Source organism: Martelella radicis (assembly GCF_014196625.1).
Taxonomy (GTDB): domain Bacteria; phylum Pseudomonadota; class Alphaproteobacteria; order Rhizobiales; family Rhizobiaceae; genus Martelella; species Martelella radicis.
Genome location: NZ_JACIDZ010000013.1, coordinates 1 through 57,671 on the forward strand (window position 1 = coordinate 1; position 57,671 = coordinate 57,671).

Annotated in this window: 54 protein-coding genes (1 of these 54 running past the window's edge); 34 read left to right on the plus strand and 20 right to left on the minus strand. The window is 60.1% G+C overall.

The window, feature by feature from the left end; all coding sequences use genetic code 11:
* Positions 1–57: 57 nt before the first annotated feature.
* From narI to GGR30_RS17275, 7 genes are read left to right on the plus strand one after another with little or no spacing between them, the layout of a single operon-like run.
* Positions 58–777, plus strand: coding sequence for a respiratory nitrate reductase subunit gamma (gene narI / locus GGR30_RS17245; RefSeq protein WP_183488694.1), 720 nt, complete (start codon positions 58–60; stop codon positions 775–777).
* A gap of 6 nt (positions 778–783) precedes the next feature.
* Entirely contained in the window at positions 784–1,689 is a 906-nt protein-coding gene (locus GGR30_RS17250; RefSeq protein WP_183488696.1) for a peptidylprolyl isomerase, read from the plus strand.
* Positions 1,690–1,707: 18 nt separating this feature from the next.
* A complete protein-coding gene (locus tag GGR30_RS17255) occupies positions 1,708–2,271 on the plus strand; it encodes a DUF2478 domain-containing protein (protein ID WP_183488698.1) in 564 nt (187 codons plus the stop codon).
* Positions 2,261–3,289: a GTP 3',8-cyclase MoaA gene (gene moaA / locus GGR30_RS17260; protein WP_183488700.1), complete on the plus strand. Its 1,029-nt coding sequence runs from the start codon at positions 2,261–2,263 to the stop codon at positions 3,287–3,289. Before GGR30_RS17255 ends, moaA begins: the two co-directional genes overlap by 11 nt.
* Before the next feature lies 1 nt (position 3,290).
* Complete coding sequence (gene mog / locus GGR30_RS17265) at positions 3,291–3,812, plus strand: molybdopterin adenylyltransferase (RefSeq protein WP_183488702.1); 522 nt, start codon at positions 3,291–3,293, stop codon at positions 3,810–3,812.
* A gap of 35 nt (positions 3,813–3,847) precedes the next feature.
* Positions 3,848–4,339, plus strand: coding sequence for a group III truncated hemoglobin (locus GGR30_RS17270; RefSeq protein WP_183488704.1), 492 nt, complete (start codon positions 3,848–3,850; stop codon positions 4,337–4,339).
* Complete coding sequence (locus tag GGR30_RS17275; RefSeq protein ID WP_183488706.1) at positions 4,336–4,626, plus strand: DUF6522 family protein; 291 nt, start codon at positions 4,336–4,338, stop codon at positions 4,624–4,626. Before GGR30_RS17270 ends, GGR30_RS17275 begins: the two co-directional genes overlap by 4 nt.
* Positions 4,627–4,629: 3 nt before the next feature.
* Here GGR30_RS17275 and GGR30_RS23700 read toward each other — a convergent pair whose 3' ends face one another.
* Positions 4,630–5,157, minus strand: coding sequence for a DUF488 family protein, N3 subclade (locus tag GGR30_RS23700; protein ID WP_183488708.1), 528 nt, complete (start codon positions 5,155–5,157; stop codon positions 4,630–4,632).
* 295 nt (positions 5,158–5,452) lie between these two features.
* Between GGR30_RS23700 and GGR30_RS17285 the strand changes: the two genes are divergently transcribed.
* The 9 genes from GGR30_RS17285 (at position 5,453) to cysG (ending at position 19,921) form a co-directional block, all read left to right on the plus strand.
* A complete protein-coding gene (locus GGR30_RS17285) occupies positions 5,453–9,259 on the plus strand; it encodes a bifunctional nitrate reductase/sulfite reductase flavoprotein subunit alpha (RefSeq protein ID WP_183488710.1) in 3,807 nt (1,268 codons plus the stop codon).
* A gap of 21 nt (positions 9,260–9,280) precedes the next feature.
* Positions 9,281–9,871 carry an ANTAR domain-containing response regulator gene (locus tag GGR30_RS17290; RefSeq protein ID WP_138749716.1) on the plus strand — a complete coding sequence of 197 codons (591 nt, stop codon included), beginning with the start codon at positions 9,281–9,283 and terminating at the stop codon, positions 9,869–9,871.
* Positions 9,872–9,873: 2 nt separating this feature from the next.
* Positions 9,874–11,094 carry a CmpA/NrtA family ABC transporter substrate-binding protein gene (locus GGR30_RS17295; protein WP_183488713.1) on the plus strand — a complete coding sequence of 407 codons (1,221 nt, stop codon included), beginning with the start codon at positions 9,874–9,876 and terminating at the stop codon, positions 11,092–11,094.
* Between the two features lie 256 nt (positions 11,095–11,350).
* Positions 11,351–12,724 carry a CmpA/NrtA family ABC transporter substrate-binding protein gene (locus GGR30_RS17300; protein WP_183488715.1) on the plus strand — a complete coding sequence of 458 codons (1,374 nt, stop codon included), beginning with the start codon at positions 11,351–11,353 and terminating at the stop codon, positions 12,722–12,724.
* A gap of 41 nt (positions 12,725–12,765) precedes the next feature.
* Positions 12,766–13,842, plus strand: coding sequence for an ABC transporter permease (locus GGR30_RS17305; protein WP_183488718.1), 1,077 nt, complete (start codon positions 12,766–12,768; stop codon positions 13,840–13,842).
* A gap of 7 nt (positions 13,843–13,849) precedes the next feature.
* Positions 13,850–15,616, plus strand: coding sequence for an ABC transporter ATP-binding protein (locus tag GGR30_RS17310; protein ID WP_183488736.1), 1,767 nt, complete (start codon positions 13,850–13,852; stop codon positions 15,614–15,616).
* Positions 15,617–15,621: 5 nt separating this feature from the next.
* Positions 15,622–18,069 carry a nitrite reductase large subunit NirB gene (gene nirB, locus GGR30_RS17315; protein ID WP_183488739.1) on the plus strand — a complete coding sequence of 816 codons (2,448 nt, stop codon included), beginning with the start codon at positions 15,622–15,624 and terminating at the stop codon, positions 18,067–18,069.
* Positions 18,070–18,079: 10 nt separating this feature from the next.
* Positions 18,080–18,415 (plus strand): nitrite reductase small subunit NirD, encoded by a 336-nt coding sequence (nirD, locus tag GGR30_RS17320; protein ID WP_183488742.1) that lies wholly within the window; start codon positions 18,080–18,082, stop codon positions 18,413–18,415.
* Positions 18,416–18,427: 12 nt separating this feature from the next.
* A complete protein-coding gene (gene cysG, locus GGR30_RS17325; RefSeq protein ID WP_246413998.1) occupies positions 18,428–19,921 on the plus strand; it encodes a siroheme synthase CysG in 1,494 nt (497 codons plus the stop codon).
* A gap of 126 nt (positions 19,922–20,047) precedes the next feature.
* Here the strand turns inward: cysG and GGR30_RS17330 are convergent, their stop codons facing one another.
* Positions 20,048–20,275 carry a hypothetical protein gene (locus tag GGR30_RS17330; RefSeq protein WP_183488745.1) on the minus strand — a complete coding sequence of 76 codons (228 nt, stop codon included), beginning with the start codon at positions 20,273–20,275 and terminating at the stop codon, positions 20,048–20,050.
* 330 nt (positions 20,276–20,605) lie between these two features.
* The gene (locus GGR30_RS17335; protein WP_183488748.1) at positions 20,606–21,499 is read right to left on the minus strand and encodes a LysR family transcriptional regulator; all 894 of its coding nucleotides are present in this window, start codon (positions 21,497–21,499) and stop codon (positions 20,606–20,608) included.
* A gap of 127 nt (positions 21,500–21,626) precedes the next feature.
* Between GGR30_RS17335 and GGR30_RS17340 the strand changes: the two genes are divergently transcribed.
* Positions 21,627–22,073, plus strand: coding sequence for an SDR family NAD(P)-dependent oxidoreductase (locus GGR30_RS17340; RefSeq protein WP_210288095.1), 447 nt, complete (start codon positions 21,627–21,629; stop codon positions 22,071–22,073).
* A 34-nt stretch (positions 22,074–22,107) separates the two neighbouring features.
* Here the strand turns inward: GGR30_RS17340 and GGR30_RS17345 are convergent, their stop codons facing one another.
* Positions 22,108–24,993 (minus strand): Tn3 family transposase, encoded by a 2,886-nt coding sequence (locus tag GGR30_RS17345; protein ID WP_183488751.1) that lies wholly within the window; start codon positions 24,991–24,993, stop codon positions 22,108–22,110.
* Between the two features lie 126 nt (positions 24,994–25,119).
* Between GGR30_RS17345 and GGR30_RS17350 the strand changes: the two genes are divergently transcribed.
* Positions 25,120–25,734, plus strand: a complete 615-nt coding sequence (locus GGR30_RS17350; protein ID WP_183489100.1) for a recombinase family protein — start codon at positions 25,120–25,122, stop codon at positions 25,732–25,734.
* 91 nt (positions 25,735–25,825) lie between these two features.
* On the opposite strand, the gene GGR30_RS17355 is transcribed toward GGR30_RS17350, so the two are convergent.
* From GGR30_RS17355 to GGR30_RS17365, 3 genes are all read right to left on the minus strand, one after another.
* Positions 25,826–26,263 carry a DoxX family protein gene (locus GGR30_RS17355; protein WP_183488754.1) on the minus strand — a complete coding sequence of 146 codons (438 nt, stop codon included), beginning with the start codon at positions 26,261–26,263 and terminating at the stop codon, positions 25,826–25,828.
* A gap of 68 nt (positions 26,264–26,331) precedes the next feature.
* Positions 26,332–26,988, minus strand: coding sequence for an NAD(P)-dependent oxidoreductase (locus GGR30_RS17360; protein WP_183488757.1), 657 nt, complete (start codon positions 26,986–26,988; stop codon positions 26,332–26,334).
* A gap of 67 nt (positions 26,989–27,055) precedes the next feature.
* Positions 27,056–27,898, minus strand: a complete 843-nt coding sequence (locus GGR30_RS17365) for a pirin family protein (protein ID WP_183488760.1) — start codon at positions 27,896–27,898, stop codon at positions 27,056–27,058.
* Positions 27,899–27,993: 95 nt separating this feature from the next.
* On the opposite strand from GGR30_RS17365, the gene GGR30_RS17370 reads away from it, so the two are divergent.
* The 3 genes from GGR30_RS17370 to GGR30_RS17380 all read left to right on the plus strand — a co-directional run bounded on the left by GGR30_RS17370 (position 27,994) and on the right by GGR30_RS17380 (position 30,691).
* On the plus strand, positions 27,994–28,893 hold the full coding sequence (locus GGR30_RS17370) for a LysR family transcriptional regulator (protein ID WP_183488763.1): 900 nt from the start codon (positions 27,994–27,996) through the stop codon (positions 28,891–28,893).
* Positions 28,894–29,496: 603 nt separating this feature from the next.
* The gene (locus GGR30_RS17375; RefSeq protein ID WP_183488766.1) at positions 29,497–29,700 is read left to right on the plus strand and encodes a Rossmann-fold NAD(P)-binding domain-containing protein; all 204 of its coding nucleotides are present in this window, start codon (positions 29,497–29,499) and stop codon (positions 29,698–29,700) included.
* Between the two features lie 4 nt (positions 29,701–29,704).
* Positions 29,705–30,691, plus strand: coding sequence for an amidohydrolase family protein (locus GGR30_RS17380; protein ID WP_183488769.1), 987 nt, complete (start codon positions 29,705–29,707; stop codon positions 30,689–30,691).
* A gap of 267 nt (positions 30,692–30,958) precedes the next feature.
* Here the strand turns inward: GGR30_RS17380 and GGR30_RS17385 are convergent, their stop codons facing one another.
* Both GGR30_RS17385 and GGR30_RS17390 read right to left on the minus strand, forming a co-directional pair.
* Entirely contained in the window at positions 30,959–31,594 is a 636-nt protein-coding gene (locus GGR30_RS17385; RefSeq protein WP_183488772.1) for an SAM-dependent methyltransferase, read from the minus strand.
* Positions 31,591–32,985, minus strand: a complete 1,395-nt coding sequence (locus GGR30_RS17390; RefSeq protein WP_210288096.1) for an MFS transporter — start codon at positions 32,983–32,985, stop codon at positions 31,591–31,593. Before GGR30_RS17390 ends, GGR30_RS17385 begins: the two co-directional genes overlap by 4 nt.
* A gap of 102 nt (positions 32,986–33,087) precedes the next feature.
* Between GGR30_RS17390 and GGR30_RS17395 the strand changes: the two genes are divergently transcribed.
* The gene (locus tag GGR30_RS17395; protein WP_183488775.1) at positions 33,088–33,492 is read left to right on the plus strand and encodes an Rrf2 family transcriptional regulator; all 405 of its coding nucleotides are present in this window, start codon (positions 33,088–33,090) and stop codon (positions 33,490–33,492) included.
* A 138-nt stretch (positions 33,493–33,630) separates the two neighbouring features.
* Here GGR30_RS17395 and GGR30_RS23755 read toward each other — a convergent pair whose 3' ends face one another.
* The 11 genes from GGR30_RS23755 to GGR30_RS17450 are packed head-to-tail and all read right to left on the minus strand — an operon-like array spanning position 33,631 to position 44,257.
* Positions 33,631–33,828, minus strand: coding sequence for a CopG family ribbon-helix-helix protein (locus tag GGR30_RS23755; RefSeq protein ID WP_425488365.1), 198 nt, complete (start codon positions 33,826–33,828; stop codon positions 33,631–33,633).
* Entirely contained in the window at positions 33,821–36,040 is a 2,220-nt protein-coding gene (locus GGR30_RS17405; RefSeq protein WP_183488781.1) for a DotA/TraY family protein, read from the minus strand. Before GGR30_RS17405 ends, GGR30_RS23755 begins: the two co-directional genes overlap by 8 nt.
* Before the next feature lie 3 nt (positions 36,041–36,043).
* Positions 36,044–36,559, minus strand: a complete 516-nt coding sequence (locus GGR30_RS17410; protein ID WP_183488784.1) for a hypothetical protein — start codon at positions 36,557–36,559, stop codon at positions 36,044–36,046.
* Positions 36,559–37,668 (minus strand): hypothetical protein, encoded by a 1,110-nt coding sequence (locus GGR30_RS17415; RefSeq protein ID WP_183488787.1) that lies wholly within the window; start codon positions 37,666–37,668, stop codon positions 36,559–36,561. Before GGR30_RS17415 ends, GGR30_RS17410 begins: the two co-directional genes overlap by 1 nt.
* Positions 37,668–38,261, minus strand: a complete 594-nt coding sequence (locus GGR30_RS17420) for a hypothetical protein (RefSeq protein ID WP_183488790.1) — start codon at positions 38,259–38,261, stop codon at positions 37,668–37,670. Before GGR30_RS17420 ends, GGR30_RS17415 begins: the two co-directional genes overlap by 1 nt.
* Entirely contained in the window at positions 38,258–38,977 is a 720-nt protein-coding gene (locus GGR30_RS17425) for a hypothetical protein (RefSeq protein WP_183488793.1), read from the minus strand. The genes GGR30_RS17420 and GGR30_RS17425 overlap by 4 nt, the downstream gene beginning before the upstream one ends.
* Positions 38,974–39,810, minus strand: a complete 837-nt coding sequence (locus GGR30_RS17430) for a hypothetical protein (RefSeq protein ID WP_183488796.1) — start codon at positions 39,808–39,810, stop codon at positions 38,974–38,976. The genes GGR30_RS17425 and GGR30_RS17430 overlap by 4 nt, the downstream gene beginning before the upstream one ends.
* Positions 39,807–42,833, minus strand: coding sequence for a hypothetical protein (locus tag GGR30_RS17435; protein ID WP_183488799.1), 3,027 nt, complete (start codon positions 42,831–42,833; stop codon positions 39,807–39,809). Before GGR30_RS17435 ends, GGR30_RS17430 begins: the two co-directional genes overlap by 4 nt.
* A gap of 1 nt (position 42,834) precedes the next feature.
* A complete protein-coding gene (locus GGR30_RS17440) occupies positions 42,835–43,209 on the minus strand; it encodes a hypothetical protein (protein ID WP_018067328.1) in 375 nt (124 codons plus the stop codon).
* A gap of 14 nt (positions 43,210–43,223) precedes the next feature.
* Positions 43,224–43,766: a hypothetical protein gene (locus tag GGR30_RS17445; RefSeq protein ID WP_183488801.1), complete on the minus strand. Its 543-nt coding sequence runs from the start codon at positions 43,764–43,766 to the stop codon at positions 43,224–43,226.
* A gap of 8 nt (positions 43,767–43,774) precedes the next feature.
* Positions 43,775–44,257, minus strand: coding sequence for a hypothetical protein (locus GGR30_RS17450; RefSeq protein ID WP_183488804.1), 483 nt, complete (start codon positions 44,255–44,257; stop codon positions 43,775–43,777).
* Between the two features lie 145 nt (positions 44,258–44,402).
* Here GGR30_RS17450 and GGR30_RS17455 point away from each other — a divergent pair, with 145 nt between their 5' ends.
* The 12 genes from GGR30_RS17455 to GGR30_RS17510 form a co-directional block, all read left to right on the plus strand.
* Positions 44,403–45,539, plus strand: a complete 1,137-nt coding sequence (locus GGR30_RS17455) for a DsbA family protein (RefSeq protein WP_183488807.1) — start codon at positions 44,403–44,405, stop codon at positions 45,537–45,539.
* 2 nt (positions 45,540–45,541) lie between these two features.
* Positions 45,542–46,183: a type IVB secretion system apparatus protein IcmL/DotI gene (locus GGR30_RS17460; protein ID WP_183488810.1), complete on the plus strand. Its 642-nt coding sequence runs from the start codon at positions 45,542–45,544 to the stop codon at positions 46,181–46,183.
* Entirely contained in the window at positions 46,183–47,202 is a 1,020-nt protein-coding gene (locus GGR30_RS17465) for a DotH/IcmK family type IV secretion protein (protein WP_210288097.1), read from the plus strand. The genes GGR30_RS17460 and GGR30_RS17465 overlap by 1 nt, the downstream gene beginning before the upstream one ends.
* Complete coding sequence (locus tag GGR30_RS17470) at positions 47,199–48,491, plus strand: DotG/IcmE/VirB10 family type IV secretion system protein (protein WP_183488813.1); 1,293 nt, start codon at positions 47,199–47,201, stop codon at positions 48,489–48,491. Before GGR30_RS17465 ends, GGR30_RS17470 begins: the two co-directional genes overlap by 4 nt.
* On the plus strand, positions 48,491–48,811 hold the full coding sequence (icmT, locus tag GGR30_RS17475) for an IcmT/TraK family protein (protein WP_183488815.1): 321 nt from the start codon (positions 48,491–48,493) through the stop codon (positions 48,809–48,811). The genes GGR30_RS17470 and icmT overlap by 1 nt, the downstream gene beginning before the upstream one ends.
* 385 nt (positions 48,812–49,196) lie before the next feature.
* Positions 49,197–50,501 (plus strand): plasmid replication protein RepC, encoded by a 1,305-nt coding sequence (gene repC, locus GGR30_RS17480; protein ID WP_183488818.1) that lies wholly within the window; start codon positions 49,197–49,199, stop codon positions 50,499–50,501.
* A gap of 25 nt (positions 50,502–50,526) precedes the next feature.
* Positions 50,527–51,039: a thermonuclease family protein gene (locus tag GGR30_RS23440; protein WP_246414000.1), complete on the plus strand. Its 513-nt coding sequence runs from the start codon at positions 50,527–50,529 to the stop codon at positions 51,037–51,039.
* Between the two features lie 8 nt (positions 51,040–51,047).
* Entirely contained in the window at positions 51,048–51,854 is an 807-nt protein-coding gene (locus GGR30_RS17490; RefSeq protein WP_183488821.1) for a hypothetical protein, read from the plus strand.
* A gap of 345 nt (positions 51,855–52,199) precedes the next feature.
* Positions 52,200–53,696, plus strand: a complete 1,497-nt coding sequence (gene istA, locus GGR30_RS17495; RefSeq protein WP_183488824.1) for an IS21 family transposase — start codon at positions 52,200–52,202, stop codon at positions 53,694–53,696.
* A complete protein-coding gene (gene istB / locus GGR30_RS17500; RefSeq protein WP_183488828.1) occupies positions 53,693–54,451 on the plus strand; it encodes an IS21-like element helper ATPase IstB in 759 nt (252 codons plus the stop codon). Before istA ends, istB begins: the two co-directional genes overlap by 4 nt.
* Positions 54,452–54,760: 309 nt before the next feature.
* Positions 54,761–56,947, plus strand: coding sequence for a putative bifunctional diguanylate cyclase/phosphodiesterase (locus GGR30_RS17505; protein WP_210288098.1), 2,187 nt, complete (start codon positions 54,761–54,763; stop codon positions 56,945–56,947).
* Positions 56,948–57,149: 202 nt separating this feature from the next.
* On the plus strand, positions 57,150–57,671 hold the beginning of the coding sequence (locus GGR30_RS17510) for a PAS domain S-box protein (protein ID WP_183488831.1). The gene runs 3,972 nt beyond the window's last position; only the first 522 of its 4,494 coding nucleotides appear in the window; the start codon lies at positions 57,150–57,152; the stop codon falls past the right edge of the window.

Genomic DNA, 57,671 nt, shown 5'->3' on the forward strand with positions numbered 1-57,671 from the left:
CGGCAGACCGCCAACCCGGCGATATCGCCGGCTCCGTTTCGAACTAGGAGACAGACCATGTCAGCCTATCTCAACACCCTCGTTTTCGGCATCTATCCCTATATCGCACTCACGGTGCTGATCCTCGGTTCCGTCATTCGCTATGATCGGGAGCCCTATTCGTGGCGGTCGGGCTCCAGCCAGTTGCTGCGGCGCAAACAACTCATCTGGGGCTCCGTGCTCTTTCACGTCGGCGTTCTGTTCATTTTCGCCGGCCACGTCGTCGGCCTGTTGACGCCGATCTGGGTCTTCGACACTCTTGGCGTTAGTCATGGCGCCAAGCAGTTGCTGGCCGTCGTCGCCGGCGGCATTGCCGGGGTTTTCGGTATCGTCGGTGCGAGCCTGCTGGTTCATCGCCGCCTGTTCGATGCGCGGGTGCGCGCAGCCTCGACCTTCAGCGACACGATGATCATCATTCTGCTCTGGCTGCAGCTTCTGCTCGGCCTTTGCACGATCCCCGTGTCGTTGCATCATCTGGATGGCCATGAAATGGTGAAATTCATGAGCTGGGCGCAGGGTATCTTCACCTTCAATTTCGCTGCCTCGTCCTACGTCGCCGATGCCGCCTGGATCTTCAAGGCGCATATTTTCCTGGGCCTGACCATCCTGCTCGTCTTCCCTTTCACCCGGCTGGTGCACATGCTGAGCGTTCCGGTGCGCTACATCTGGCGGCCCGGCTATCAGGTCGCCCGGCAGAAGGGCGACGGATCGCGCATCAACGGCAAACCTGCGGAGTAACGGGCAATGGTCAATCTCTTCACACCATCACAGCCAAAGACGTCCGGCGCCGGACCCGAGCCCGGCAGCGGCTATCAGGCAGTCGACACGAAAATCCCGCCGAAGGCGCGACCGGTGTTTTCCGAGATTTCCGTCAACGGGGTGGCAATTGCCGAAAGTGCCATCCTCGCCGAGGCGCAGAACCACCCGGCCGATAATCCCGGCGCGGCGCTGCGGGCGGCGGCTGAAGCGCTCGTCATCCGTGAGCTGCTGCTGCAGAAGGCCGCAGAGGAACAGGTCGCCGGTGCGCCGGAGACGACCGCCGACGGAAGGACCGAAACCGCCGAGGATGCGAAAATCCGGGCGCTGATCGAGATGGCGGTCGATGCGCCTTCTGCCGGCGACGCCGAATGCCGCCGGTTCTACGATAACAACCGGGAGCGTTTCCGTTCGGAACCGATCTTCGAGGCAAGCCATGTCCTGCTTGCCGCAAACCCGGCCGACGAGGCGGCGCGTCGGCAGGCGCGCGCCGAGGCCGAACAGATGATCGCTGATCTTGCGGCTGGTGCCATTGGCTTCGGCGAACTGGCGCGCTTGCGTTCCGCCTGTCCTTCGGCGCAGCAGGGCGGCAATCTCGGCCAGCTTTCGCCGGGCAGCACCGTGCCGGAATTCGAGGCGGTGCTGATGCGGCTGCCGGAAGGCGAGGTAACAGGGTCACCGGTTGAAACCCGCTATGGCTTTCATATCATCCGCATGGATCGGCGCATCGATGGCGAGCAATTGCCGTTCGAAGCGGTCAAACCGCGCATCGCCGCCTGGCTCGAGGCCGCGTCATGGTCGAAGGCCGTTCAGCAGTTCATTGCCGTTCTGGTGGCGGACGCGGCCATCGTGGGTATCGAGATGACCGGCGCGGACGGACCGCTGGTGCAGTAAGGGCAAAGGGGGCTGGAAATGGCGAATGCTGAAACTGTGATGGGTGAAAGCACGTCGCTCGCCTATATTCCCTTCATGCAGGATGACGCGGCCGACCGCGTTCTCGAAGCGGTTGCGCGGCGTTTGACTGCAATGGGCCATCGCGTGGAAGGCTTTATCCAGCATGCCGAAAAGGATGAGGGCCAGTGCTGCGGCGCGGTCGATCTTGAGGACATTGCCACCGGCAAACGCTGGCAGATCATGCAGGCGCTCGGCGCTCATGCGCGCGGCTGCAGGCTGGATTTCAATGCGTTGTCCGAGGCTGCCATTTTCGCCGAAGCGCGCATCGGAGCCCGCCCGGACCTCCTCATTCTGAACCGTTTCGGCAAGGGGGAAGAGCAGGGCGGCGGTCTGCGTTCGGTTTTCGAGACCGCCTTTTTGGCAGGCGTGCCGATCCTGACATCGGTGAAGCAACCCTATCTCGATGGCTGGCAGGCATTTGCAGGCGGGTTGTCCGAGCCTCTGCCGGCGGATGCCGAGGCTGTCCTGACGTGGAGTTGCAAGGCCATTGGCGAGGCAAGGCGGGTGCGCGATGCGGCATGAACGCACGATAAGAGAGGCCGCGCCGCGCCCGCTTGTCGACAGGTTCGGTCGGACTGCAACCTATCTCAGGCTGTCGGTCACGGACCGTTGCGACTTGCGTTGCACCTATTGCATGTCCGAGAACATGACCTTCCTGCCGCGCCGCGAGGTCCTCGACCTTGAGGAGCTCTATCGGCTTGCCCGCATCTTCATGGCGCGCGGGGTGCGCAAGATCAGGATCACCGGCGGTGAGCCGCTGGTGCGCAAGAACATCATGGCGCTGTTTGCCATGCTCGGCGCCCATCTTGAAACGGGGGAACTCGACGAGTTGACGCTGACGACCAATGGCACGCTGCTGGATCGCTACGCGGAGGCGCTGTTCGCCCATGGCGTGCGCCGGGTCAACGTCTCGCTCGACACGCTCGATCCCGAGCGCTATCAGGCGATCACCCGCTGGGGCCGGATCGAGCAGGTCTTCGCCGGCATCGCGGCGGCGCAGGCGGCGGGCCTCAGGGTCAAGATCAACGCAGTCGCCATGCGCGGCGCCTTCGAGCAGGAGGTGGACGACCTGATCCGCTTTGCCCATGAGCGGGACATGGACCTGACCCTGATCGAGGAAATGCCGCTTGGCGAGGGGCGACATGACCGCCGGGAGAGTTTTCTGTCGCTTTCGCAGCTTCGAGACACACTTTCGAAGCGATGGACACTTCAGCCGCTTGCCTTGAAAAGCGGCGGGCCGGCGCGTTATGTGCGGGTCGCGGAAACGGGTGGCCTGCTAGGGTTCATCACGCCGCTTTCCTGCGATTTTTGCGCATCCTGCAACCGCCTGCGCGTCAGCGCCACCGGTGACCTCTACACCTGCATGGGCGATGAAGGCCGGGTCGGTCTCAGGGAGACCCTGCGGGCGAGCGAGGACGACACGCCGGTCGACGCGCTGATCTCGCAAGCGGTGGCGATGAAGCCCGAGGGGCATGCGTTTTCCATTACAAACGACCGTGTCGAGGGCATCGGCCGGACGATGTCCGTGCTAGGAGGATAAGATGCTGATCGTTGCACTGACCATTTCCGATCGCGCCAGCCGCGGCGAATATGAAGATCAAAGCGGGGCCATGATCGAAACCTGGCTGGCGGAGACCGTCACGTCGCCTTACGCTCTAAACCGCGTCATCATCCCGGACGGGGTGGCCTCTGTGCGGGATACGTTGACGGAGCTCTGCGACACTGTTCGCGCCGACCTGATCCTGACCACCGGCGGCACGGGACCGGCGCCGCGCGACCAAACACCGGAGGCGATGCAGGCGGTGATGCAGAAAGAGCTGCCGGGCTTTGGTGAACTCATGCGGCGCGTCAGCCTTGAGCAGGCGCCGACCGCCATCCTCTCGCGCCAGACGGCCGGGGTGCGCGGGAAGAGCCTGATCGTCAACCTGCCGGGCCGCCCGGCCTCGATAAGGCTTTGCCTTGATGCGGTTTTCCCGGCGGTCCCCTATTGTCTCGACCTGATCGGCGCCGGCCGGATCGAGACCGATCCGGCGCGGATCAAGGCCCACCGGCCGCCGGGCTGAGGTCGGTCGTGGTTTGCAAGAAGGAGTTTCAGATTATGAGAGGACGTCGCGCGCCGGAGCGCACGGTGATCATCGACGGCAAGCCGCTTCCCGAGGTTCTGGACGAGGCGATGATCCGCGATGTGGTGCACGGCTTTTATGACCGGATCCGTAAGGACCCGCTGCTCGGGCCGGTCTTCAACAGCCGGATCGCCGCCGATGACTGGCCGCGCCATCTTCAGCGCATGTGCGATTTCTGGTCGGCGACGCTGTTGCGCACCGCGCGCTATCAAGGCCGCCCGCTGCCGCCGCATCTGGCGATCCCTGAAATTGAGGAGCGGCATTTCCGCCGATGGCTGCAGCTCTTTGCCGAAACCGTGGATGCGCTCTGCCCGGAAAAAGTGGCTTCGCTGTTTCTCGACAGGGCCATGCGCATCGCCCATTCCTTCCGTCTGGCGATCGGCTTTCATCGCGGCGAAGATACGACCGGCCTGTGCCCGATCGGGTATGCCGACCTTGCCCGCCCGGCAAACGGTGCGAAACCATGAGCGCTCAGGAAATCGGGACCTTCATCGAACGCAATGCGAACGGCCAGTTCGAAATCGGCGCGGAGCGGCTCGCGCGCCGCTTCGGCCTCGGCGTCGGTGATCTGCGCGCCATGACCGCGCGCGGGCAGGTGCGGTCGTCGGTGGAGCGCGGCGACGGCGAGGATGCGGGGCGCTGGCGCCTCTCCTTCCGCATCGGCAACCGCCGCTGGCGGCTGTCCGTGCGCGAGGATGGCATGATCGAGGACGACGAGTTCAACATCGTCACCTCCGGCGGACGTTCGCTCTGAGCGCTATTCCGGGCGGCCGGTTTTCTTGTGAGAGGGCTGTTCGTCGGCTTCGGGATCTGCCGGCTTGCCGCTGTCGTCGCGGCTTTCCGTTCCCAGCCAGGCCGGGTCCAACTCGTGCAGAAAGCAGGGTGGGGACGACACCTCCACCGCGCCTTCGTCCGGCTGATCCGTCTCGGCGTGGCGGCCGCTCCTTTCCGCGATGACGGCCGCAAGCACCCACGCGTGGTTGATGCATTCGTCGCGGGCGGCATAGAGCAAAGTTACGGTGTCTTTCCCGCTTTTTGCGCAGATTTCATCAAGCGCGGCATTGTCCGCAAGCTCCGCGCGATATTGCCTTTGAAAATCCTCCCACCGGTCTTTTCTGTGCGCGAACCAGTTGCGCAATTCGCCTGAGGGCGCGACCTCCTTGGCCCAGAGGTCAACGCGGGCCTTGCCCTTCGCAAGGCCGCGCGGCCAGAGCCGGTCGACGAGAACGCGCAGGCCGTCCGCGTTTTCGGGTTCGTCATAGACCCGTTTGATCTTTACCGGCATCCTGCTGTCTTCCTCCCTTGTGATGCCCCGCAACTGCAAATCAGCGGTCGGGCTTGAAAGTCGCCGCGTGTAGGACTATCGTTGAACATATCAATGTCCAATGGCGGGCATTCCATCGCAAAGCTGCGGATCTGAGAACCGTTTCCTTCAAGGGAGCGCTTCGAATGATGCCGCGGCTTTTTTGTTTTCATTTTAGACAGCGAGGAAAGCCGATGCCACGCCGGCATGTGATCCATTCTGCGCGTCATCTCCCGTTTCCGTCAATCGTCAGCCCTTCTCGAGGCGGGGGACGGCGATGGGCGTAGAGCGTGTCAAAAGCGTCTGTCCCTATTGCGGCGTCGGCTGTGGCGTGGTGCTTGATGTCGATGACGAGCGGATCGTCAGGCTTTCCGGCGACAGGGACCATCCGGCCAATCGCGGGCGGCTCTGCACCAAAGGCAAGACCGCGCATGAGGCGATCTCTGCGCCGGGCCGTCTCGAAACCGCGCTGGTCCGGCGGGAGGCGGATGTTGTGCCCGCAACCGCGTCTGTCGAGACCGCGATCTCCGAGACTGCGAAGCGCTTGCGCGCCATTGCCGACCGCCACGGGCCAGACGCAGTTGCGCTCTATGTCTCCGGCCAGATGTCGATGGAGGCGCAATATCTCGCTAACAAGCTCGCCAAGGGTTTCTTGCGCACCCGCCATATCGAATCCAATTCCAGGCTGTGCATGGCCAGCGCCGGGTCTGGCTACAAGCTATCCCTGGGCGCGGATGCGCCGCCGGGATCCTATGACGACATCGAGAGCGCCGATCTGTTTCTGGTGATCGGCTCGAACATGGCCGATTGCCATCCGATCCTGTTCCTGCGGATGATGGACCGGGTGAGAGAAGGCGCGAAGCTGATCGTCGTCGATCCGCGCCGCACGGCGACCGCCGAGAAAGCCGATCTGCATCTTGCCCCGAAACCCGGGGCCGACCTTGCGCTGCTGAACGGGCTTCTGCATCTGATTGTCGAAGCGGGCGGCGTCGATCGGGCCTTTATCGATGCCTATGCCGAGGGCTGGGCCGATATGCCCGCATTCCTCGCCGACTATCCGCCGGAGCGGGTTGCGGCGATCACCGGCCTCAAGGTCGAGGACATCAGGGCGACTGCCGACATGGTGCTCGCCGCGGGCGAGTTCATGACGTTCTGGACCATGGGGCTCAATCAGTCGGTGCAGGGCACATTCAACACCAATGCCATCTGCAACCTCCATCTGGCGACGGGCAAGATCTGTCGCCCCGGCAGTGGTCCCTTCTCGCTGACCGGCCAGCCGAATGCCATGGGCGGACGCGAGATGGGCTATATGGGGCCGGGCCTGCCGGGGCAGCGTTCGGCGCTGGTGGAGGGTGACCGGCGCTTTTGCGAAGATCAATGGGGGCTGCAACCCGGCGCGATCCGCGCCGAGGAAGGGACCGGCACCATCGCCATGTTCGAGGCGATGGCGGCGGGAGAAATCAGGGCCGCCTGGATCATCTGCACCAATCCGGTGGCGAGCGTCGCCAACCGCAAGACGGTGACGACGGCGCTTGAGAGCGCCGAATTCGTCGCGGTGCAGGATGCCTATGCCGAAACCGAAACCACGCCCTATGCCGATGTGCTTCTGCCGGCGGCGGTGTCTTTCGAGGCCGATGGCGTTATGGTCAACTCCGAGCGCAACATGGCGCTGACGGCGGCCGCCGCGAAGGCGCCGGGCGAGGCCCTGCCGGACTGGCAGATCATCGCGAAAGTCGCCTGCGCCATGGGTTATGAGGCGGCCTTCAGCTATGAGAGTGCCGAAGAGGTTTTCGAAGAAATCCGGCAGTTTTCCAATCCCGCGACCGGCTACGATATTTCCGGCGTCACGCATGAACGTCTGCGCGGAGGCAGCATCCAGTGGCCGGCATCTAAGACTGGTCAAGACACCCGCAACCCGATCCGCTACCGCGCCCCTGATAGAGGACTGAAATTCGCCACCGAAAGCGGCCGGGCGAGGTTCTGGCCGCGGCCGCATGCCGGTCCGCGCGAAATGCCGGATGGCGATTACCCGTTCATTCTCAATACCGGCCGACTGCAGCATCAGTGGCACACGATGACCAAGACCGGCAAGGTCGCCCGGCTGAACAAGCTCAATGCCGCGCCATTCGTCGAGATCAACCCGGCCGATGCGGCGGCGCTTGCGATTGGCGAGGGTGACCGGGTTTCGGTTTCCTCGCGTCACGGCAGGGCGGTGCTGCCCGCTATCATCACCGACAGGGTCTCGCCGGGCGCGTTGTTTGCGCCATTTCACTGGAACGATGTGTTCGGCGATGATCTGGCGGTCAATGCGGTGACCGGTGATGCCGTCGATCAGATATCGCTACAGCCGGAGTTCAAGGTGACGGCGGTTGCGCTCGCCCGCCTGGCGGCGGCAGAGCCGGATGCGCCGGTGGTTGCGCGCGGCAAGGTCGAGGCCGTGCCGGTGTTGGCGGAAGGCAAGGACGCGCAGCCGGACACGGCCCCGCCAAGACCCGGTGTCGCGGTGTTCTTCGCCTCGCAGACGGGGACTGCGGAAATGGCGGCCGCCGATCTTTGCGACGCGTTGGACGAGGAGGGTCACCGCGCGGTATTGCGTCCGCTCGACGCGGTTTCCCCGGATGACCTTGCGACAAAGGAGCCAGTACTTTTCATCGTCAGCACCTTCGGCGATGGCGATCCGCCCGACCATGCGGCCGATTTCTGGGCGGCGCTTTTGCGCGATGACGCGCCCCGCCCGGAGGGTTTGCGCTATGCCGTGGTGGCGATGGGCGACAGTGCCTATGATCAGTTCTGCGGCTTCGGCCGGAAACTGGATGCCCGGCTTGAGGCGCTCGGCGCGGCGCGTCTGGCGGCCTGCCGCACGCTGGATGCGGGCGAGGAAGAGGACGCGGTTGCGGCGGCGATGGCCGCTCTTTCCGGGCGTTCGAATGGCGCGGCGGCTTCGGCTGAAATCGCCGCCCGATCCAATGCGCGCAAACCGCCGCAAACCGTTGCGGCCAGGCTCAGCGTCAACCGGCTGCTGAGCGGTTCCGGCAGCGCCAAGGAGGTGCGCCAGTTCGGGTTCCGGGTCGATGGCACGGCGGATTACGAGGCGGGCGATGCGCTTTCAATCATGCCGCGCAACTGTCCCGAGCTTGTCGATGAAATCCTGAGCTCTCTGCAACTGCCGGCGGAAACGCCGATTTCCGGCATCAACGGACACGATATCGGTATTGGCGAGGCGTTGCGCGATCATTTCGAGATCGGTCAGCCGCATCCGGATTTCCTCAAATGGTGGGCGGATTTCAGCGGACATGAAACGCTGAAGGCGCTGACAGGCGCCGCTGATCGCAAAGCTCTCAATGACTGGCTCTGGGGCCGGCAGATCGCCGATATTCTCGCCATGGCGCCGAGACCCGTTGCCGGGCAGGACTTCTGCGATCATCTGAAGAAGCTGCAGCCGCGGCTCTATTCGATCGCCTCCAGCCCGAAGGCGAGCCCGGACGAAATCCACCTGACGGTTTCGGTGCTGCGCCATGCCCGTCACGGAAAGAGCCGCAAGGGCGTCGCCTCGGCGTTTCTGGCCGACAGGGCGGCGGATGAGCCGGTGCGCGTTTCGGTGAAGAAACAGGCGCATTTCCGCCCGCCCGCCGATCCGGACACCCCGGCGATTATGGTCGGGCCGGGCACCGGCATCGCGCCGTTTCGCGCCTTTTTGCAGGACCGGGAGGCGGCGGGCGCGGGCGGGCCGAACTGGCTGTTTTTCGGCGAGCAATCGCGCGACAGCGGCTATTACTACAGCGACGAGATCGAGGCCTGGCTGAAGTGTGGGTTGCTGACCCGCTTCGACACCGCCTTTTCGCGCGATCAGGCGGAGAAGATCTATGTCCAGCACCGCATGGCGGAAAACGGGCGTGAAATCTGGAAGTGGTTGGAGGAGGGCGCGCATTTTTATGTCTGCGGCGATGCGAGCCGCATGGCGAAGGATGTGGATGCTGCGCTCCAGGCGGTTGCCGAGACCCATGGCGGGCTTTCGCAAGCGGCCGCCGAAGGATACGTTAAGACGCTCATCAGGGAAAAACGTTATATGCGCGATGTCTATTGACCGTTTTGCGGAAGCCGCCTCATGAACAACAGTGATCTCGCGATCCTTGTCATCGATGAAAACGCGATCCGCGCCGCCATTATCAGGGACGGCCTGCTCAAGGCCGGCCACCATAATGTCACCGTGGTGGAGGAACTGGTCGGCGTCGCCCGCACGATCGAGCGCCTGTCGCCCGATGTGATCGTGATCGATATCGAAAACCCCAATCGAGACATGCTCGAAAGCCTGTTCGTGCTGTCGCGCACGGTGAAAAAACCGATCGCGATGTTCGTCGACCGCTCCGATGCCGAGACCATCCATGCCGCGGTGGAGGCCGGGGTGTCGGCCTATGTCGTCGACGGGCTGAAGCAGGAGCGGGTCAAGCCGATCCTCGACATGGCGATTTCGCGATTCAACGCGTTTTCGCGCATGGCGCAGGAGCTGGAGGCGGCGAAGAGCCAGCTCGAAAACCGCAAGGTGGTCGATCGCGCCAAGGCGCTTTTGATGAAATCGCGCGGCATGGATGAGGAAAAAGCCTATGCGCTGCTGCGGCGCACGGCGATGGATCAGAACCGCAAGATTGTCGATGTGGCGCAAAGCCTGATCATGACGTTCGAGATGCTGGAGAGATAGAGATGCAGGACCTTTCAATCGGATTTGTGCCGCTTCTCGACAGCGCCATCGTTCTGGCGGCGGAGGCGAAGGGCTTTTTCATCGAGGAGGGGCTGAAGGTGCGCCTGACGCGGGAAACCTCGTGGAGCGCGATCCGCGACCGGCTGGCGGTCGGTAGCCTGCAGGCCGCCCATGTGCTGGCGCCGATGCCGATTGCCGCCAATCTTGGCCTGTTTCCGCTGGCGCCGAAGCTGGTTGCGCCGATCGCGCTCGGGCTCGGCGGCAATGCGGTGACGGTGTCGGCGGCCCTTGGCGCGGCGATGGAAGCGGAGGGGGATGAACGCGACCTGGATCCGGCCAAAGCGGGTGCGGCGCTGAAACGCGTAATTGCGGCCAGAAGGGCTGAGGGCCTGCCGCCGCTGCGCTTCGGGGTCGTCTACGTGTTTTCCGGGCACAATCTCGAACTGCGCTACTGGCTCGCGGCCAACGGCATCGATCCCGACCGAGATATCGAGATCGTGGTGCTGCCGCCGCCCTTCATGCCGGATGCGGTGGAAGCCGGGCGGATCGACGGTTACTGCGCCGGCGAGCCGTGGAACACGATCGCCGCGCGGCGCGGCGCGGCGCGGATCGTCACGGTCAAGGCGAAGATCTGGCGCTCCAGCCCGGAAAAGGTGCTGGCGCTGCCGGCCGATTTCGTGGAGGCCAACGAGGAGACCGTGGCGGCGCTGCTGCGCGGCCTCTACCGGGCCTCGCAATGGGCGGCCGAACCGGAAAACCATGGCGAACTGGCGGCGATCCTCTCCGAACCGCATCACCTCAATGTCGATGCCGCGGTGCTGCAGCCACTGCTTTCCGGGACGGTCGCGATCAGCGAAAAGGCGGAAGCCACGGTCGAGGATTTCTTTCTCACTTCCGCAAAGGCCGCGACCTTCCCCTGGCAGAGCCATGCGCTGTGGTTCTACAGCCAGATCGTGCGCTGGGGGCTTTGCGATCACTCGGCAGAAAACGCCGAGATCGCGAAAATGAGCTACCGGCCGGATATTTATCGCAGGGCCCTTCAGCCGCTACACACGCCCTTGCCGGGGGCCAGCCTGAAGGTCGAGGGCGCACTCAAGGCGCCGACGCCGGTGGGGGCGAGCGCCGGCGGCCTCATCCTCGGTCCCGACGGCTTTTTCGACGGTCAGACCTTCGATCCCGATCAGGTCGGCGCCTATATCGAACAGCAGAAGGCGGCCGTCTGAGCCCGTATTTCGTGCGCCTTTCAAGTGCATTTGCATAAATTTTAGACTGTTGTCCGGTTCATACATTTTTTATGCAAAAATCCGCCGATGCCGCTTGTCTGATGCGGCATTGTGTGTTTCCATAAGCCTCAAGAATTCGGCGCCCAATGGAGGGTGCCAGGCAACGCCGCCAACGCATTCGCGCCACAACTGGCCCGATGACCGTTAGGCGGCTTTTTTCGTTTTTTCGATCTTCCCCATCCATCAGGAGAATGCCATGCGCCATTTCCTTTGCTCTGCCACCATGCTCTGTTCGCTGACCTTCGCGGCCACAGCCGCCCACGCCGAAATGCTGTTTCCGGAAAAGGACGAACTGACCATCGGCTTTATCAAGCTGACGGACATGGCGCCGCTGGCGATCGCCAAGGAGATGCATTTCTTCGAGGATGAGGGGCTTTACGTCACGCTGGAGGCGCAGGCGAACTGGAAGGTGCTGCTCGACCGGGTGATCACCGGCGAACTGGACGGTGCCCACATGCTGGCCGGCCAGCCGCTGGCGGCCACCATCGGCTATGGCACCGAGGCGCATATCGTCACGCCGTTCTCGATGGACCTGAACGGCAATGCGATCACCGTGTCGAATGCGGTCTGGGACCGGATGAAGGAAAATATTCCTGTCGGCCCGGATGGCAAGCCGGAGCATCCGATCAAGGCCGATGCGCTGAAGCCGGTGGTCGAGGCATACAAGGCCGAGGGCAAGCCGTTCAAAATGGGCATGGTCTTCCCGGTCTCGACCCATAATTACGAACTGCGCTACTGGCTTGCGGCCGGCGGCATCAACCCCGGCTATTATTCGCCCGGCGATATTTCCGGCCAGATCCAGGCCGATGCGCTGCTGTCCGTCACCCCGCCGCCGCAGATGCCGGCGACGATGGAAGCCGGAACGATCGACGGCTATTGCGTCGGCGAACCCTGGAACCAAGCAGCCGTGTTCAAGGGCATCGGCGTGCCGGTGGTCACCGATTACGATATCTGGAAGAACAATCCGGAAAAGGTTTTCGGCCTGACCGAGGAATTTACGGAAAAATATCCGCAGACGACGCTGGGGCTGACCAAGGCGCTGATCCGCGCCGCCATGTGGCTGGACGAGAACGACAATGCCAACCGCGAGGAAGCGGTCGAGATACTGTCGCGGCCGGAATATGTCGGGGCCGATGCCGAGGTGATCGCCAATTCGATGACCGGCACGTTCGAATATGAGAATGGCGACACACGCCCGGCTGCGGACTTCAACGTCTTCTTCCGCCACCATGCGACCTATCCCTATTATTCCGATGCCGTCTGGTACCTGACGCAGATGCGCCGCTGGGGCCAGATCGCCGAGCCGCAGGAAGACGGCTGGTATGACGAGGTCGCCCGTTCCGTCTACCTGCCGGATATCTATCTGGAAGCCGCCCGCCAGCTTATCGACGAGGGCCATGCCACGGAGGCCGACTTCCCCTTCGACACCGATGGCTACAAGCCCGCGACAAACGAGTTCATCGACGGCGTGACCTATGACGGCCGCCATCCGAACGCCTATCTCGAAAGTTTCCCCATCGGGCTCAAGGGCGATGAGGTGATCGACGGCAACAAGATTGCCGGACGCTGAGCGCGATTGACACCAGCACGGACAAGGAAGGCTCAGACGCTATGACCATTGCCACAGACATGATGGAACCCGAAATCGCCGCCCGGCGCGAACGGCGCATCGCCCGGATCAACCGGGCGGGCAAGGTGCTCGCGCCCTTCGGTCTCGGCTTCGTCGTGCCGCTTCTGAAGCTGGCCGCCGGCAATACCCCGTCTGAGCAATGGGCGGACCTGAAACAGATGCTGTTCGTTCCTCTGATTGGCATACTCGCTTTTCTGGCGGCCTGGGCATTCCTGGCGCCGAAGGTCCATACCTCGCTTGGTGCGATCCCGGGCCCGGCGGCGGTGTTCCAGCAGGCCGAGGTGCTGATGGACGATCATTTTGCCGAACGCCAGAAGGCCGAGGAATTTTACGCCCGGCAGGACGAGCGCAACCAGATGTTGATCGCCGAAGGCTATGGCGACCGGGTGAAGGTGCGGCCCTATACCGGCAAGCCGACCTATCTGGACCAGATCTGGACCTCGCTGCTAACGGTCGCGCTCGGTTTCTTCATCGGCACGGTGATCGCCGTTCCGGTCGGCATAGCCTGCGGGTTGTCGAAGACCTTCGAGGGCGCGATCAATCCGCTGATCCAGCTGTTCAAGCCGGTCTCCCCGCTCGCCTGGCTGCCGATCGTGACCATGGTGGTGGCGGCGCTTTATGAAAGCCAGAACGACCTTCTTCCCAAATCGATGGTGATCTCGGCGATCACGGTGACGCTCTGTTCCATCTGGCCGACGATCATCAACACCGCCCTTGGTGTCGCTTCCATTGACCGCGATCTGGTCAATGTCGGCAAGGTGCTGCAGCTTTCCACCTGGACGACGATCCGCAAGCTGGTGCTGCCGTCCTCGCTGCCGCTGATCTTCACGGGCATGCGGTTGTCGCTCGGTGTGGGCTGGATGGTGCTGATCGCCGCGGAAATGCTGGCCCAGAACCCCGGCCTCGGCAAATTCGTCTGGGACGAGTTCCAGAACGGTTCGTCGGATTCGCTCGCCCGCATCATCGTCGCGGTGATCACCATCGGCCTGATCGGCTTCTTCCTCGACCGGGTGATGTTCGCGCTGCAGACCGCCTTCACCTATTCGGCGAACCGGTAAGGAGGGGATGATGAACAGCATTCTTCAGCTCAAAAACGTCGAAAAAGGCTTTGGCGAAGGCGTCAAGCGCAATGCCGTCCTTTCCGATATTTCGCTCGATGTGCACGAAGGCGAATTCATCGCGATCCTCGGTTTTTCCGGCGCCGGCAAGACGACGCTGATGTCGATGCTCGCCGGTCTGGAAAAGCCGGACAGCGGCGAAATCCTGTTTCGCGGCGAAAAGGTCGAAGGCCCGTCGCCGAAGCGTGGCATCGTATTCCAGAATTATGCGTTGATGCCCTGGCTTTCGGTGGAGGCGAATGTGCGCCTTGCCGTCGACGCCGTGCATCGCGACAGTCCGGCCACGGAACGGGCCGCGCTCGTCGACTGGTATGTGGCGATGGTTGGCCTCAACCATGCGCGCGATCGCAAGCCGTCTGAACTTTCCGGCGGCATGCGCCAGCGCGTATCCGTCGCCCGTGCGCTTGCCATGCAGCCGGAACTGCTGCTGCTCGATGAGCCGCTATCCGCCCTCGATGCGCTGACCCGTGCCAAGCTCCAGGACGAACTTGCCGATATCTCGCAAAAAGAGAAGAAGACGATCATTCTCGTTACCAATGATGTCGACGAGGCCATTCTTCTGGCCGATCGGATCGTGCCGCTGACGCCCGGCCCCAACGCCACTTTCGGCCCGTCCTTCGATGTGAACATTGCCCGGCCGCGCGAGCGTGCGGCGATGAATTCCGATCCGGATTTCATCCGGCTTCGCTCGGCTGTCACCGAATATCTGATGGATGCGGGCCTCGGCGCCAAACCGGACACGACCCGTGTCGATGCTCTGCCGAATGTCGTCCCGATTTCGATCAAGTCGACCTCGAAACCGCTGCCTGCCGTCTACAGGGAGAAGGCGCGATCGGCGATCGAGACGGGCTATGTCGAGTTTTCCAACGTCACCAAGATCTATCCGACGCCCAAGGGCCCGCTGACGGTGGTCGACGCCTTCGACCTGAAGATGAAGAAGGGCGAGTTTATTTCCATCATCGGCCATTCCGGCTGCGGAAAATCGACGGTGCTGTCGATGGCGGCGGGCCTCAACCCAATCAATGGCGGGGGCATCATTCTCGATGGCCGCGAGATTTCCGGCGCCGGGCCGGATCGCGCCGTGGTGTTTCAGGCCCCCTCGCTGATGCCTTGGCTGACGGCGCGGGAGAATGTCGCGCTCGGCGTTGACCGGGTCTATCCGAAGGCAAGCCCCGCTGAACGTCGCGATGTCGTCGAATACTATCTCGAGCGTGTCGGTCTCGGCGATGCCATGCACCGGCCGGCGGCCGACATGTCGAACGGCATGCGCCAGCGCGTCGGCATTGCCCGCGCCTTCGCGCTGTCGCCGAAGCTCTTACTGCTCGATGAACCTTTCGGCATGCTCGACAGCCTGACTCGCTGGGAGCTTCAGGAGGTGCTGATGGAGGTCTGGTCGCGCACCAAGGTCACCGCCATCTGCGTGACCCATGATGTCGATGAGGCCATTCTCCTGGCCGACCGGGTGGTGATGATGTCGAACGGGCCGAACGCCCGCATCGGCAACATCATGGAGGTCGACCTGCCGCGCCCGCGCTCCAGAAAAGCGCTGCTCGACCACCCGGATTATTACGCCTATCGGGAGGAACTGCTGGAATTCCTGGAAGCCTATGAGGGCGGCGCCTCGCCCGCCGAGGAACAGCTCGCCGCCATCAGGCAGAAGCGCGACCAGCGCATCAGCCGGCAGACCTGCAACAAACGCGTCGCAGCGGAGTAGACATCATGGCCCAGAAACTCGTCATCATCGGAAACGGTATGGCCCCCGGCCGCATGCTCGAAGAGCTGTTCGAGCGCGCCCCCGGCCTCTATGACGTCACCATCTTCAACGCCGAACCGCGGGTGAACTACGACCGCATCATGCTGTCACCGGTGCTCTCGGGCGAAAAGACCTATGAAGACATCATCATCCATGGCGATGACTGGTATGAAGCCCATGGCGTGACCTTGCATCGTGGCTCCAAGGTCGCAAAAATCGACAGGGAGGCGAAGACCGTCACGGCGGGAAACGGCGTGGCGGCCTCCTATGACCGGCTGGTGATCGCCACCGGCTCCTCGCCCTTCATCATCCCCGTGCCGGGGCATGATCTGCCCGGCGTTCTCGCCTATCGCGACATCGACGATGTTGATCGCATGCTGACGATTGCCGAAGGCCAGGGCCATGCGGTTGTCATCGGCGGCGGGCTTCTGGGCCTTGAGGCGGCCTACGGTCTGAAGCAGCGCGGCATGAGCGTCACCGTGCTGCACCTCATGGATACGATCATGGAACGGCAGCTCGATCCGGCCGCCGCCTATCTTCTGGAAAAGGCGCTGGACGAGCGCGGCATCGAGATCATCACCAAGGCCAATACCAAGCAAATTCTCGGAGACGGAAAAGTCGAAGGCGTTGAGCTGGAGGATGGCCGCATCATCTCCGCCGACACGGTGGTGATGGCGGTCGGCATCCGTCCGGCAGCGGGGCTTGCCAAGGATGCGGGGCTTGAGACCAATCGCGGCATCGTTGTCGATGACTGCATGGCGACCTCCGATCCCGCCATCTTCGCGCTCGGCGAATGCGCGGAACATCGGGGCGTCTGCTACGGTCTCGTCGCACCGCTTTATGAGAGTGCAGGCGTGCTGGCCGACCGGCTGGCCGGCGGTGCGGCCGAGTACAAGGGCTCGCATGTCAACACCAAGCTGAAGGTCACCGGCATCAAGCTGTTTTCCGCCGGCGATTTCGCCGAGGGGCCGGACCGCGAGGAGGTGGTGTTGCGCGATGCCACGCGCGGCGTCTACAAGCGCGTGATCCTGCAGGATAACCGCGTGATCGGCGCGGTTCTCTATGGCGATACCGCCGATGGCGCGTGGTATTTCGATATGCTGAAGCGCGGAACCGATGTCTCGGAAATGCGCGAGACGCTGATCTACGGCCAGGCCTATCAGGGCGGCGCTGCGGCCGATCCGGCGGCGGCCGTCGCGGCGCTTCCCGATGACGCGGAAATCTGCGGCTGCAACGGCATCTGCAAGGGCAAGATCGTGACCGCGATCAAGGACAAGGGGCTGGCCTCGCTCGATGATGTCCGCGCCCACACCAAGGCCTCGGCGTCGTGCGGCACCTGCACCGGGCTGGTCGAACAGCTGATGGCGCTGACGCTGGGCGATGCCTATAACCCCACCGCCGTGCAGCCCATCTGCGGCTGCACCGATCTCGGCCATGACGATGTTCGCCTCCTGATCCGCGCCAAGGGGCTGAAGACCATTCCCGCCTTGATGCAGGAACTGGAGTGGAAGACCTCCTGCGGCTGCGCCAAATGCCGCCCGGCGCTCAATTACTATCTCGTCTGCGACTGGCCCGGCGAATATGCCGATGATTATCAGTCGCGCTTTATTAACGAGCGCGTCCACGCCAATATCCAGAAGGACGGCACCTATTCGGTGGTGCCGCGCATGTGGGGCGGGGTCACCTCGTCGAAGGAACTGCGCGCGATCGCCGATGTCGTCGATAAGTTCGCTATCCCGACCGTCAAATGCACCGGCGGTCAGCGCATCGATATGCTGGGCGTGAAGAAGGAGGACCTGCCGGCGGTCTGGGCCGATCTCGGCAAGGCGGGCTTCGTTTCCGGACAGGCCTACGCCAAGGGCCTGCGCACCGTGAAGACCTGTGTCGGCAGCGACTGGTGCCGGTTCGGGACCCAGGATTCGACCGGCCTCGGCATCCGGCTCGAGAAATTCATGTGGGGCTCGTGGACGCCGGCCAAGCTGAAGCTTGCCGTTTCCGGCTGTCCGCGCAACTGCGCGGAGGCGACCTGCAAGGATATCGGCGTGATCTGCGTCGACAGTGGCTTCGAAATCCATTTCGCCGGCGCCGCCGGACTGGAAATTCGCGGCACGGAGGTGCTCGGCATGGTCAAGACCGAGGACGAGGCGCTGGAGCATATCGTGGCGCTCACCCAGATGTACCGCGAGCAGGGCCGCTATCTGGAACGCATCTACAAATGGGCAAAACGCATCGGCTATGACAAGGTCCGCGCCCAGATCATGGACAATGCGGAAAAGCGCAAGGCCTATTTCGACCGCTTCGTCGAGAGCCAGAAATACGCTCAGGTCGACCCGTGGTCGGAGCGCGTCTCCGGCAAGGACAAGCACGAATTCAAGCCGATGGCCGTGGTCGGTCAGACCGAGCCGGCGGAGTGAGGAGCCCATCATGAGCAATGATTTCATCGCCATCGGCCGTATTGAAGATATCCCGCGGCGCGGCGCGCGCTGCGTGAATACGGCCTTGGGGCGCATAGCGGTGTTCCGCACTGCGGAAGACGAGGTCTTCGCCATCGACGACCGCTGCCCGCACAAGGCTGGTCCGCTGTCCGAGGGCATTGTGCACGGAAGGGCCGTGACCTGCCCCTTGCACAATATGGTGATTTCGCTGGAAAGCGGTTCGGCGCTGGGCGCCGATGAAGGCGAGGTTCAGACTTATCCCGTACAGGTCGAGGACGGGCGGCTGTTCATTGCGCTCTCCGCACTGCCGATCGCGGCGGAATAGGGGAGGCGGATCATGGCCACCGGACGCGCAAGAACATCTGTCCGCATGGAGGCCCTCGCGGTCCTACCGCTGTTCTTCCAATTGAAAGGCAAGCCGGTTCTGGTTGCCGGCGGCAGTGATGCTGCTGCCTGGAAAGCCGAGCTCATGGCCGCTGCCGGGGCTGACGTCACGGTCTTTCTGGGTCGCGAAGCTGCCGACGAGGCGCTGCTTGCGCTCGAAGCCGATGGCCGGGTGCACCTTTCCGGGGCGGACTGGTCGACCACCGACTGGACGGCTTTTGAACTGGCGCTGGGCGATTGCGAGAACGACACGGAGGCGCAGGCCTTTCGCGCGCGGGCGAAGGCGGAAGGCGTGCCGGTCAATGTAATCGACAAGCCGGCCTATTGCGATTTCCAGTTCGGCTCGATCGTCAACCGCTCGCCGGTCGTCGTCGGCATTTCCACGGACGGCGCTGCGCCCATCCTCGGCCAGGCGATCCGGCGGCGGATCGAGACGCAGCTGCCGAAGGCGCTTGCCGAATGGGCAGGTCTTGCCGCAAGGCTTCGCGATGCCATCAGCCTGAGAATGAAGCCGGGCGGCGCGCGCCGGGCTTTCTGGGAACATTTTGTCGACCTGATCTTTTCTGGTGCCTCTGGCCCGGATGAAAGGGCTGAGGAGCGACTTCTTGCGCGTGCTGAAGTGATCGCCATGCGCCCGCAAACCGGCAGCGTCACGCTGGTCGGCGCCGGGCCGGGCGATCCGGAACTCCTGACGCTGAAGGCCATGCGGGTGCTGCAATCGGCCGATGTCATCCTGTTCGATGACCTGATTTCGCCGCAAGTCCTCGAACTGGCGCGGCGCGAGGCCAAGCGCATGCTTGTGGGAAAACGTGGCGGGCGGGCAAGTTGCCGGCAGGAGGACATCAACCGGATGATGCTCGATCTGGCGCGGTCGGGTAAGCGCGTTGTGCGGCTGAAGTCGGGTGACCCTTCGGTGTTCGGGCGTTCCGGCGAGGAAATCACGGAGCTTCAGCACGCGGGTATCCCAGTCTCCGTAATCCCGGGCATTACCGCCGCGAGCGCGCTTGCGGCCGGCACTACCACCTCGCTTACACATCGCGACTGCGCCCAATCGGTGCGTTTCGTCACCGGACATTCGAGAAAGGGCGAACTGCCCACTGATATTGACTGGCGCGCCATTGCCGATCCGACGACAACGACGATGTTCTACATGGGCGGTCGCACGGCCGGAGAGATCGGGGCACGGTTGATCAAGGATGGCCTGCCCCCCGAAACTCCGGTCCTGATCGCATCCAATATCAGCCGCGCGGATGAAAAACGCTGGCACGGCACGCTCGCCGGTTTGGGCGACGGTATGGCGGAGATCGGCTATGACGACCCGGTCCTGTTTGGCGTTGGTCGGGTCTTCACGCGGAAGACAGCGATGACAGAGGCGATTGCTGAGACGCGGGTTCTTCCTCTCACGCCGCTCGGCGGTGCGCATTCCTTATCTGCATTTTCTCGGTAGCCCGGTCTTCGCTAGAATGTTCTAGAAGCCCGCCTTGGCTCAGCAGCCCTCAGTCGAAATCCTGTCGATGGAACGCACGAGGCGCCGCATTGTTGCCGCGCTCGGTGCTTCAGGATGATATCAACCTTATCGTTCTTGTGGAATTGGAATGATGCGAGCGCTCGCCTCTTTGCTTTCGCTGTCCCGTTGTTTTCCCAACCGAGCCGGGCCGAACTTGCGGACAAGAGCGCGCTTCCTGCCGATTGCACTGCCCTTGTCGCGTCCTTTGCTGGCGTCGCAACCGGTCAAGACACCGATATCGAAGAAGACGATGGCGGCTGCAGCGGCACCAACCTGTTTTGGTCCGAGTGTCATTCGGCGCGCCACTCGGACTCCGCACACTTTAAGTATTTCAAAGACTTATCGTGCCTATCGGCGTCGAACCCCTATGCTCATTTTCAGCTCGCCCACGTGATTCATTCGTATTTCATTCTTTAATTAGCATTTGCAGAATGGTGAATGGTCCTCACTCCTTTGTGCCGGGTCCGTAATTTGGCCTGCTTTGGGAATGACCAGGATGAGGCAGGGAGCGGAAGGCCGGCTGTTCCGGCGATCTCGCGAGAAGCAGACTTGCGATGGGCCTTTGCAACCGATGGATATCAAGTGGAAGCCAGCTTGGGCCGGATTTGCCTGCACGCTCCCGGCCTAGGATCGGCCTGCTTCTTTGGACCGCACGGTTGAAAAAACCATTTCGCGAAACCAGCGCTGTTGCGGATCGGCGTCCAGTCTTGGATGCCACATGGCGGATATTGTGATCCCGGGCACCCGGACCGGTAGCGGGACCTCGATCAGATCATCACTCAGGACAGACGCCGGGATTTGCGCCACGAGATCCGACCGGCGCGCGACATCCATCGCATCTGGGAAGCCGGCCACTACCGCCACAATTCTGCGGGAAAGCCCCAATTCTGCCAGAGCCTGATCAACAGGACCCGCCCACAGGCCTCGGCGCGATGCGACGACATGCAGGCAATTGGCGAACCGCTCCGGCGTCACCGGACCGCTCAGCAACGTGTGGCCAGGGCGCACGGCGGCAATGAAGCGGTCCTGGAAGAGCGCGCGGGTTCGGATTTCCGGAGCGAACGCACCAAGCACGCCGATTTCGAGGTCAACGGCACCCTCGCGAAGCAGCGTTGCATCCTTCGCCGGCTTTGACGCCATAAGAAGCCGGGCCTGGGGAGCCGCTTCCTGCATCTTGACGATCAGAGCTGCCGCAAATCGGTGGAAAAACCCCTCATTGGCACGGAGCGAAAAGGCCCGGTTCAATGCCGCAGGATCGACCTTGCCAGACAGTGGGGCGAGAACAGCGCTGACTTCGGCAAGAAGGCCCGACACCCTATCGCCGAGTGCCACGGCATGAGGTGTCGGCACCATACTCATTCCAGCCCTGACGAACAGAGGGTCCCCGGTGGCCGTCCTCAATCGCGACAAGTTTCTGCTCATCGCAGAGACACTCAGACCAAGCCGTTCGGCCGCCTGAGTGACGCTGCCTGTCTCGAGAAGCGCATCCAAGGCACGCAACAGGTTCAGATCGATCATGGCGGGATGATGCGATTGTGTTGCATCAAACGCAAGTACTTGTTGAACTGCATGCGTATGGAGAAAGAAGTGACAACCTCCTACCTTCGAACCTGACTGTTGAAGAGTAGAGAACGGAGACTATCCCATGAAACGCATTCTCATCATCGGCGCCTCCCGCGGCATCGGCCTTGCCGCGGCGGAGGAATTCGCGACCCGTGGCTGGCACGTCACCGGAACTGTCCGCGGTACAGCCAAGACCCCTCTTCATGATTTGCGCACGGCGAGGCCGACTGCCATCGATATCGCTTCGGTGGATATTACAGACCGGGATCAGATCACGGCGTTACACCAGCAACTGAAAGGTCAGAGCTTCGACATCCTGCTGGTGAATGCTGGTACCGCCAACACCAACCAGAACGAAACGATCGCGGAAACGACCACGGAAGAATTCACGCGTGTCATGGTGACCAATGCGCTGAGCCCGATGCGGGTGGTCGAAGCCCTGAGCGATCTGGTGATGCCGGAGGGGGACAATCGCTGTCATGTCTTCCGGACAGGGCAGCGTCGCGGAAAATACCAAAGGCGGCCATGAGGGGGTCGTTTGCAGGACGGGGCGGAATCCTACGCTAAGGTTTCGGCCAACGATATTCTCCGGTGAGATTGATGTGTTCCCAACCGAGCGGCGAGACATGGGCCAGTAAATCGGGTGATAACGGCTTTCCGGCTCGTTTCTGGTTGGCGACGGCTTCGCCGAGCTTCATGGTGTTCCAGAAGATGATGATGGCGGCGAGCAGGTTCATGCCGGCAATACGGTAGTGCTGCCCTTCTGCCGAACGGTCGCGGATTTCACCTCGCCGATGGAAGCTGATAGCCCGTTTCAGCGCGTGATGCGCTTCGCTTTTGTTAAGACCGATCTGGGCGCGGCGTTGCAGATCGGCATCCAGAATCCAGTCGATCATGAACAAGGTCCGCTCGACGCGGCCAACTTCCCGCAAGGCTGTGGCCAGTTCGTTTTGCCGTGGATAGGAGGCAAGTTTGCGCAGGATCTGGCTTGGCGCAACGCTTCCGGCTGCAATGGTGGCGGCGATACGCAGGATGTCAGGCCAATTGCGCTCGATCATGGCCTGGTTGATCTTGCCTCCGATTAAACGGCGCAGATGAGCTGGTGCTGTCGATGGATTGAACGCATAGAGCCGTTTGGATGGCAGGTCCCGGATACGAGGAGCGAACCGGTAGCCGAGAATGGCGCATGCAGCAAAGACGTGATCGGTGAAGCCTCCCGTGTCAGCGAACTGCTCGCGGATATGACGGCCAGCATCATTCATGAGTAGGCCGTCAAGGATATAGGGAGCTTCGCTCGCTGTCGCGGGAATCATCTGGGTCGCGAAAGGTGCGTATTGATCGGATACGTGGGTGTAAGCTTTCACACCCGGTGTATTGCCGTATTTCGCGTTGACCAGGTTCATGGCCTCGCCTTGCTCTGTCGCCGCGAAGAATTGCCCGTCGCTCGAGGCCGAGACACCCGCGCCCCAGAATTGCGCCATAGGTAACGCCGCCTGCGCCTCGACCACCATGGCCAGCGCCCGATCGTAGGCCTCGCCCTCGACATGCCACCGCCCAATGCGGATCAATTCCCAGAAGGTGTGGGTATTGGTCGCATCTGCCATCTTCCGAAGGCCGAGATTGATCCCCTCCGCGAGAATGACGTTCATCAGTCCAATCCGATCGGCGCAGGGCGCTCCCGTGCGCAGATGGGTGAAGGCTTCGCAGAAACCGGTTGCAGCTTCCACCTCAAACAGGATGTCGGTAATCCGCGTAGACGGGACCTGCTTATAGAGATCGAGAACCATATCCTCGCCACCAGACGGCGCGGCGGCTTCGAGCTTCTCGATATGCAGGACGCCGTTCTCGATGGACCCACCGGGAATTGTGCCCGCGAGAGCGGCGCGACCAAGCTCGCGTAGCCGTAATTCGAGCCGGGCTTGCCGGTCCGCCAGCCATTCCTCCGGCCGCAATGGCACAGCCAGGCGGCCGCTTTCGGCCAACGCCTGCGCCGGCACGAGTGCGTGTTTAAGATCACCATAGCGCCGGGACCTTGCAAGCCAGATATCCCCAGAGCGGAAGGCATCGCGCAGATGGAACAGGACTGCGATCTCCCAGAGGCGAGTGTCGCCGACCACCTGTGTGCGAAGATGACGATGCCATTTCGAACTCGGGCGCAAAAAGGCCGTATGCGCGGCATTGTTCAAGCCAGTGCGTAGGGCCGTAACCGCTTCTAGAAGCGGCTGCGCGACCGGCGCAACCCGGAGATCGAGCAGGCGCAACATGCGAGGAGCATAGCGGCGGAAACGGTGATAGCCGTCCATTACATGGTTGAGGGGATCGTCCGCCATAGTGGCGGTCAGCCTGGCTGCCATCGTGACAAGGGTTTTGAAGCCGTCCCAGCCTGATCCGCTTGCGATGACGTCGCCCAGCGGCTCCCCATCATCCTGTGCATCGACCAGCGCGCTACCGATTTCGGCGAAAGATTTCAGGGTGTCGCGCACCGCGTTCGCCTCGTCGGCGACCTTCGCCTGGCAAATACGCTCTGAAGTACGGTAGAGCTTGCCGACGATCCGGTCATGGGTCTCAACTACCGCGTCGGCGAGCATCGCCTGCCATTCCGCGGAGCAAACAGCCAGAATTGCAAGCCGCCTGTCCTCCGGGAGATCACGCATGCCATCAGCATAATACCGCTCGCCCTGCCTACGCAGACGTGTCACCCGATGAGCAGGAACACCGGCCAGCAGATTTTCGGGAAGATCCACACGTTGTAGGTATTCGAGCCGGTCGAGCAGCCGGTTGGCTGACGAAGAGTTCGACCCCGGCTCGAACTGCCGCAGCCACACGAAGCGCGTTACCCGATCGTCGGCCGTGTCCTCGAGCAATGCCAGCAACTGTTCCCGGCTGGGCACGGACAGCCGACCTGCGATCCTGGTCTCGATCCGCCGCTCGGCATCGACCAGAGCCGTGGCGCAAAGACGCTCGATCGTCGATGTCGCGGGAAGGACCGTGCGGGTGCGTCGGCACTCGGCCACGAAGCGGATGGCTATATCCTCGTTCGACACCGCCATCTCGGCTTCCCGAAACAGCCATTCCTTTAGCTCTCGCGCACCGCGTCCGGAGAAGGTGCGGAATCGGTAGAGCGTCCGCAACTCTGCAAGATGCTCATGTCGCGTTTCTTCACGGGAGGCATAGTCAATTAGATCGTCGGAATGCAGGCCGAGCTGCGCTCCGATAAATTCAACGACCTCCGCCGGTATCATCTCGCCAGGCGCCAGTACCCGGCCGGGATGGCGGAGGACACACAATTGGAGAGCAAAGCCAAATTTGTTGTGAGCGCGCCGGCGCTGCCTGATATGGCCGAGATCCTCATCGCTCAGCGTGTAGTGCCTCAGCAAATCCGCCTGTGAAGTCGGCAGGCGCAACAGTTCATCCTTCTGCCGATCGGTTAGAGTGACGCGACGCGGCATTCATGTTCCTTTTTCAAAATCCGACGGTGTTAAAGATGCTTTGTTTATGAAGCTGGTATGAGATACATTTCCAGTGAACAAATCATCCATGGCTCGCCCGCCGCCTCAAACCAACGTTTAAGAAACATGCTGATCGGATATGCCCGTGTCTCAAAAGCTGATGGCTCGCAATCGCTCGACCTGCAGCACGACGATCTGCGCGCCGCCGGCGTCGAGCAGGAAAACATCTATGAGGATCGCGCTTCTGGCACTTACGATGATCGGCCAGGTCTGGCAGCCTGCCTGAAAGCTTTGCGCGATGGCGATGTGCTGGTGGTCTGGAAGCTTGATCGCCTCGGGCGGTCGCTTGCTCACTTGGTCAATACCGTGAAGGATCTGTCGGAACGCAATATCGGTCTGCGGGTGCTGACCGGGAAAGGCGCTCAGATCGACACCACGACCGCATCAGGCCGCATGGTGTTCGGTATCTTCGCTACCTTGGCCGAGTTCGAGCGGGATTTGATCCGTGAGCGCACCATGGCCGGGCTTGCCGCCGCCAGAGCCCGTGGTCGCAAGGGGGGGCGAAAATTCGTCCTGACCAAAGCGCAGGTGCGTCTTGCCCAGGCCGCCATGGCCCAGCGCGACACTTCCGTTTCCGATCTGTGCAACGAACTCGGGATTGAGCGCGTCACATTGTATAGATATGTAGGTCCGAAGGGCGAACTTCGGGACCACGGGAAGCGCGTTCTCGGCTTGGTGTAGGGTTTCGCGCCATCCCGCAAACTTCCCCTATATAGCTGTCCTGGGATAAAGGACAGACCACGTCCGGTGTCCCTGGCCCTGGATGTCCGGGTCAGGCGCGGGGCGTAATCGGCAACTTGCGGGTCCGGCCCCAGACGACGAAGGCGGCGATGGCCAGCGCGATCATATTCATCGGCAGGACTTCGATCTCACCCCGGTAAATATGAAAGGCGATCGCCAGGATCTGAATGGCGACGAAGCCGAGCGCCGCGAGAGGCGTCAGGGAGGGTTTGATGCGCGTCAGTGCCGGAAGAAGGATGCCAATCGTCCCGGCGAGCTCGCAAATGCCAATGAAGCGCAGCAACAGGAACGGAATCTGGGTGGCATAGTTCAAACCCATGGCCGGCAACGCGTCCGGGGGCATGAATGTCTTCAAAGTGCCGGCGAAGCCGTAGAAGACTGCGAGGAGGATCTGCGCGGCCCACAGGCCGATCTGCCATTTGAATTGATTGGGCCGCAACGAAGCGCTGCTATTGGCAATACTGGACATTGTCTGTTCCTTTGATTGTGCGATTGATGGCAAATCGGGCTACTGGGCGCGCCGCTAAGAAGGCCGCCTCAGTAAGCGACGCCGATCTGCGCCCTGTGGCGGGTCGGGCTCTCGATCTCGTCGAGGACCGCACGGGCATAGTCGATGCCGCTGATCGCCGATTTTCCGTTCTCGTCGAACAACGCGACGTCGTCGCCGATCCGGTAGCGGCCGAGATCCTCGCCCGGCTGCCAGGCCGAGAATTCCATGGCCGGCGACACGAACAGCCAGTCGACCCCGGTCGTATCGGCGAGAAGGTTGTTCAGGACGTCCAGATTCTCCATTGCCTCGGCGACAACCTCGGCAGGAACCTCAGCCGGGAAGCTCTCGCCCTCCAGCATGCGCGGCGCGCCCGCCGTGCGCCGCAGGCAGGAGAACCCACCGACCAGGACGAGGCGAGCGCCCGCATCCGCGGCCTGCTTCGCCAGATCCGCATAGACCTTCACGAGAGCGCCCTTGTTGGCCCCACGTGGGGAGAACGCGCCGACGATGACATCGGCGTCGGCGATCGACGCGCCCGCGCCCTCGACGCCGGACGCGACATAGGTGACGTCCGGGATCGGCTCTGCGGGCACGGACCGGCTGACCGAGGTCACCTGATGGCCGCGCTTTATCGCTTCGCGCGCAATCGCCGAACCGGCATAGCCGGTCCCGCCGATGACCGTGATTTTCTTGGATGCAGTCATAATGGAACTCCTGTTTTGATTTGTGTTCGATGGTAAAGCAGCAGCGATTTCCAGGGGAGTGCGCCTGCTAGACAGGCTCCAGCCGGCCCATCTGACCCGACTGGAAGCGCAGGCGAGCGCTCCGGATACCGGCCGCGTCGTTCATGATGAAAGGCCCCTCGGCGAACACGGGCTCATTAAGTGCCGGTCCGGACAGCAACAGGGCATGCACGACCCCTCCGGCGGAGCTGAGACGCACCTCTCCCGTGCCGGAGATCGCAATTGCCGTCTCCGACGGCAGACGATGCACTTTCTCCTCGATCACGACGTCGAGTTGGCCTTCGAGGACGTAGATGACGCTGTTTTCGCCGCTGGCGAGGGGATAGGCGACCTGGCCGATCAGGAAGGCGTCGAGGATGCTGTACGGCTCGACCGGCTCGATCGGAGAACGGACATTGCCGAAGCCGCCGACCAGAACGCGAATGCGGTCGCCGGCCTCATTCCGCCATTCCGGAACCTGTGAGGAGAGCATGTACATCGTCTTCGGATCTGCGAGCTTGTTGCTCATGCTGAGATTGACATAGATCTGCGCCCCATGCAGTTCGCTGCCGGGCACCGCCGGCACCTCCTGATGTTGCGCGCCGCGTCCCGCCTGCAGCCAGACAATGCCGCCCGGACCGATCTCCAGGTCATTGCCGAGGGAGTCGCGGCTACGCAGCGCCCCTGGCGAGTCCTCGAAAATATAGGTTATGGCTGAGAAGCCGGCATGCGGATGCGGCCCGAAGGGCTGACCGGACACACGGAAATTATCGAGCAGCGCGAGTGGTGCAGCGAGGCCATTCATCCGCTCAAGGCCGATGGCATTGACCGAGAATATGCCACCGCTGCTGTGGCGGCGCGCTTGGACGATTTCGGACACTTGCGTGGCCATGACTTCACCTCATGATTTGTGAAGCCGTTATCATCCGTTGCGTGCTATCGGACAATCCTATATGTTTCGATATCATGTATCGGAAATATCATTAGATGATCGACGGCTTTTCCCTTGATCAGCTGCGAACCTTCGTGGCCGCGGCCGATACCGGCAGCTTTTCTGCAGCGGGACGGCAGCTTGGCCGGGCACAGTCGGTCGTCAGTCAGACGGTCGCCAATCTCGAGAGCCTGATCGGTGTCGCGTTGTTCGACCGGAGCGCCCGCTATCCTGTGCTGACCAAGCAGGGGCGGGCGCTGCTCGAGCAGGCACGAGCAGTCACGGGGGCAATGGATCAGTTCAAGGCGAGCGCACGAGGCTTGTCGGATGGCTTGGAGCCGGAACTCAGTGTCGTGATCAACGTCCTTTTTCCGACCCGCGTGCTGACGGAGGCGGTGGCCGGCTTCCAGATGCGATTCCCCGATACGTCGCTGCGCATTTCGGTGGAGGGACTGGGCGCCGTGCTCGAACTGGTTCTCGATGGAACCTGCGCGTTTGGTATCCGCGGTCCGATCGGCGGAGCGCACCCCGATCTCGGCAGCGAATACTTGCTGCAGGTCGGCTATCAGATGGTCGCCGCGCCCTGTCATCCGCTGGCGCATTACCGTGGCCCGATTCCGACCAAGACGCTCGGGCAGCATGTTCAGCTGGTTCTGTCGGACCGTTCCAAGCTGACAGAGGACAAGGATTTTCGCGTTTTTGCACCGAAGACCTGGCGACTCTACGACCTTGGTGCAAAGCACGCGTTGTTGAAGGCGGGGCTCGGCTGGGGCGGGATGCCGGTCGAGGTCATCCGTGATGATCTCGATAGAGGCCTTTTGGTTCCGCTTGAGATTGCCGACATGACGATCGCCTCAAACATTACCATGTCAGCGATCTACCGCACGGATACGCCACCCGGTCCCGCCGGCCGCGGCCTCATCGAGGAGCTAGTAAAGGCATCGTCGCGGCCTTGAGGGGCGTCTGATCGCCCGGATTGCGGCTCGGCCCACGAACGGGCATCAACGAGCCGACCGCGCAGTAGCAGCGATCGGAGCTTGCGAGGAATGCAACGGTCTCAGCCTGCCTTGGTCGCCTTGGTTCAACTGAGCAAATTCTCGAACAGTTCGGGTGTGAAGAGCTCATACACGGCCATGAAGTCGCTGCCGCGGATATGGATGGCCTCCCACGCATTAGCGGTAGGTGGTTCGCCAAGGATCATACGCAGATGTTCGAAGCCCCGCGCGCCGACGACCCAATCGAAGGCAACGAAGGCTGCCGCCTTTTTTATGAACAGCTTGCATGCCAGTCGGAATGCGAAAAAAACCTATGGCTCCGCGCCGAGATCCATCCAACCCGCTGAATAGAGGGTGCCGCTACACTGCCATAGTCGGCTGGCAGGTAGCGGGCGACATTTACGAACTGCCCCATGGGAGCCTGAAGCGCGACCGATCTCTCCTCAGGCTTGATGGTGTTGAGCGCGTCCTAATCCTAGCCCGAGCTAAGCGCAGGATTCCGCCCCCTACCGCAACCACCCCCATGAGGTCTATCGCGGGTCCAAGGCCGCTTTGAACCAGTATATGCGCAGCTATGCGATCCGCGAGGGTGAAACGCGCCCGATGCTGCTGATCGCGCCTGGCTGGATTCAGACCGAACTCGGCGGCGCCGAGGCCCGCTATACGCTGGAAGAATCGGCACCGAAGCTCGTGGATCTGGTCTTGGCGCAAGAGGGCCGACCCGGCCTGCGTTATCAGGACCGGGACGGCCGCACAGTGGCTTGGTGAATCCATGAAAATCATTGCGACCGAAGAGCATATGGTAACCCGCGACGTTGCCTACGCCTGGCACGCCCTGGGGTTGGAAGCCTCTGATCCCGGCGTCGCCTACCATCGGGTGGGCGACATCGAGAAGCGACTGCTCGATCTTTCCGACGGACGGATCGCACGCATGGATGAAGCAGGCGTCGATGTCCAGGTCCTGTCCCTTACCACGCCCGCACTCCATGATCTGGGTCCTGAAAGTGTTGATATGGCGCGGCGCGTCAACGACGTTCTGGCTGAGGCGCTGCAGCGCCACCCCGACCGTTTCGAGGCGATGGCAACCCTGCCTGTCGCGCAACCTGAAGCGGCTGCGCGTGAGCTGGAGCGTTGCATCGTGAAGCTCGGCTTCTCAGGCGCCATGCTCTGCGGACGTGTCGGTGAACGAAATCTCGACCACCCGGATTTCGCACCGATCTTCGAGGTGGCCGGACGGTGCCACGCACCTCTCCTTCTTCACCCGCGTGTCGCTCCCGGCGCGGTGCGGAGCGCCTGGTTTACAGGGCTGGGAGATCGGGTCGAAATGGCCCTTGCAGGCTACGCGATCGGATGGCACCTGGACGCCGGCTTCCAGTTTCTGCGCCTGGTCCTTTCGGGACTCTTCGACAGGCACCCCGATCTGCCAGTCATTCTCGGTCACTGGGGCGAACTCGTGCTCTATTATGTCGACCGACTAGCCTCTGTCGATCGCGTCTCCGGCCTTGATCAATCGCTCGACGCCTACCTGCGCCGGAACGTCTATCTGGGGACCAGCGGAATGTTTTCGTCCGAGCATCTCCGTCGCGCTGTGGGGATCGTAGGCCCGGATCGTCTCCTGTTTTCCACGGACTATCCCTACCAGTACCGACCAGGGGCAACGGCACGAACCTTCATCGAGACATGCGGACTGGAGGGGCGCGAGCTCGAAAACTATGCGTCTGGAAACTGGTTACGGATGAGCGCGGCAATTCTGCGATAAGCCACCGCCGACGACGCGATCGTGCGAGCAGGCACGCAAGCCTTGGAAGCTTCTTATGCAGAACAATTGTAAATGCCGGCTAGGCGCAACAGCGTGAGCGCCCTGTCGGACAGCAGATCATCCTCATCGCGCCGAACAGCCAACCTGACATTCGTCCGTTCGATGGGGTGCTCCAGGTGCCTCAATCGCGAGTGAAAATGCAAAGGAGATCACATGGAGGCAGTCGCGCGGAACGGCGGCTCTCCACCTCAACTTGGGCCGGAGCGCTTAGCCTATTGGGCGTTCCAGAGCGGTAATACTGTCAAGGACCTCGGCAACTTGCCCGCCGGGGCCATGCGCTTCGCGAGGATAATCAGCGATCTCGATCGGAGTCCAATCGGCCAGAGCAAGGGCGTCGGCAACGTCCTGCGCCTTGGGGCGCTGTATTTCCGGATCGCTCCAAGACCATGGGGCCAGACTTCCGTGCCCCGCGATCAGAAACAGGCCACCGGGCGCGACAAGGGTTGCCGCGGCACTGAGCATGGCCGCACGATCAAATTCCAGCGGCGTATGAGTGAACATCGAGAGGACAAGATCGAACGGACCATCGGGGAGCGTCCTGGAAAGGTCATGGCGCTCGCAGGCGATTCGCCCGGCGACCCCGGCCTTCTCGGCGTTGCGCTGCACCGCTTCGAGAGCCGATTGCGATACATCGACCGCAACCACCTGCCAGCCTTTCTTCGCAAGCCAGACCGCGTCGTCTCCGCGCCCGCAGCCAAGGTCTACGGCGCGTCCGGCAGGCCGGCCCGCGATAAGGCGTTCCAACGCTGCGGAAGGCATGCCGCTGCTGGGTCGGGTCATCCCGGACCAATGACGATCCCAGAAGCTTTCGGGTGTGTCGCTTTCGCGTCTGGTCGGCTTCATATGGTTTTCCTTCCGAGTTTGCGCAGGCTGTCGAGCCCGAGGAGCGCGAAGAGGATCGTTGGATAGAGGCAGGCTGCAATCATGGCAGCCAAGGGAGTGCCGTTCGCCGAAAGCCCGAAGTAGATGCTGGAGACGATCGCGATACCGAGTGCGGCGCCGATCTGCTGAAAGGCCTGCAACGCGCCGGAGGCAGCTCCGGATTCCGCCGCAGCGGCCGCGGACATCACCGACTGGAACAGCGCCACCACCACTGTTCCCATCCCGAGCCCGCAGATGAGGAGGGCGGGCATCAGGTGCCACGGCGTGATACCCGTTCCGATCTGCCACAGCACCAGAGCCGTCAGCGTCATGCCCGTCACAAGAAGCCCCGCGCCGATACCGATCCGCCAAGGCAGCGACCAATTGTTCAGGCGAGACGCGTTCATGGAGGCAACCATGACCCCCGCCGGAAACGCTGCCGTCGCAAGCCCGCTTTGTAGGGGCGTCAAGCCGAGGACCGATTGCAGGTAGACCGTCAGCACGAGGAAGAAGCCGGGGATCCCGGAAAACACGCACACGACGCGGCAGAGGCCCTGCATGAAAGACGCATTGCGCAAGAGAATGGTGGGTATCAGAACTGCCCGACCGCGACGTTCGCGCCGCAGCATGTGGCTGAATGTCAGTCCTGCCAGTGGAATGGCGGCGACAAGAACTGCGATCAGCGGCCATGGCCAGTCCATTGCGCGTCCTTCAATTGAAGGCAGAACAAGGCAGACAGTCGTCATTGCGAAGAGCGCCGTGCCGATCCAATCCACCTTCTGCGACCCGGCTCGGTCTGCCGCAACGGTGAGCACCGAGCCGACGACTGCCACCATCCCCAACGGCACGTTCACGATGAAGATGGCGCGCCAGTCCAGGCCCCAGGGATCAAGTGCCATCAGGCCGCCCCCCAGGACCGGTCCGGCCACAGAGGCGAGACTCGACACTGCCGCGAACAGGCCGAAGACGCGCGTCTTTTCCTCCTGCGGAAAGGTCACATTCAAAATGGCCAGGACTTGCGGCACCATCATTGCTGCTGAAAGCCCTTGCACCAGACGCGCGCCGACCAGCATGGTGATGCTCGTGGCCCCTGCGCATGCAGCGGAGGCCAGGGTGAATCCGATCATCCCCCCAACGAAGAGGCGCTTGCGCCCCCAACTGTCGCCGAACCTGCCCATGGGCAGCAGTCCCGCTGCCAGCGCCAGCACATAGATCGCCGCCACCCATTGCAGCTGGGTCGGCGTGGCCCCCAGGTCAGACTGGATGCGCGGCAGGGCGACGTTGACAATGGTAACATCGAGGAGATTGATGAAGCTGCCAAGGCAGAGGAACCCCATGGCAAGCCATCGGGCGCGCGGAGTGGTCACGGTCATATCGAACTCTTGAGCTTGGGACGAATTTCTCGTAACATCGTATGGCACGTGAATGACGAGAGGTCAACCTCTCGTATCATCAAAAGTATCATGAGAGGCATCATGCGAACCGACAGCCGCCTTCCCCGCGTTCTTCATGCACTGTTGCACATGGCCGAAATGGATCGCCCAGCGACTTCGGAGGAGATTGCCGCAATGCTGGGGACGAATGCCACCGTCGTGCGCCGAACTCTTGCAGGACTTCGGGATGCGGGCCTGCTTGCCTCCACCAAAGGGCATGGCGGAGGGTGGGTCCTGTCACGCCCGCTGACCGAAATATCTCTGTTGGATCTGTATAGTGCACTCGGCTCGCCGGAGCTTTTTGCTATCGCTCCGGATGAGGGGCAGCCTACCTGCCTGCTGGCCAAAGCCGCGAATACCGCCACGAATGATGCGCTTCATGCGGCGCGACAGGTATTCAGAGAACGTCTCGCGGCCCTCACCGTGGCAGAGATTGTCAGGGCGTAAGGCAGCCCAAGCCAGCTTTCGATGCCGCGGCGCAGCCGATACGACTGATGTGTGCTTGTCGTGATCAGAATAGTCGCTGAAAAGCAGAAACGCCCGGTTCGATCTGGCAGGGCGTTCTCAAAGGTCGAGTGATCACTGTCAGTTTTGATTGGGCGTTGGAGTTGGAGCTGGCGTCGAGCGCCTTTGGACAAATTCTGCAACGGCTTGACGCATTAGTGCGTGTGGGGTGCTGTCCAGTCGATTAGCCAAGGCGTTCAGTCTCTCGCGCGTATCGACATCCAACCGAACTGAAACGGGCGAGTTGGTGCCAACCATTTCCTGTCCTTCCTTATTCATTTGTTTTAGGGGCCTTGCTTGCAATTCTTTTATTAAAGCCGCCGCCTGCCGAACTCGTCAGGCTGCCCATTGAACCGGCTGTTCCACCAGCGGCGACGTTCGCGCGCATTGCGGCATGCGTGTCGAGATCGCTGACGGCATCCGGCTCGATCAGTCGGAACACCTTACCAGGAAATTCGGCGATCAAGGCAAAAGAGCGTTCCAGCATGACGACATATGCGAAGAGCATAAACACCATGATGGCCAAAATGCCGATGAACCAGGTGATTTGGGTGTAGCTGTCACCAGACAGAGCCTGAGCTGCGGTGATGGCGTAGTAGAAGCCCCCGTTGAGAAGCGTTCCGCCAATCCGGAAGATGATCATGCCCACGAGAAGCCCGAAGAGCATGAGCACCGGTGTTGCCGTCAGCGCCAGCAACATGACGTACCCGCGTCTGGCCTGCCGCCCGCCCAGACCTTCGCCTTCCATGGACAAGTGAGCGATCGCCCACAGCGGTGCGGCGAAGATCATCTCGACAACCAACAGGAAGAAAGCCGTCACGCCGATGACCCATATCACGGTCGGGATCATCGGCAGCACAAATGCCATGAAGTAGCCCGCGACGGATATCCCGCTCAATACCCAGCCGAGGAAGCCGGCGAACGCGATCACGGATTGTCCAAGAAAAGGCACCGCTGCCAGCACCGCGAGCGAAATCATGATGACGCCGCTATAGAACGCCAGCTGATTGCCGACGGCGATCAGGCCCACCATAGGGTCGCCGTCATTGGCAGCCGGGTTCAGAAAGTCGAAGGCTTCGTACAGATTGCCAGCAGACACCATATAGGATGTCATGTCGGCCGTTGAATCCGCAAAGGCTGCGCGCTCGTTGGTAAAGGCGCGAACATTGCTTCTGGCGACGCTCTCGTTCCACCATTCGACCACACCATTATAGGTGCCGGCGAAACTCTCAAGGAATTTCGTGGCGTCGCCCTGGGCTGAACCGAACAGATACCAGTTGGCGTCGTCATACTGCGAGGCAATAGACTCTCCGACACGTCCTTTCGGATTGGCCGTTGCCCCGATCGCGCCACCGGGGGCCGTCTGCGGAATTCCTCCCGCGACGGCGGAAGCGTCGGCGGTAAAGCGGCTGATCAGCTGATAGTAGTAACCCGCTTGCAGCCAACCGCCATCCTTCAGACTGGCAGACAGGTCGATGTTCTGCTCCTTGTCGCCGATGCCGTTGATGTTGATCGTTTCTGTTTCGGATGCCGCGGATTGCACGTCGTTTTGCAGCTTGTCTGTTGCGATATAGTCCTTGAGGATGTTGGCATGAAGTTCGCGCCATTCTGCAAGATCATCTGCAAGGCCCCTATATTCGGGCAACGGTTGCCGTTGAGAAACGGCCAGGGCGACTGAATTCGCCGTCGGCGCATAGTTGTTGGTTATCTGAGTAACTGCGTCGCGCATGGCTTTTGCATAATCGGCGTATGTTTTGTCCGATGACGCAGCGATCCTTTGGAAACCTTTGGTTTCGGAAGGAAGCGTGATTGTGCCGCACGCACCCCGATAATTGGGCATGTCATAAGAGAGCGCCAGGCTGCCGCTGGCGGTTGTCCGCCAGTTTTTGGTAATGCCTGCAATGTCGCCGCCGCCCTTTGCAGCTTCAGCGTTGTAGACAGCCCGGCACATCTCCATGCGCCAAACAGCCTGAATGAACTGACCGTCCTTTTGGGACATGTCCGTGCCAACGATCGGCATATGGTCGTTGAAGACGAGATCCACGCTTTTCTGCCAGAAGTACGATGCCGTGCCCGTACCAAATTGCACCAGATAGGCGGCTGCATGCTGAACGCCATTATACCCCGTTGCAGGGATGGGAATGAGCAGCGCTGCTGCGACCAGTGTGCGGATCGGCGCCCACAGGGATGAATGACGTCGGCCGAGGACTTCGCCGTGGTGCGCGGATTCCATCGTCCCGATAATAATGTTGTAGGCCAACAGGATCGCACCGAGGGCGAAGAACAGGATATTGAAGTCCGAGATCAGCACCGAGATCAGGGTTTTGTCGTTCGGGCCGGGAAAAAGCGGACCAAAAATCATGTTCAGATAGGTATTCGTCCGCTCGTCGCCGCCGCCGGAGAGAATGTCCACGACATCGATTTCCTGTGCGAACGCGCCGGAGCTGGTAAAGATGAAGGCCAGGGGCAGACCTTTTAGAAATCGCCGCAAGGTTCAATCCTTCCTGATTATCTGCATGTCGTAAGGAAGACGGTGCTGGAGGTAGTCCGCAAAGGGGCCGAAACGGCCCTGTCGGATTTGCCAGTAGGCAAAATCGGCTTTCATCGCTTTGACCGCCAACAAAAATGCCAAAACGATGAGCGCTATGAACGTGAAGATGCTGAAAATGCCGAAGGCAATCAGGGCCGGAATCGCTGCGAGACTAAGAAACGCGATGATCGTATAAACCGTTCGCTCCCTTAGCCAGGCGCGGGCGTCGTCGTCGATTTCATCTTGGCTCATGCCGGAGGTCTGAGCCTTGAAACGGGCGATGCCGCCGTCTTCGTCCGTCTTATAAAACTTGTCGCGAGAATAGCGTTTCGGCCGCATTGTACGGGCGATGACATCCCAGGCAGCCACGCCGACCGAAAACCCGGACGTGACGATGAAGGCAAGCTGATGAATGCCGCCGCGTCGGGCAAGCCAGCCAGTCTTATGCGGATCAGCCTGCCGGTTCCGCCGCCTTTTCATCAGTCGTTCACCGGGATTACGGTTGTCCTGCTGTCGCGATCGTCAAGCTGAAGAGCGAGCAGTGCAGACAGGGCGGCCGCCTGTCGCCGTTCGAGTCCGAAACGCTCCCAGGAGACGTAGAGCTGCAGCGCATTGGTCAGAAGGTTTTCGCGCTCAACGGCCTCTGGCGACATCTTGGCAACCGCCTGATGCCATTCCGGATTCGGGAAGCGACTTTCAACGAAAATATCCAAAGCCTGAAGCTTCGAAACCTTGTCTCCGATTTCATAGGGGTAATTGGTCGGTGCAGCCTTTTTGGCCCAATCGGCGAGCTCACTGCTGCCGGTCGGCGCGCTCAGGTCGCCAAGGTAGGAGAGAATGGCGTGGGAGGCCGACCGGCGTGTCGCGTCGACCTGGCGCGCCGCCATCTGTGCCTTTCCTGCCGGCGTTTTCGCTTCACCTTCCGTGATTGGCTTTGCCGGGATCGGGTCGACCATATTGTTGACCATGCGCGCATATGCCTGGGCGACCTTGCCTTCGGATGTATCCAACGTCTGCGCGTCGGTGAGGAAGCGAATGTCAGATGTGGGATCTTTGAAACCGCCAACATCTTCCAGCTCGTCTCGGTCCTTGATAATGGCATTGGCGATCGCAAGCCCACCCTGGGACACTGCCTGTCCCTCAGCACCGTTTCCACGCGAGCGATTGCGGGACAGGTTCGAGACGTCAGTCCCGCCGACGCCATAGGAAGCGGTTCCGCCGCCGAATTGCATCAGACCGGAAAGGTCGAAGCACGCTGATGCGGCCGGATCGTAGCGGCCGCCTTCCGCCTTGCCGCGGGCCTCCTGACGCGCCCGCAGCGTGTCATTCAACTGTGCTGCGTCCTCGATGCGCTTTTGCGCCTCTACGGAGCGATCGGAATAGGCACTCAGCTGTGCGACCCCTTTCAGGATCGTGTCCGCAATCTGCTGCCCGACATCTGTCGTGTGGTCGTTCACGTCCTGGATGGTCTTGTTGCTGTATTGAGCAACAATGTTGCGCACGCCACCGCAAGAGCATGCCGCCTCAGCCGACTGCGCCAGACCGACACTCGCAACCGAAACCAACAGGCCGTAAATCAGATGTTTCATCACTGTCCTCCGGTGCCATAGAGCTTCTGATAGGTGTCGCGCAGCAGCGAATTCTCGCCAGCGTCTCTAACGCCCGCGTCGCCGCCATAGTCGCCGCCCTGTGACAAACCCATTTTGACGGACCCGAAGTCGAGTACGTCACTGGAACCGCCGGTAAAGCTGTCTACCGAGATGCCGTCGAAGGACGGCAGCTGAAGCGCCGACGTCAGGGGCTCCGTGGCCTTGTCCCAGGCTTCTTGTGCAAAGGAGCAGATCTGTTGTTCCGCGTTGGACAATGCAGAATCGAACAGGCCCTGCACGTCAGGAACCTGAATGGCGATATCCAGATCCAGATTCATGAGATTGTCCAGGCAACCAAGGCCATCAACGGGCTTTGGTTGTTGAAGCGCCGCTTCTTTTCGCGCCACCTCAGTGTCGATTCCTGCGCGGATTGCGTCGGTCAAACTGACTTTGACTGTGTCAGTACATGCGCCGCTTTGGCCGCCGAGCATGGAATCGAATAGCTGTTCGATCTGGTCGGTTCCCTCTGCGGCATGGGTCAATCCCGCGTGCAGCATCAGGGCAGGTGCAAAAAACAATACAAGCTTCTTCATAGCGTTTTCTTTTCTCCCTGATATGGCGGCACTTCCTGAATGAGAACGGGCCGCTTTGATCCAAAGCCGGGAAAGTCGCTGGTCGCGCCATACATTCCCCCGACGGAATAGGTGTTCGTGTATCCGAAGCCGTCGTATGAATTGCCGTTGATGGATGCCATGCGCTTCAGGATGAGATCCTGCAGCTCCGCGTAGGATGACAGGCCATTGGCCGCGAGATAGCTCTCGGGTAGCGCGTTGGGATCAAAACCGCTTGCGACCCAATCGTTCAGGGCGCCGGCGCCAAGAAAATGCGCCGCATCCAGAAGGCTTTCCTGTGTGATCTGCACGCCATTGACTGTCTGACCAACCAGCCCGCGTGTTTGGGAACTCATTGAATTCCAGTTGCTGATGGTCAGCTCGTTTACGGCGCGTTCTTGCAGCGCCTGACCAGCTTCGGAATAACGGAGATCGTCGAGCGATGAGACGCCGGCGGCGCGGGCCTTGTCTGTGAAGGTGTAGTTCGACCAGTTGCCACCAGATCCCTGGGTGTATCCGAGCGTGGCCCACGTACCGGCCGTGATCTGGTACTTGCCGAGCGCGGTGCCCTTTTTGTTGATGACCGAGTAGCTGTCGCCTCCCTCATGTCCCTTGAGAGCATCCAGATATCCCGCATGTGCCGCTACCGATGCCAGTCCGAGCGAAAAAGCGGATAAGCACAAGATAACCTGTTTCATAACGGCTTCTCCCGACCAGCCTCCAGGACAGGCATAAGACCGATTGTCTTGACCCGTTCACCACTGCCGACGCTGTAAACGCCGATGCCGTCGTCGATCGACAATTCGATCAGGCGGTAACCTTCCTCGTCGCGCTCTGGCTCGAGAGCGAAATCTTCGGCATAGGTCCGGAAGTTGGCGATCGCCTTATTATCGCCGTTGAGGACAATCAGTGGGCAAGGACCATTGCCGCAATAGTAAAGGGAACGTGCTGTAATGACGGTCTCGTCGCCGCTCTTCAGGTTCACGTCAAATGCGAGAAACTCGGGCGGTTCGATGCCCTCCGGAGGGGCCGACCGAGCATTCAGGACGCCATAGGCAGCACGCTTCTCATCTTCCGTGGCAACACGGGATTCGAAAACGTCGCCAAGCACCTGGGGTGAGTATGATGTGCTGAACCACTTCCAGACCCGGCCGTCTTCAGCATGGATGGAACGAATGCCATCCAATCCCACTTCGCCAATGCCAACCGCATCACCGAGACCACGCCAGACTTCAAGCCACATCGCGTCCGGCTCGCTGTAATAAAGAGCGACAACACCGCAATTGGGATCGCATTTGCGGTTGTCGCCGAGACGCACGACCATCTGGTCGTAGCTATCGGTTGGCTCTTCGAGCCAGACGCGCTCGGCCTCAACCATACGATAAAAGCGCCCATACATTTTGCGAGCAACCTGTGTCGCATCCGAATCCACGTCATTAAAGGTGATGTATTTGGTCGCTACATCCGTATCTTGCGCGACAGCTGCCGATGACGACAACAGAAGCGCCAGCGCCACGTTTCGAAAACTCATGCTACTGCCTCCTTCACAATTTGATCTGCAAGGTCGCGGATGACATCGCCTCTCTTGCCCTCGTCAACGGCAACGCCCCGATCTTCCAGCTCACCGAGCCGGCGTTCGATCGTTGCCTTTGCAGATCCGTCGGGAAACCGGGCGGCCAGAATGGCGCGCGCGCGCTTCGAACCGAGGCGGTCATAGAGCATGGACCGCAAGGCCGTGTCCTCGGATGTCGTTGACAGCGCCCATAGCTCGATCGGACCGAGCTCATTGATCAGATATTGGGTGTAAACACCGCTCTTAAGTGTCAGATAAGCCATGACCGGAGCGCCCTCGCCTGGGACGGGGCCATGCAGTGTACGCAGGATTGATCGAGCAGAGGCCGAAAGATTGTAGGTTTCGGAGACCTCTGAGATCGCGCTTTCTGTCGGTACATTGCAGAACCAGATATTGGTGACAAGCTTCTGAATGGCCTCATCGAAGTCATCCATCAGCTGCGATGCCAAGGCAATCTGGACACCCGCCTTACGGCATACCCGAACGTCATTGATAACCTGCTGGCGAATACCGAGCCCACCAGTCATGTGGTACTCGTCAAAGCACAGTCGTTTGTGCATCTGACGGTTATTTTTCCAACGGCGCAGATGATAGTCGATGTAAACTTGTGGCGCCTTGAGGCCTCGCAATTCGTCTTCATCCAACCAGAAGTCAGAGGTTACGGCATGGTGGGCCAGCATATACATGATAGCCGTATGTCGTTTCGCTTGCGGCCCGACCGTTGCGGTCACGTCCGACAGATCAAAGGCTATGATGCGCGCGCCGGAGACATCGAAGCGCGTCGGGCGAGCGAGAATGGGGAAATCCTTGGTCGCGGAGCTGACCATGCGCTGAAATGCTTTAAGCACGGGCTCCTGAGTGCGCGTCACCATTTCTCTGAACGGTTCTCGCACTGTCTCAGAATTCGACACCAGGATGAGATCTGACAGCGTCGGAACGGCAAAACGCTGCGCCAGCGCCGCTTCATGTCGTCGACCCTTTTCCATCAGAACATCGGTCACCTCCCACCAGGTCGAGGACTGGTCTGCGACATAGCCGATCTCGCCGAGAGCGGCGTCGACCTCATAGCTTTCCGATGGGACGTATTTCTTCGGCTCCCGGTCATCCGAAAACCGCTCATAAGCTTCGTTGATGCAGCTTGCCGCCAGCGCGGAAATGCCGTCATAGGCCGATTCAGCCCCGTCCGGCGTGCATAACAAGGTCACAAGATTGACGAGGTATCCGCGCTCGTGAGCCAGAGGAAAGCGCAATGCGAGTTGTGTGTCGAACGGATTGACCGAATACTGTTCTTCCATCCGGAGCCGGTGATAAACAATTTCGTGACGCCGGTTCGCCGGCAGGCTGTCACGCAGCAGCGAAATCAATCCGGCCGACGACGGGCCGACATCGATGATCGAAATGCGCGGCAACAATCCGCTACCATCATCTGACTGGCCACTTTGCGGGGACAACGCCACGCCAAGGTTCATCGAGTTCAGCAGGACAGACTTGCCGGAGCCCGGCGTTCCGACGATAACGTCGACCCATGACGTCTGCTTGGATGATCCCGGCTGATAGGGCCATAGCTTTCCGTCCGAAGTTCTGAACAGCACAGCGCCATGATCCCAGCATTTCGCCGGACGCGAAATCGGGCTCATCGCCAGTGCATGCGACAGGCTCGCTGCCATGGGCGGCGCCGTCGATGCGCAGTTCATCGCAAGCGCTGACGACATGACGTTTTCAACGGGATCTCCGATCAGCGCGTCGGTTTGCGCCGATCCCCAGCGCTCGACAGCTCGCCGTAGATTGGCAACCTGTCTCATGAGCACGTCCTTGTCCGTTTTTGGTGCCCAGGCCGCAAAGGAGACGCGAAAGCGAACTGCCGTATCGTCGATGCCGTCGGCTTCCCGCAAGGCATCGAACGCCTGTACGATACGCCGGTTGCGCGACGGCGCGGTCCAGGTGAACAGCCGCGCATATTGTTCTTTAAAGATCTGTCCTTGATAGCCGCCTGCTTCAGTCAGCATTGAGGTGCGCCAGGAAATCCTGTCTTTGCTGTCGAGAACCCGCCGCACAAGTTCGTTGAACGAAACAACGATTTCAGGCGGCAGGGACAAATCAAATCCTGAGAAGACGCTGTTGCCGATTTCAACTGTTGACTGATCGATGATCGTCGCGCTTTCGGTCAGCAACTGGCGAGAAAGCGCCGGCCATGTAAGATTGGATATGTCGCCCTTCTTCAGCTCCGCCTCGGTGGACGGCATTTTCTTCCGCATCGTGTCTCCTGGAAGAACAGGCTTCCAGCTTGGTGATGCATGCAGAAACTCGGGATAGAGAACGCCTCTGGCGGCTGTGATGGCGTTGCGGGCATCCAATCGCTCCATTTCGATGCCGACCAGCGCAAATTCGCGCAAAAGCGCATCCGAGACCGACCTGTGACGTGTTCTGAGTGCTTCCAGAGCAGCATCGGGCCATTGCGATTGTCGCATCGAGGGCGCGCCTGAGAGGTTTTTCCTCCTCGCCGCCTGCCCCGCCTTGATCTCGTTCTTTTTCAGGTTGGAGGGGCGTGACCACACCGCCAGATAAGAACGTTCTCCGGTCAGCTTTCGCGGCAAAATCCTACGGCGCTCGTCAATCAAGTCGCCAACGTCAAGCCCGCTGTCATGGGCGACGCGCCCTATCGAGCTTAATGCCATGTCGATTTCAGATGCGCCGAGATCCGGCGAATGGCCGAACCAGAATTGCAGGGCGCATCCGGGAGAGGCAAAATAGGGTGTGATCGTGCGTCGCAGCTGTTCCACAGTCTGCGACACTTCCGTTTCACCAGCCAGCGAGCGGAACCCTTCGAGCGCAAAGACACTCACCAGCGACCCGTCATCGGCGACAAGAGTATCATTGTCCTCCGCGGTCACCAGACGGCAATAGCCATCCAGCGACTTGCGGAAGACCGAGCGGCTCAAGGCTGCTGCGATGTAGTCGAGGGTTTCGCCGAAACGTGCCATATCAGTTAATGCTTCTCAGCGTTCCATCAATGGTCGAGGTATCCGCACCCGAGCCGAGGAAGCTCGTGACACCAACGCCAGCCCAGGCCGGCAAGCCGATCAACAGTGCGCCGGCGAGAAACCAGATGAGCATCGACATCGGGGAATGCTGTTGATGCGGATTCCTCGAGTTCGAGACGAGTTTCACAATGCCGATGATGATGCACAAAAGGCCGCCGAAGAAGGCGATGGAGCCGAGAAGGTCGGCCCATGGGCCAAGCGTGGTCGTCGAAAAATTGCTGGCTAGATCGCCCAGCGATTGTTGGGCCATCACTGGCCCAAGCATGGCCAGATAAAAGCCGGAAAATGTCAGCAGGCCGGTGCACTTTCTCTGCATTTGGTCTCTCCTTTTTATTTGACTAGAAGTTTCTCAAGCATCTGCAGGACAACGACGATGTTGATCGCCAACGTCCCTGCGACGAGATGGACAATCCCGCGTCCCGTGTCGCCGACTTGTCCGCCGTTGCCGGCGCGGGCGAGCAGGAACAGACCCCTTACAAATCCGAGAAGGCCGATGAATTGCGCGAACCGAACGAGAGCAATAACGGCTCGCTGGCTCATTTCGGCGGAAAGCGGCTTGGTGATTTCGGGCGCGTAGGTGAATACCTGTTCCGCCGACACGCTCTCGGATTGCAGGAAGAAGCTCATCAGGAATGCCCCGATGACCGTCGACAGCGAAATTAGAAGTGAGCCGACGAAGAACAGGACCAGCGGACCGGTGTATGAGCCAGACGCCGCGCCCCCAATACTACGGAGCTCGTGGGCTGAAGCCATGCCGACGATCGAGCGCGCCACGAATATGAGACCCACCAAAAAGCAAGTGCCTGCGACCAACGCCTGCAGGGGGGCAATGATCGCGACACCGCGCTCCAGAAGCTGGACAAAACTATCCATAGCCCGCCCTATTCCGCACTATCCCCGTCCGGGGCCGGCATGGCGACGACCGGATGGGTTACAATCTCGTGCTGCACGCCAACGCCGCCATTGGCGGCCTCGAAGCCAAGAGGCCCGCCGGTGCCCTGGAGCGTGACCAGTTCGTTCAGGATAAACTCGTCCTGCTTCTTCAGCTCATTCACATGACCGATAATGCGCTCAAGGACGCCGTTCCTGGCGGTCAGCGTGTTCAGTTGCTGTACCAGATCAGCCTGCGAAGTTTTAAGCCGTTGTACCTCTGAATGTAGCTCTGAGACCTGCGCCGATGTTGCATCGGAGACCCGACCTGATTTGACCGCCTCTGGTTGCCGCATAAACAGGTAGAGGTTGACCGCCGACACGGCCACAGCGACCAAGATCGCCATGAAAACAAGTGATTTCGGGCCACTTTTCAGCAAATTAGAGTTGCGTCGATACGATTCGTGTTCGTATAACTCAATTTGATTTGTCACGAGAGCCCCCGATGAGGTCTGATTTTTCCCCGAAATCACCCGTCTTCCAAGGGGACTTCACAGCTCCAATGTCTTGATGTATTACAGGCTCACGCCATTATATGCAACATTGACAGGAACAAAATAGCACCCGGGGGCCTCCTTAATGTTCAAACGCAAGTCGGCGGTTTCTACGTCCGTCCTTTTCCCCGCCGCCTTACTCGGCCTGTGGCCACTCGGGGCGATCGCCGAAAACGGGACTCAGGCCGACATCGATCTGCCCTGGCAGACCACTTTTGTCGGTTGCAGCACATCAGCAGCACCTTTTATCGAGAACCAGCTCAACCTCTACGGCGCGCGCCTGCTGATGAAAGTTGGCGGCATGCAGGCATGGGCTGTGCCGCAGGGTGACGGCACAGAGAAATTCGCGCTGACAACGGAAGACGGACTGACGATTTTCGGCTCGGTTGTCGGACCACAGGGCGAGGACATTTCCGGCGCGTTGCTATCGACCAAGCCGAATGCCGTCTCACTCAAAACCGCCATCGCCCCCCCTCTTTCACGGCCCCCTTCACCGAAGGTCGCCCACGAGGAGCCCGCTGCATCGAACCCCAGCGCTCTCGGACCCCCCGGTCGGTTGACCGAGGCAGTTCCTGCGGAAGCGGAACCTGTCAAAGCACCGTCTTCGGATGTAGTTGAACCGGGCGACGATGCCGCACGGGCCGCATCGGCCGATCAGGCGGACGCTGGCAAACCGCCCAAACTGGCGTCGGTGGGCTCTCAAAATACACCAGACATTCCGACCGCCCAATCTTTGGATGAGCTGGTGCAGCAGGCCCATGATTTCAGCGCCTGGTTCCCTGTCGGCAATCCAAAGCCCGACGCACCGACCTTTTTCCTGCTTGCCGATCCCACGTGCCCGCATTGTGCATGGTCAATAGATTCAATGAAGCCGCTCATCCAAAACGGCGATATCGACCTGCGCATCATTCTCGCCCCGATACTCAGCGAGGCGGCTTTCAATATTTCAGCCGCCATACTTCAGTCGGATGATGTCGGCACGGTCTTCCTGAAAAATGAGTATGCCGCGACTTCAAGCGTTGGTGGTCAAAAGGTTGCGGCAATCGCTTCCGACAAGATCGACGATCAGACAGCAGATATCCTTCGCCGAAACGTGTTGTGGATGCGCCAGAACGGGATCAAGGGCGTGCCCTTCTTCATCTACAAGACTCCTGAGGGCGGACAGTTCGCATTTGGCAATCTCACCCAGCAGGCGCTCGATACGGCGCTCACGATGGAGTAGTCATGAGCGAGCAATCCTACGGTGCACTTGAAACCGTCATGAAGCGCACACAGACATATCGGACAGCGTTCCGAGTGATGTCGGTGATTAGCGGTGCGCTTCTGGTCACAACCGTCGTTTCGGTGGGCGCGGCGGCCTATCTTTCCACTCATAAGCCCGAGCCGCGCTATTTTGCGACAACGACCAACGGCCAAATCTTGCCATTGGTGGCCTTGGATAAACCGCACCTCAATGCAAACGAAGTCGCCAACTTCGCCACCCAGGCCGTGACCGCCGCGTTAACCTATTCGTTTACCAACTATCGTGCCGACCTCACCGCTGTGCAGAAGTATTTCACCCAGCCCGCTGGATGGAATTCGTTCATCGACGCTCTCGACAAGAGCGGTCAGCTCGAAATGGTGAAGGAGCGCAGGCTGAATACCACGGCGGTCGCACAAGACGCGGTGATCCTGTCGCAGGGGCCAAACGCCCGCGGGGTCTATCAGTGGATCGTGCAGATCCCGCTCCGCATCACCTATGAATCCGCGAGCGAAGTGTCCGGGCAGGATCTTCTTGTGACAGTTACCATCAATCGGATGGAAACCTATCAGACCCCTGAAGCCGTCGCGATCAACCGCTTTATCGCAGCGCGTGGAGGCGCCTAATGAAAATGCGTACTTCAGGCGCCCTGCTATGCGTTCTCCTAGCGACCACTGCCCCTGCATTCGCGCAGGATGCGCCGAGCGGGCTTGCCCAAGCGGCTGCCCAAGGCACGCAGCGCGCCGAACAGATCAATCAGCAGCAAGCCGACCAGCAACAATACGAGCAGCCCGACAGCGAGTTTCCTGTCATTGGGTCTGACCATCTACTCAAGTCGCTGGATGAGTTGGACCGCCCACTTTCGCCAGAAGAAATCACGGCTTACGGCGCGGCGGTTCAATCTCAAATGCCGATGACCCCCGAGTTGATCCGCGACTACAAGCGTCGGGTGAATGAAAGCCAGAAAGCCGCAGCTCAACCGGCGACCGGCTTTCGGCCGAAGGCGATCTCTGATCAGGTTCAGGTTTCGCTCGAGGCAGCCGCCCAAACCACCGCGATCAAAACCTCACCCGGAACGATCTCCAACCTCGCCTTCTTTGACCGCACCGGAAAGGCTTGGCCCATTGCCAGCTATGGCGTCGGTCGCCCCAATGCGTTTCAGGTCTATGCGATGCAGGAGGGGAGCAATCAGCTCATGATCACGCCTCTTCTTCCGCATGCCTTTACAAACCTGACCGTTTCTCTGGTCGGTGAGGACCGGCCATTAATCATCGACGTCGAAACAAACGAAAAGGTCACTCAATATCGGCGCGACTATCAGGTCGACGGTCTTGGCCCGAACGCGCATGTTTCCACGGCCGTCAGCGCTCCGCCGAGCCGCGCCTCCAACCAGGTCATGATGGCGTTCGTCCAAGGCGCCGGCATTCCACAAAACGCCACGAGGCTTTCCACGGACGAACCGTCCGTATCGGCATGGCGATACGGAAAGGATCTCTACATCCGGACGACCAGCACGCTGCTTTCACCATCCTGGACTGAAAGCCTGACCGGTCCTGGCTCGGTGCACGCCTACAAGCTCAAACCTACGCCCGTTGCACTGATCTCGTCCGATGGCTCTGTCAAGAAAGTGAGAATTTTCCAATGACCGATGCAGAAAACCGATCTGACGAGAACCACAACAACCCCGATACCAGCGAAACGTACCAGGCCGCGCCGGAAGTCGAGACGGAATCGCCCATGAACGATGAACGGCGTTCCACGATCGATCGCAGCGCACAGCGCAACAATCGTATTGTCTACGGTGGTATTCTGGTGATCGCGGTCGGTCTTGGTTTCGTGTTGTGGCAGAGCTATTCGTCTTCGCCCGTTCCATCGTCGAGCGTTGCGCGCCCGCCGAATGTCGACAGTACGCCCGGTGGCGAACAGCAAGGACGTTCAGAGCGCTACCAGAATACGCTCGATCAGTCGAACGAGGTCGGTGCCAAGACAGCTTTTGAAAACGACGAGAGCTTCATCGCGACGCCTGACGAAGCCATGCGGTCGATTGATACGATCGGGCAAAAGAAAGAGCCGCCGCCGGTAAAACGGCCAGTCGCCCCCGCCAATGTAATCGAGCATCGCGACCAACCTGTTGAATACCGAACCGCCGATCGTCGGCCGCCACCCAAACCGCAAACTGACTATCGACGCATTGATCAGCTTGCGAGCGCCATGAGCGCGCAACAGCAAGGATTGCTTCAGTCCTGGCAGCCTGTGGCCTCGCAGGCGACAGTTGTCGTTGAACAGGATCTGTATACGCCGCCCGAACAGCTCACAGCCAGCAAAGGACAGGACGGTGGCAACGGTTCTGTGCAGGCGTCCGGTTCTTCGCCGGTTCAAACCTATGCAGTCGCCGGCGATACGGTCATGGCGCGTATCCAGAACGCTTCCGATTCCGATACGCCCGGACCTGTGATCGCCGAGATCATCAATGGCCCCCTAGATGGCGCACGCGCCATTGGCGCCTTTGAGGTAAACAAGACGCAGAGCGCGCTCGTCATTCAGTTCGATCGGATCGCGATGCCCGATGGCGCTAACTACGACACCAGCGCCTATGCGATCGATGCGCAGCAATCGACCATCGCGGTGAAGACAGACATCGACCGCCGTTATTTTCAGCGCTACGGCGGTAAACTGGCGGCCGCATTCATATCCGGTCTGAGCGGCTCTCTGTCTCAACCGCAACAGCAATATGTTGGCATTTCCGACAATATTGGCTCCATCATCACCAACAAGCCGACGGTGAACGAAAGCATCTATGCCGGCTTCGCCGCAGCTGGCGACGCCATTTCCAGCGACCTCAACAACAATGCGCCAAGCGGCCCTCTGGTCAAGGTTCGTGCCGGTCAGATGATCGGTATCCTGTTCCTCGAAAATGTCGGGGTGGCGAACTGATGGCGGAAAGCAGCTTCAATATCTACGGCACGCCGGTTTACTGGCGGGAAACAGTGCGAACGCCGCGCCTGCTTATCTTCGATGCCCGCCTGATATTCTTCTTCCTGCTTTTGATATTGCACCTGCGGCTATGGACCTTCATCGCTCTGGTGCTCGCGTGCTGCGGGTTCTGGCTCATCGAGCGCTATGGGTACGCTTTCCCGAATGCACTGAGGGCCATTCGCAGTCTTATTGCTGGCCGCCAACGCCCTGCCCTACCCGGCTACAGATACCGTTCAATGATCGACTATGGCTTTGAGACGCGTGAGGTTCCGGGATGAGCATAGCTCGAGCAAACACAGCCAAAGCTCCCGTCTGCGCATGTGTGCTCTCGGAAGGCATTGCCGGCGGCAGCGCAATTTGCGCTGTGGGTGGCGACTATAGCTTGATCAACGCGAGCCAGAACCAGTTGGCGGATGCCTCTGAATCTATTTTGGCTTCTGTGAAGTCAAACTCAGCGCGACAAAAAGGAGAGATGATTTGAGGTAGGCTTAAAACGACAAAGCCCCGCGCGGCGGCAACCGGCGAGGGCTTAGTGCTAAAATAGCCGAAGACATTGATAGGCTCTTTTTAGCATTCACCCGACATCGTAGGCAAGAGGAAAAACGCATTTTATGCGCACGATACCGCTTTGCCTGCTTCCTGCTCATAAGCAAGGAAAACGGAATGTTAAAATCATCGAGTGCACAGCCGTCAGGCTGGCGCAAACAAACGCCAGACCGCGCTTACTTTTCCGACCTAGCGGTCAAAGCTCTCATCGGCGATCACAGCCGCGCCGAAATCAGACAGCTTCTCAATCGCATTCGGCCCGTCCTGCGGACGAACACCACGCAAATGCTCCTGTTGAATATCCTTTTCGATGCCACCTATGAGCAAGACTGGCAGAAAGGATCGAAGCCGGTCGTCTGGCTGTCCAACGACGCCCTTGCCCGCCAGCTCAATATCAGCGTCAGCGCCACGCGCGCCGCGCTGCGGGCGCTCACTGACATGGGCGTCATTACGCATCATGACAGCGCCAATTGCCGCCGCTTCGGGCATCGCGACCGATCCGGCCGGATTGTTCATGCCCACGGCATCAGCCTTGCCTTGCTGGAAGCGCGGTTTGACGAGCTGACGGCCAAGGCCGACAGGCTCGATCTCGAAAACCATCGCCGGCGCGTCCTGCGCAACGACATCACGTCGCTTAGGCGCAACATCATGGCCGCCCTGGATATGTCGAAAGAGACGCTTCCAGCGCGCCGCTGGCATAGCTTCGCAAAGCGGCTCGATCATCTGAGGGCATTCCTGGGCAAGATTGGCCGCGCCAGTCTCGATCACCTTGAGCGTATGCACCGCGATTTCGAACGCCTTTGGAAGACGCTCAATGCGATGGTCATGCGTGATAAGGACAAGGAAACTGACACCACGGAGTCCGTCAACAGACATCTATTAAAACCTACAACCGAACCTGAAATAGTATCTTGTAATGACGAACGGAGTTGCGCTGACGCGCAACACTCTGGCTTTCAAGCTGACAGCGCCTGCGGCGCTGAAAGAATGGCTCTTGAAAATGAGCCTGAGCGGATTGTGAAGCCCGAACAAGCGGAAAATCCGGTGAAGTCCGGACGGCGAATAGATCTTCGAACCGTGCTGACAGCGTGCCCGATCATTTCCGAACTTTCCCCCGTGCCACCGCGAAGCTGGCGCGAATTGGACGCATACGCCGCTGAACTTCGCCCCATGCTCGGCGTGTCGGCTCACGCCTGGGCGGAAATGCGACAGGTCGCAGGGCAAGAGCTCGCTTCGCTCGCCCTCGCCATCACCGCCCAAAAGCAGGCCGACGGCGAGGTCAGTTCGCCGGGAGGCTATCTGCGGGGAATGGCCCGGAAAGCCGCCGACGGCGAATTGCATCTCGAAAAGTCTTTGCACGGGCTACTCGCTCGAAAATTGGCCGCGCGGCCGGATCAAGGCCGCCAAGAGCTGTTCCAATAGTGGGTTAGGAGGCTGAAATTCCACCATGAAACGCATGCGATCCAAGTTTTTGCTCGGTATTGCCGGGGCCGTCGCGATCATTGCCGCCATTCCGGAGGCCGGCAACTTCGTCCAATCGATTGGCGTGCCGAAATCGATCCTTCGCGAAATCGGCCGGCAATCTGAGAAATACAGTCGGCAAACGACAATCGTCACCAGTGCCGGGGAAATCAGCGTTTACGACGGGGACACCATCAAAATCGGCGGTCAACGGATGCGCTTGCTCGACATCGACACACCCGAGATTTCCAAGCCGCGGTGCAGCTATGAGGAAAAGGCGGGGTCTGAGGCCCGGGACAGGCTGCGAGAGCTGATCGGTCAGGCCGGGACCGTCGAAATCATCGACAGCGGAACAACCGACAAGTACGGTCGGAATCTGATCCATGTCGAGATCGACGGTCGGGACGCGGGTAAGGTCCTCTTAAACGAAGGTCTTGCGCTTCGCTACCGGGGCGGGTCCGCCGCCTGGAGCGCGAGAAAACGGCATTGGTGCGGGTGAAAGAGAATATGGCGAACCAAAAATACGACGATATTCCAAGAATTTTGGCTGAATACAACGATATTATGAGGGTGCTCGTCGAACGGTTGGATACACCTCAGACTAGAAAGACATTGGACGCTCTGTTGGATGAGATCCGGGGCGTAGTCAACGCAATCACCCCTTTGGCCGTTTTCTCTGCCAAATTTGATCAAACCATGCAGCTCAACGAGAAAATAGTGCAAATTGGCTGGATGCCTCACCCGGTTTTTCCGCTTGATACGCTCGACTTGCATCTACAAGACTCCGAACTTGACGCACTTCTCGCCCGATATGTCGAGGAAAATTTCGAAGCAATAGAATGCTTCTTTATAGAGAGTGCCACGAAATATGGCATTACTGATACAGTGCCGATGGTGATGACCGAGGCGTTGAATTGCCATTGTCATAATAACTACCGCGCTGTGGTCCGTCTGCTGTTTCCGGAAATCGAGAGTGCAGCGCGAACGGTTTTCAGGTACCCCATCCAAAAGGGCATTGCGAGCATACCGGATGTGCGCGAGATAATTGGGAAGTTGTCGTTTCCAATGGTATTTGACCACCCCGGAACATTCTCAATATATGATAAGCTCAATGAACATATGTATCGCCAAGTTAAATCATCTCTAGAATTAACCGCTGCGCAAGCCGATCCGGTCCCGAACCGTCATGCTGCAATCCACGGTTTGGTCGATTATAGTTCGATGCAGAACAGCATGAACACGATCATCATGGCCGATTTCATCTTTAGGCTTTTGGGTGAGATTTCGAAGATGCCTCGCAAAAACGGGAACTAGATCTCTGTCTAAATCTATTGGCCTTTCGCCCGTTGGCCGACCGCGCTCTATGTCTTCGGCACGAAGCCAGCCTTTGGTCGTCTTCGCCCATTCGGGTGACGATCGCTAAGGCAGACTGCCGCCATTGGCATCGGGCAATGAAGGACCGGCCATCGATGCAGTCGGTCGCGGCTGCGCTTCGCTTTAAACTGGAACTTCGTCGTAAGTGTGCGTCTCCCGATTGTGAGAACGGCGGTGCAAAAGTCGGCCACGGAAGCGGCGGAATAATTCGGTCGCGGGCGGCGTAAAAACCGGCCACCTATTTTCCTTCTGCAATGATCGCAGGAGGGACAGAGGATCTACACCGTGGAACTTTATCTGAAGGTTCGTCTGGCCGTCTCGGAAGGGATGAGCCGACGTCAGGCAGCCAAACACTTCAACATATCCCGCGACAGCGTAGCGAAGATGCTGTCGTATTCGACGCCACCTGGCTATCAGCGACAATCACCAGTCCGGCGGCCGAAGCTGGATGCGTTCGTTTCGACGATCGACCACTGGTTGGATGAAGACAGACACGTACCGCGCAAACAGCGCCATACGGCCAAGCGTGTATTTGACCGGCTTCGTGATGAGTGCGGGTTCACCGGCGGTTATACGATCATCAAGGACTATATCCGCGAACGGGAACAGCGCCGTCAGGAAGTCTTCGTGCCGCTTTCTCATCCGCCCGGCCATGCGCAGGCTGATTTCGGTGAGGCGATGGTGGTGATCGGCGGTGTTGAGCAGAAAGCCCGTTTCTTCGTACTCGATCTTCCGCATAGCGACGGTTGCTATGTGCGGGCTTATCCGGCGGCGGTGGCCGAGGCCTGGGTCGATGGCCACGTCCATGCATTTGCGTTCTTCGGGGCCGTGCCGCAATCGATCGTTTATGACAATGACCGCTGCCTTGTGGCGAAGATCCTGCCTGACGGCACGCGCAAGCGGGCAACACTGTTCAGCGGGTTCCTGTCCCACTACCTGATCCGGGATCGCTATGGCCGACCCGGAAAGGGCAATGACAAGGGGAATGTCGAGGGCCTCGTGGGCTATGCCCGGCGTAACTTCATGGTCCCCATCCCGCAGTTTCCGACGTGGGATGCGTTCAATGCCTTTCTGGAAGAACAGTGCCGCAAGCGCCAGCGCGACAGGCTGCGTGGTGAGAGCGAGACGATCGGTGAACGGCTGCAGCGCGATCTGGCGGCTATGTGCCCCTTGCCAGCGTCGCCCTTTGACGCCTGCGATCAGGCCAGCGCCAGGGTGACGGCCCAGTCTCTCGTTCGCTACAAGACGAACGATTATTCCGTACCCGTCGCCTATGGCCATCAGGACGTTTGGGTCCGAGGCTATGTCGACAAGGTGGTGATCGGTTGCCGCGGCGAGGTCATCGCTCGCCATCCCCGAAGCTTTGATCGGGAGGATATCATCTTCGATCCTGTGCATTACCTGCCGCTGATCGAGCGGAAGATCAATGCGCTTGATCAGGCAGCCCCTTTGCAGGGCTGGGATCTGCCGGAGGAATTCGCGACACTGTGCCGTCTGATGGAAGGCCGCATGGCAAAGCATGGCCGGCGAGAATACGTGCAGGTTCTTCGACTGCTGGAAAGCTTCGATATGGCTGACCTGCATGCGGCGATCAAGCAAGCCCTGCAACTCGGTGCGATCGGCTTCGACGCCGTCAAACATCTGATTCTTTGCCGGGTGGAGCGCCGGCCGCCTCGACTGGATCTGTCGATCTATCCCTACCTGCCGAGAGCAACCGTGGAGACGACATCGGCGAAGGCGTATATGGGCCTCCTGTCATCGGTGAAGGGAGAAGCGGCATGAGCGCCGAAGCCCCAGAGATCCTACTTGCCCACGACCTCAAGAGCCTGAAGCTGCCGACCTTCCAGCGGGAGTATCAGAAACTGGCCCGGCTTTGCGCCACCGAGGGCGTCGACCATATCGGATACCTCACCCGGCTTGCCGAGCGGGAAATGATCGAACGGGATCGCCGCAAGGTCGAGCGCCGTATCAAGGCAGCCAAATTCCCGGTCGTCAAAAGTCTCGACAGTTTCGATTTTGCCGCCATACCGAAGCTCAACAAGATGCAGGTGCTGGAACTGGCCCGCTGCGAATGGATCGAGCGTCGCGAGAACGTCATCGCTCTCGGCCCCAGCGGAACCGGCAAGACCCACATCGCGCTGGCCCTGGGCCTAGCCGCCTGCCAGAAGGGCCTGTCCGTCGGCTTCACCACGGCCGCTGCCCTGGTCAGCGAGATGATGGAGGCTCGTGACGAGCGGCGCCTCTTGCGTTTCCAGAAGCAGATGGCAGGATACAAGCTGCTGATCATCGACGAACTCGGCTTCGTGCCGTTGTCAAAGACCGGCGCGGAATTGCTGTTCGAGCTGATCTCGCAACGCTATGAGCGGGGCGCCACCCTGATCACCAGCAATCTGCCCTTTGACGAATGGACCGAAATCCTGGGATCCGAGCGACTGACCGGCGCTCTGCTCGACCGCGTCACCCACCACGTCAACATTCTCGAAATGAATGGCGACAGCTATCATCTCGCCCAAAGCCGCGCCCGAAAGGCCGGCTGAAACCCTTCAGAAAATCGCTACGCCGGTATGAGGCCCCCGCTCGGGCTACGCCCTCCCGCGAGCCTCATACCGGCGTCCAAAGTGGCCGACTTTTGCTCCGCCCCGTGGCCGGTTTTTACGCCGCCGTTGACAGGCAAGCGCCTGCAAGCTCTAAAAAAAACAGCGGGCCGATAAATGCGTAGTTCCAAGACCAAGGTTGATTTCTGACTTGATGCAGAATTCGGCTCGCATGTTGCGAATGCACTGTTTAATATTCTCAAATAAGACGTAAGTATTGAAGCGCCTTATTTTTTGAAAAAGGAGGCCGAATTGTGCCGTAGCTCTTTGTCTGATGCTGGACTTTATCCCATTCCGGAAGATGAGGGGGAAAGGCTCGAAGTTCTGCGTCAGTTCCAGATCATGGATACGCCTCAGGAAGAGAACTTCGATCGTTTGACGCGCCTTGCGGAACTGCTGTTCGATGTGCCGATTGTTCTCATCTCGATTGTGGGCAAGGACCGGCAGTTCTTCAAGTCTCGTGTCGGGCTCGATGTATGCGAGACGAGCCGCGATGTTTCGTTCTGTGCGCACGCCCTTGTTCAGGACGACGTTCTTTTCATACCCGATGCGCTGAAGGATCCACGCTTTTCGACAAATCCCCTGGTCCTTGGGCATCCTTTCATCCGCTTCTACGCCGGAAAGCCTCTGATTACACTGACAGGGCATAGGCTCGGCACTATCTGCCTGATCGACAATAAACCCAGGGAGTCTTTTTCAGAAGACGATCGCAAGATCCTGTCAGATATTGCGGCGCTGGTGATGGATCGCTTCGAGTTACGGCGATTGGAATTCATGCGATCAGTCAGTCATGAGCGCTTTGAGAGCATTGCCCGCAGCGCGCCCGACGCCATCATCTTTACTGACAGTGAAGGTAAGGTCACCTTCTGGAACAAGGCGGCCGAGACAATATTCGGATACAAGGAGGCGGAAATTCTGCATCAATCATCCGAGATGCTTCTGCCTGAAAGCTGGCATCCAATCTTTGATGCGGAAATGGAAAGACTAAGATCTGGTGCTCCGCTGGAGTTGGCCGACCGGATCGTAGAATTGTCGGGACTGAGAAAAGATGGAACCGAATTTCCCTCAGAGTTCTCACTTTCAACATGGTATGAAGGGGATCAGATTTGTGCTGGTGCGATTGTAAGGGATATCAGCGAGCGTCGGTACAATGAGGAACGTCTATTCCGCCTTGCCTCTCTTGACCCGCTGACGGATCTTCCAAACCGCGGAGCCTGGAGGGCGTGCCTCCAGAAAGAGCTTAGGGGCCACAACCCTCTGACCGTTTTATTGATGGACCTCGACGGCTTCAAGGAGGTCAACGACACGCACGGGCATTCCGCCGGGGATGCCATGCTCAAAAACGTGGGCCAGCGTCTCCAGCGCGTTTGTGCCGATGCCGTGATGATTGCACGATTGGGCGGCGATGAGTTTGTTGCGCTTCTAAGAGGTAATGACGAACATGCAGCGCTCGTGAAGGCTCGCGAAATCATCAGGACTGTATCGGAGCCTTACGAGTTTGCCGGATTGCGGGCCGATATTGGAATAAGCATAGGAATATCGCTTGCTCCTCAACATAGCGCACGGCCTGAAGAATTGCTTGGTGCTGCCGATCTTGCACTCTATCGCGCTAAAAAGGACGGCAAGGGTCGCTCGGAGCTGTTTGTGCCAGCGCTGCGCGAGGTCGCGGTCGCTCGGCGCGCCTTCGAAAATGAACTGAAACGCGCTTTTTCGGAAAGGGAGTTCGAGCTTTTCTTTCAACCTCAGTTCGAAGTCGAAACGATGCGGTTAATGGGGGCTGAGGCCCTGCTGCGATGGAACCACCCAGAGCGCGGCTTGTTGTCGCCTGCTTCCTTTATCGATGTGCTTAGCAAAAAGGCGTCATCGCCCGAAATTGGCGAGTGGATATTGCGTAGTGCTCTGAGACAGACGGCGGCATGGCGAAAGCAGGTGCCGCATTTCCGCGTGGGCGTCAATCTGTTTGAAAGCCAGTTTCGACGCGGAGATCTTGTTCAGGTTGTCGAGAACGCCCTTGCGCATTTTTCGTTAAGCGCGGATGCTCTCGAGCTTGAAATCGTAGAAGATACGCTTCTTCACGACGACTCATCAACACTCGAGATGCTGAAGGAGCTGCGCAACCTTGGCGTAGGATTGGCCTTTGATGATTATGGCACCGGCTTCGCATCCCTCAGTCTCCTGAAAAAGTTCCCTGTGAGCCGGTTGAAGATCGACCGTACATTCATCCGCGATATCGACACAAATCCCGAAGACGAAGCTATTGTCCGCGTCATTCTTCATCTGGGCAGGGTATTCGGAATGAAGGTTATTGCTGAAGGTGTTGAGACCGAAGCTCAGATGGAACGCCTAAGGAAGTTCGACTGCCCCGAAGTCCAGGGCTACCTGTTCGGTCGACCAATGCGAGCAGCTGATTTCGAAGAAACCTACATTTTTAATGGTTGAAGAATTGGCTCTAGACGCCAAGTGCATTGTTAGCGTGTGTCTAATTCGAGTCGAGATGCTAGCAGTGGCGGCTGTTACGTTTCCCGGGCTTTTTTGTATACGTCAGGCGTTGTTTCCCAAAGTGGTAGGAGGGAGCGTTCCTCAATTACGGAACTTCAAATTGAAAGAATACAGGGTATGGGGCCTGTGCAGGAGGAGCTAAATGTCAGGTGAAACAGCGTCTTGCGATGAAACCGAAAAGGCTCGCCTTGCGGCCTTGCGAAGGCTCAAGGTTATGGACACGCCGCCTGAGGTGCAGTTCGATGCGCTGGCGAGAGCAGCAAGTCGCGTGTGTGAAACACCGATGTCAGCCATTACGCTCATCGATCAGGACCGGCAGTGGCTGAAAGCATCGATTGGGCTCTCTGGCATTGACGAGACAGAACGTAGAAATTCTTTCTGTACTTATACGATTGAGGGAGACTCCCTGCTTGAAGTCGAAGACACGACATCTGACAGCCGCTTTTCACGCAATGCCTTCGTCGTAAGAGAGCCGGGCATTCGTTTTTACGCTGGCGCTCCTTTGAAGCTATCTGGTGGCGAGAGTGTTGGTTCGCTCTGCGTTTTCGATACAACACCCCGTCGGCTTTCGGAAGCACAGAAGGAAACCCTAAACGATCTGGCTGAGGCGGCCTCTAGGGCGCTCGAAGCGCGCCGGGCGACGTTGCAGGAGAACCGGCTCGTT

Coding starts and splice junctions, on each gene's coding strand:
- narI (WP_183488694.1), top strand. CDS start 58: ATGTCAGCCTATCTCAACACCCTCGTTTTCGGCATCTATCCCTATATC.
- GGR30_RS17250 (WP_183488696.1), top strand. CDS start 784: ATGGTCAATCTCTTCACACCATCACAGCCAAAGACGTCCGGCGCCGGA.
- GGR30_RS17255 (WP_183488698.1), top strand. CDS start 1,708: ATGGCGAATGCTGAAACTGTGATGGGTGAAAGCACGTCGCTCGCCTAT.
- moaA (WP_183488700.1), top strand. CDS start 2,261: ATGCGGCATGAACGCACGATAAGAGAGGCCGCGCCGCGCCCGCTTGTC.
- mog (WP_183488702.1), top strand. CDS start 3,291: ATGCTGATCGTTGCACTGACCATTTCCGATCGCGCCAGCCGCGGCGAA.
- GGR30_RS17270 (WP_183488704.1), top strand. CDS start 3,848: ATGAGAGGACGTCGCGCGCCGGAGCGCACGGTGATCATCGACGGCAAG.
- GGR30_RS17275 (WP_183488706.1), top strand. CDS start 4,336: ATGAGCGCTCAGGAAATCGGGACCTTCATCGAACGCAATGCGAACGGC.
- GGR30_RS23700 (WP_183488708.1), bottom strand. CDS start 5,157: ATGCCGGTAAAGATCAAACGGGTCTATGACGAACCCGAAAACGCGGAC.
- GGR30_RS17285 (WP_183488710.1), top strand. CDS start 5,453: ATGGGCGTAGAGCGTGTCAAAAGCGTCTGTCCCTATTGCGGCGTCGGC.
- GGR30_RS17290 (WP_138749716.1), top strand. CDS start 9,281: ATGAACAACAGTGATCTCGCGATCCTTGTCATCGATGAAAACGCGATC.
- GGR30_RS17295 (WP_183488713.1), top strand. CDS start 9,874: ATGCAGGACCTTTCAATCGGATTTGTGCCGCTTCTCGACAGCGCCATC.
- GGR30_RS17300 (WP_183488715.1), top strand. CDS start 11,351: ATGCGCCATTTCCTTTGCTCTGCCACCATGCTCTGTTCGCTGACCTTC.
- GGR30_RS17305 (WP_183488718.1), top strand. CDS start 12,766: ATGACCATTGCCACAGACATGATGGAACCCGAAATCGCCGCCCGGCGC.
- GGR30_RS17310 (WP_183488736.1), top strand. CDS start 13,850: ATGATGAACAGCATTCTTCAGCTCAAAAACGTCGAAAAAGGCTTTGGC.
- nirB (WP_183488739.1), top strand. CDS start 15,622: ATGGCCCAGAAACTCGTCATCATCGGAAACGGTATGGCCCCCGGCCGC.
- nirD (WP_183488742.1), top strand. CDS start 18,080: ATGAGCAATGATTTCATCGCCATCGGCCGTATTGAAGATATCCCGCGG.
- cysG (WP_246413998.1), top strand. CDS start 18,428: ATGGCCACCGGACGCGCAAGAACATCTGTCCGCATGGAGGCCCTCGCG.
- GGR30_RS17330 (WP_183488745.1), bottom strand. CDS start 20,275: ATGACACTCGGACCAAAACAGGTTGGTGCCGCTGCAGCCGCCATCGTC.
- GGR30_RS17335 (WP_183488748.1), bottom strand. CDS start 21,499: ATGATCGATCTGAACCTGTTGCGTGCCTTGGATGCGCTTCTCGAGACA.
- GGR30_RS17340 (WP_210288095.1), top strand. CDS start 21,627: ATGAAACGCATTCTCATCATCGGCGCCTCCCGCGGCATCGGCCTTGCC.
- GGR30_RS17345 (WP_183488751.1), bottom strand. CDS start 24,993: ATGCCGCGTCGCGTCACTCTAACCGATCGGCAGAAGGATGAACTGTTG.
- GGR30_RS17350 (WP_183489100.1), top strand. CDS start 25,120: ATGCTGATCGGATATGCCCGTGTCTCAAAAGCTGATGGCTCGCAATCG.
- GGR30_RS17355 (WP_183488754.1), bottom strand. CDS start 26,263: ATGTCCAGTATTGCCAATAGCAGCGCTTCGTTGCGGCCCAATCAATTC.
- GGR30_RS17360 (WP_183488757.1), bottom strand. CDS start 26,988: ATGACTGCATCCAAGAAAATCACGGTCATCGGCGGGACCGGCTATGCC.
- GGR30_RS17365 (WP_183488760.1), bottom strand. CDS start 27,898: ATGGCCACGCAAGTGTCCGAAATCGTCCAAGCGCGCCGCCACAGCAGC.
- GGR30_RS17370 (WP_183488763.1), top strand. CDS start 27,994: ATGATCGACGGCTTTTCCCTTGATCAGCTGCGAACCTTCGTGGCCGCG.
- GGR30_RS17375 (WP_183488766.1), top strand. CDS start 29,497: ATGCGCAGCTATGCGATCCGCGAGGGTGAAACGCGCCCGATGCTGCTG.
- GGR30_RS17380 (WP_183488769.1), top strand. CDS start 29,705: ATGAAAATCATTGCGACCGAAGAGCATATGGTAACCCGCGACGTTGCC.
- GGR30_RS17385 (WP_183488772.1), bottom strand. CDS start 31,594: ATGAAGCCGACCAGACGCGAAAGCGACACACCCGAAAGCTTCTGGGAT.
- GGR30_RS17390 (WP_210288096.1), bottom strand. CDS start 32,985: ATGACCGTGACCACTCCGCGCGCCCGATGGCTTGCCATGGGGTTCCTC.
- GGR30_RS17395 (WP_183488775.1), top strand. CDS start 33,088: ATGCGAACCGACAGCCGCCTTCCCCGCGTTCTTCATGCACTGTTGCAC.
- GGR30_RS23755 (WP_425488365.1), bottom strand. CDS start 33,828: ATGAATAAGGAAGGACAGGAAATGGTTGGCACCAACTCGCCCGTTTCA.
- GGR30_RS17410 (WP_183488784.1), bottom strand. CDS start 36,559: ATGAAAAGGCGGCGGAACCGGCAGGCTGATCCGCATAAGACTGGCTGG.
- GGR30_RS17415 (WP_183488787.1), bottom strand. CDS start 37,668: ATGAAACATCTGATTTACGGCCTGTTGGTTTCGGTTGCGAGTGTCGGT.
- GGR30_RS17420 (WP_183488790.1), bottom strand. CDS start 38,261: ATGAAGAAGCTTGTATTGTTTTTTGCACCTGCCCTGATGCTGCACGCG.
- GGR30_RS17425 (WP_183488793.1), bottom strand. CDS start 38,977: ATGAAACAGGTTATCTTGTGCTTATCCGCTTTTTCGCTCGGACTGGCA.
- GGR30_RS17430 (WP_183488796.1), bottom strand. CDS start 39,810: ATGAGTTTTCGAAACGTGGCGCTGGCGCTTCTGTTGTCGTCATCGGCA.
- GGR30_RS17435 (WP_183488799.1), bottom strand. CDS start 42,833: ATGGCACGTTTCGGCGAAACCCTCGACTACATCGCAGCAGCCTTGAGC.
- GGR30_RS17440 (WP_018067328.1), bottom strand. CDS start 43,209: ATGCAGAGAAAGTGCACCGGCCTGCTGACATTTTCCGGCTTTTATCTG.
- GGR30_RS17445 (WP_183488801.1), bottom strand. CDS start 43,766: ATGGATAGTTTTGTCCAGCTTCTGGAGCGCGGTGTCGCGATCATTGCC.
- GGR30_RS17455 (WP_183488807.1), top strand. CDS start 44,403: ATGTTCAAACGCAAGTCGGCGGTTTCTACGTCCGTCCTTTTCCCCGCC.
- GGR30_RS17460 (WP_183488810.1), top strand. CDS start 45,542: ATGAGCGAGCAATCCTACGGTGCACTTGAAACCGTCATGAAGCGCACA.
- GGR30_RS17465 (WP_210288097.1), top strand. CDS start 46,183: ATGAAAATGCGTACTTCAGGCGCCCTGCTATGCGTTCTCCTAGCGACC.
- GGR30_RS17470 (WP_183488813.1), top strand. CDS start 47,199: ATGACCGATGCAGAAAACCGATCTGACGAGAACCACAACAACCCCGAT.
- icmT (WP_183488815.1), top strand. CDS start 48,491: ATGGCGGAAAGCAGCTTCAATATCTACGGCACGCCGGTTTACTGGCGG.
- repC (WP_183488818.1), top strand. CDS start 49,197: ATGTTAAAATCATCGAGTGCACAGCCGTCAGGCTGGCGCAAACAAACG.
- GGR30_RS23440 (WP_246414000.1), top strand. CDS start 50,527: ATGAAACGCATGCGATCCAAGTTTTTGCTCGGTATTGCCGGGGCCGTC.
- GGR30_RS17490 (WP_183488821.1), top strand. CDS start 51,048: ATGGCGAACCAAAAATACGACGATATTCCAAGAATTTTGGCTGAATAC.
- istB (WP_183488828.1), top strand. CDS start 53,693: ATGAGCGCCGAAGCCCCAGAGATCCTACTTGCCCACGACCTCAAGAGC.